This window comes from Streptomyces sp. ISL-12 (assembly GCF_018614415.1).
Classification (GTDB): Bacteria; Actinomycetota; Actinomycetes; order Streptomycetales; family Streptomycetaceae; genus Streptomyces.
Genome location: NZ_JAGGOO010000061.1, coordinates 55,159 through 96,755 on the forward strand (window position 1 = coordinate 55,159; position 41,597 = coordinate 96,755).

Genomic DNA, 41,597 nt, shown 5'->3' on the forward strand with positions numbered 1-41,597 from the left:
ACCGCCTACCACGAACGCACCCTGCGCGACGTCCCCGACCGGTACGCGGACGACGTCCGGGTGCTGCTGGAGGCCGGGGAGCTGATGTCCGCCGGGGACCATCTGCGCGCCCAGCGCGCCCGGACGCTGATGCGCCGGGAGTGGGCCCGGTTGCTGACGGACGTCGACGTGATCGCCGCCCCGACGGTCCCGCTCACCGCCGTGCCGTCCGGCCGGGAGACGGTCACCTGGCCGGACGGCACGGCCGAGACCGTCTCCGACGCCTACGTACGCCTGTCCGCCCCCGCCAACATCACCGGTGTCCCCGCGCTGACCGTCCCGGTCGGCCGCGACGGGGACGGACTGCCCATCGGGATGCAGCTGCTGGGGCGCCCCTTCGAGGAGGCGGTGCTGCTGCGGGCCGGGCACGCCTACGAGCGGTCGGCGCCGGCGTGGACGTCTCCCGGCACCCTTCACTTGACTGACTGACCACTCTCCTACATCCTGTACGCATGCCCAGGCCCAGGAGCGACGACAAGCGCGCGGCGATCATGACCGCCGCCACCCGGATCATCGCCGCTCAGGGGCTGGGGGCGGCGACGGCGGCGATCGCGAAGGAGGCCGGCGTCTCGAACGGGTCGCTGTTCACCTACTTCGACACGAAAGCGGATCTGCTCAACCAGCTGTACCTGGAGCTGAAGGGGGAGATGGGGGCAGCCGCGCTCGGCGGCCTGCCCACGGCCGACGCGCGCACCCAGCTGCTGCACATGTGGTCACGGTGGATGGACTGGGCGACGACCCATCCCCACAAGCGCCGCGCGCTGGCACAGCTCCAGGTCTCCGACGAGATCACGGCGTCCACTCATGCGTCCGTGGGCCGGACCATGACGGGCATCGGGGAGATCCTGGAGCGCGGCCGGGCGAACGGCCCGATGCGCGACACCCCGGCGACCTTGGTGTTCGCGCTGTGCAATGCCGTGGCCGAGGCCACCATCGACTACATCCTCGGCGACCCGGACCGCGCCGACGAACACAAGAAGTCCGGTTTCGAAGCGCTCTGGCGCATGATCGGCTGACCCGCCCCGGCTCCGCTTCCTCCCCTCCCCTCCCCTTCCCTCCCCTTCCCTTCCCTGTCGACGCACATCCACCAATGACTGATCAGTCAGTCACCTAAGTTGGACACCTGAGGAGTGCCATGCCCGACAAGGCTTACGTCATCACCGGCCCGACCTCCGGCTTCGGCCGCCGCACCGCCCTCGAACTGGCCCGGCACGGCACCGTCGTGCTGGTCGGGCGCGACGCCGCCAAGCTCGACGACGTGCGCGCACGCATCGAAGGCGGAGGCGGCGAGGCCGTGACCGTCGTCTGCGACCTCGCGGACCTGACGAGCGTGCGACGCGCCGCCGCGCAGATCACGGAGCTCGGCCTCCCGATCGCCGGCGTGCTCAACAACGCCGGCATCTTCCCCCACCGCCCCGGCACCAACGCCCTCGGCTGGGACATCGTCTACGCCACCAACCACATCGGGCCCTTCGTGTTCACCGAGACGCTCGCGCCCCACCTCGCAGACGGCACGCAGGTGGTGTTCGTCGTCTCGGCAGTGGAGGATCCGGAGCGCAAGCCGGCCACCCTGTCCGGTTTCCGCGGCGCCCGGTACATCTCCGCCGAGGCGAGCACCCGTGGCGAGTGGCAGCCCGGCGGCTCGAAACTGCCCGGCGCAGACGCCTACGCCACGTCCAAGCAGGGCAACCTGGCGACGGTGCTCGCCTTCGCCCGCGAAACACCCCGCCTGCGGTTCAACGCCGTCGAACCCGGCTTCGCCCCCGGCACGAACCTCGGCCGCGACGCCGGCCTGTTCCTGCGCCTGCTGTCGAAGTACGTGCTCTCGCCGCCGGCCCCGCTCATCAAGTACTGGACCAACCCGGGCACCGCCGCTCGCGTGATCACCCGGATACTCACCGACGAGTCGGACGCCACCGGCGTCTACTACGACGAGAAGGGACGTCCGATGCGGGGTTCCGCCCAGGTGCACGACCCGGCCTTCAACGCGCGGGTGGTCGCCGAGACCCGTGCGCTGCTGAAGACGGTTCCCGCCTGACCGGCCCGCCACGACTTCACTAAAGCCAGACGTTTGCGTTAACGCCGTACGATGGGCGGGTCGCCACGCGGTCGAGCAAGAGGTGGAGTCATGAGTCGCCGGCAGATGGTCCGCCCGGGCGGACGCAGCGCCCGGGTCCAGGAGTCCGTCCACGCGGCGGTACGGGAGCTGGAGGCCGAGGTGGGCCGGGACGCCCTCACCGTGCCGCTGATCGCCCGGCGCGCGGGCGTCACCCCGTCGACGGTCTACCGCCGCTGGGGCGACCTGCGGGAACTGCTCTCGGACGTGGCCGTCGAGCGGCTGCGCCCCGAGACGGAACCGGAGGAACTCGGCGACCTCGCCGCCGACCTCACGGCCTGGGCGGAGCTGTTCCTCGACGAGATGGCCTCCCCCGCGGGCCGCGCCTACGTCCGCGACGCCCTGCTCGGCGACCCGGACGGCAGCAACGCCGGCCAGTGCTCGGCGTACGCGGCCGAACAGATCGACGTCGTCCTCGCCCGCGCGACCGCCCGCGGCGAGACCGTCCCCGACGTCGAGACGGTCGTCGACCGCGTGGTCGCCCCCCTGATGTACCGCATCCTCTTCCGCCCGACCGGCCTGGACGCCGCGTACGCCCGGCGACTGGTGGCCGGGGTGCTGGGGCCGTCCGGCCATTGAGGAGGTCCGTGCGCGGAACGGACCCGGTACGGCGTGCCGGGTACCGTCGTTACCCCGTCAGAGCGCCGATCTCGACCGGGCGAGGGAACAGACTGTGCGTACCGCCACCGTGCCGGCCGACGGTGACCGAATCCGCCGGGCCGAGCGGCCGGGCCGGGAGCCGTCCCCCGTCCACGCGCACGGTCCGGCGGCGACGTCACCCGCCCGCTTTGCCGGGGCCGGGGCGTCCGTGACCGAGCGCCCGGACCGCGAGCGCCCCGTCACGCTGGACCATCCGGCGGCCTTCGCCCACACCAACCCGGCGGCACTCGATGGCTGACGCACACGACTGGACCCCCGACCCGGCGAGTCACGTCTACGTGTACGTGCAGGTCGTGCACCACATCGCCGAGCAGATCCGGTCCGGGCGGCTGCCCGTGGGCGCGCGGCTGCCCGCCGAGCGCGACCTCGCCGAGCAGTACGGCGTGGCCGTCAACACCGTCCGCCGCGCCATCCGCGAGCTGCGCGACCGGGGCCTGCTCATCACCGTCCCCGTCAAGGGAACCTTCGTGCGCGCGGAGGAATCCCCCGCCGACCCGCCGCAGGACGAAGACGACGACGCCGGCCGATAGCCCGTCCCGCCGCGTCTTGCCGCGTTCCGGCGCGACGCGCGCACCGGTGCGGCACCGTGGAGGGATGACCGTGCTCCCGCGCTACGCATACGTGAAGCTGGCAGACGCCATCGCCGCCGAGATCGCGTCCGGCAAGCTGCCGCAAGGGGCGGCGCTGCCGGGCGAGCGGGCCATGACGGGGCTGTACGGCGTCAGCATCGGCACCGTGCGGCGGGCCGTCGTCGAGCTGCGCAGGCGCGGGCTGGTCGCCACGCTCCCCGCGAAGGGAACCTACGTGATCGGCACCCCCGAAGCGCCCGCCGATCCGGCCGGGGGCGCGGCGGACACCGGCGAGTGAGGGAGCCCCTCGCGCCCCAGCTCCTCCTCCAGTTCCGCCAGCGCCCGCCGCGCCGCCTCCACGCGGCGCAGCAGCAGCCGTTGCCGTTCCTCGTCCGCCCGCTCCGGCGCCACCGCCCCCCGCCCGTCCATCTCCCGGGCCTCCTCCAGGGACGTGATGACGACCCCGATCAGGACATTGACCAGCACGAACGAGGCGAGCAGCACGTAGGAGCCGTAGTAGAGGAGGCTCCAGCGGGAGATGTCCAGGCCCGCGTGGACCGCGTCGCCGATGCCGTCCAGGGTCATCAGCAGGAAGAGGGTGAGGACGGCGCGGCCGATGGAGCCGTAGTGCCCGGGGTCGTGCCGGCCGAAGAAGACCCAGCCCACCATGGCGTAGACGTACAGCAGCAGCGCGCCGACCAGCAGGAAGCTGAGCGTGCCGGGCAGGCTGCGGGCCACCGCGACGAGCACGACGCGCAGTTGCGGCAGGAAGCGGGCGGTGCGCAGCACGCGGGCCAGGCGCAGCAGCCGCAGGACGGTGGTGTTCTCGCGGACGACCGGCAGGAACGCGCACAGCACGACGGCGAGGTCGAAGAGGTTCCACGGGTCCTTGAGGAAGTCCCGGGGGCGGTCGGCGTGCGCGGCGAGCCGCAGCGCGATCTCGGCGGTGAAGGCGGCCAGGCAGACGTGCTCGGCCAGCCATAACCAGGGCCGCCACGCCGCCACCAGCCCGGAGTACGTCTCGACGCCCAGCAGCGCCGCGTTGGCGAGGATCAGGGCGAAGACGGCGACGGCGAACCACCGCGCCTCGACGACGGCACCGCACCGCCGGGCCAGGACCGTACGGGCCGCCGTACCGGCCGGGGGAACGTACTGCTCGGACATCCTGCCGCCTTGCCTCCTCCGCACGCGCTACCGCCTCGCGTGATCATGCTCCGACCAGGCAATTTCTACAGCACTGTAGTGAGCTACGTAGGTGATCTTCGCCTTCCGTTCACCGGACCGTCGGCCAGAACCCGTCCCGGGGTGGCACCATCCGGCTTCCCAGTGGACGTATCTGGACGTACCGGAGGAACGATGCTGCCGAAGAGAACCTGCGCCGCGCTCGCCACGCTGGCCGTGACCGCGGGCACCCTGGCGGGTACCGCCTACGCGGGGACGGGGAAGGGCGCGGATCACGGCTCGCGGCAGCAGTCCGCCTTCGCGCGCACCGCCACCTACCCGGTCTTCCAGAACCGGCCCGCCGGTGAGGACGCCACCGCCCAGACCGTCGCCGAGATATCCGCGGTCAGCGAGGACGGCCGTACGCAGGTCTACACCGACGCCGCCGCGGGGCGCATCGGCTTCCTCGACATCAGCGACCCCGCCGCCCCCAAGGGCCTGGGCACCCTGTCCCTCGCCGAGCTGGGCGACGCGGAGGACGAGCCGACCTCCGTCACCGTCGTCGGCCAGTACGTCCTGGTCGTCGTCGACACCAGCGCGAGCTACACCGAGCCCTCCGGCCGCCTGGACGTCATCTCCCTGCGCGACCGGAAGCGGGTGGCCTCCCACGACCTGGGCGGGCAGCCCGACTCGATCGCGCTCAGCAAGGACAAGCGGTACGCCGCCATCGCCATCGAGAACGAGCGCGACGAGGAGGCCACCCCGGCCGGCGGCGAGGAGGGCGACCTGCCGCAGACACCCGCCGGATTCGTGCGGATCGTCGACCTCAAGGGGGCGAAGCCCGCCGCCTGGGGCCTGCGCAAGGTCGCGCTGACCAACGCCGACGGCTCCGCCCTCCCCGCCCTCACCGCCGCCGGCATCGCCGCGCCGACCGACCCCGAGCCCGAGTACGTCTCCGTCAACAGCCGCGGCCAACTCGTGGTCACCCTCCAGGAGAACAACGGGATCGTCCTCGTCGACCTCCCCACCGGCCGCGTCACCAAGGCGTTCAGCGCCGGCACGGCGACCGTCACCGGCATCGACACCGTCGAGGACGGCGTCATCGACCAGACCGGCTCGATCACCGACGTCCCCCGCGAGCCGGACGCCGTCGGCTGGATCGACGACCGCTACCTCGCCACCGCCAACGAGGGCGACTGGAAGGGCGGTACGCGCGGCTGGACCGTCTTCGACAGCCGCACCGGCAAGGTCGTCTGGGACGCCGGCAACAGTTACGAGCACCTCGCCGCCCGCTACGGCCTGCTGAACGAGGGCCGTTCGGAGAACAAGGGCACCGAGCCGGAGGGCCTCGCCGTCGCCACGTACGACGGTGTCCGGTACGCCTTCGTCGGCTCGGAGCGCTCCAACTTCGTCGCCGTGTACGACGTCAGCAAGCCCACCGAGCCGGTCTTCAAGCAGGTCCTGGAGACGACCAACGGGCCCGAGGGCCTGCTGCCGATCCCCTCCCGCGGCCTGTTCGCCGTCTCCAGCGAGGAGGACGACGCCGACGCGGGCGTCCGCGCCACGGTCACCCTCTTCCGCCTGGGCAAGGCCACGGCCGCGAACACCGCCCCCACCCTCTCCTCCGCCACCTCCTCGGGCACCCCCGTCGGCTGGGGCGCGCTCAGCGGCCTGTCGGCCGTGCCGGGCCGCGACGACGAGGTGTACGCGGTCACGGACGCGGCCTACGCCGACACCCGCATCCTCACCGTCGACACCCACGGCAAGCAGGGCGCCGTCATCGAGCGCGCGCTGACCGTCAAGGACGCGGACGGCGAGGCCACCGGCTACGACGCCGAGGGCGTGTACGCCCGTCCGCGGGGCGGCTTCTGGCTGGCCGTCGAGGGCGAGACCGGTGCCGGCAACAAGCTCGTCCGCCTGGACCGCGACGGCGTCACCCGCCAGACCGTCGCCCTCCCCGCGGAGGTCGCCGCCGGCCTCGGCTCACAGGGCTTCGAGGGCGTCACCGCCACCACCGACGCGCGCGGCCACGAGATTCTCTGGACCGCCCTCCAGCGCCAGGCGAAGGGCGACCCGGAAGGCGTCGTCCGCCTCGGCCGCTACGACGTGACGGCCGGCACCTGGAGCTGGTACGGCTACCGGCTCTCCACCACGGCCACGGACGGCGACTGGATCGGCCTCTCCGAGATCACGGTCGTCGGCGACAAGCTCGCCGTCATCGAGCGCGACAAGCTGAACGGCCCGGCGGCGCGGGTCAAGCGGGTCTACACCGTCCCGCTCCCGAAGACCGCCGCCCCCGCCGGCACGCTCCCCGTCCTCCCCAAGACCCTCGCCCACGACGTCCTGCCCGACCTGCGGGCGACCGACGGCTGGACCCAGGAGAAGCTGGAGGGCCTGACCGTCGCCGGCAACGGCCGCGTCTACGCCGTCACCGACAACGACGGCCTGGACGACTCCACCGGCGAGACGGTCTTCCTCGACCTCGGCAGCGGCCGCCAGGTCTTCGGCCGCTGACCTCCTGCACCTCCCCCCGGGTCGGTTAGCGTGTGGTCCCGCTGTTCCGGTCCGGGGGGGGGACTCAGGTGAGAAGGCTGTTGCCGGCCGGCGTGCCGGTGTCCGACGTCGGCGTCGCGCTGCTGGTCCAGGCGGCGATGACGATGCCGTTCGTGGTGCCCCGCGCGCCGGAGCTGGAACCGGCGACCCGTACTCCGTCGGCCTGTCGATGAAGAGGCTCGGCGGGCGCGAGGTGTGGGGCAAGACCGGCGGCCGGTGGGGCTGCAACGCGGCCGTCTCCGCCACCCGTGACGGCTCCCGCACCCTCGTCTACGGCGTCAACTCCACCGACGCCAAGGGCGAGGGGATGAACGAGGTGGCTCAGGCGCTGATGGTGGCGGCCTACGGCAGGCCGTGAGCCGCCACCGGGGCCGCTCAGTTGTGGTGCGGAGACGTCAGGTAGTGCTGGCGGAGCAGCTCGCGGCCGTAGTCGTTGCCGTTGGGCGTGCGGATGATGGAGTGGACGTGCAGCTGGGTCGGGGTGCCCTGGGTGGAGTCGTAGGCGCCGCCGAGGGGGCCGGGGCCCTGGCAGTCGACCTCGATCCAGACCACGGGGCTCTGGACGCGGACGTAGAAGGCGGAGTCGTCGGCGATGCCGCCGGCCCAGGTGACGTACGTTTCGTCGAGGTGCTGGGTGATCTCGGCCATCCGGACCTTCGCGGCGTCCGCCTTGGCGCGGTCCACGAACGCCCCGGCGATGGCGAGGAGCCTGGTGCGCTGGGCGGCGTTCAGGGTGTCGCAGCGCAGACCCTCGTACGCCTGGACCGCGTTGTCGGAGAACGCGCCCGCCTTCATCGACTCGGACGACTTGGTGTCGGAGGCGATGGCGGTCTTCCGCTGGGCGGAGGAGAGGGAGTTGATGAAGGCGAGGCTCGCCTCGACCTCCTCGTGGCAGACCTTCACGGTCGTCCCGTCGATCTCCATCTCGGTCGGCTCCGAACCCCAGAAGCAGGGGCTCATCACGACCTGGTCGCCCAGCACGAAGTAGTTGATCACCAGGTGGTGGCCGTCGAACTGGAAGCCCCAGGGCTCGGTGGCCGACGGGGTGCCCATCACGGTCCAGTAGTAGGCGTCCTCGTTGAAGGCGTCCGTGTTGCCGATCGCCTCGCCGGCCGCCTGGTTGATCTGGCGGATCTTCTCCGTCGTCTCCAGGCCGTCGGCGCTGAGGGCCGCCTTGAGCAGGGCGGTGCCCAGGGCCTTCTGTTCGTCGGTCAGGTCGGCGAGGGAGACGCCCTGGCGGGAGTAGCCGTCGACGTTGCTCCACAGGCGCCACTCGGTGGAGTGGACGGTGAACTGGGTCGACGTCCGCTGGTCGTCGGTCAGGCCGGCCAGGAAGGCTGCCGCCGCCGTGATGACCGGGTCCGTGGCGACCTTGGTGGAGTGGATCGAGTACAGGTCGTCGATCCGCTTGCCGTCGGTGGTCAGGCCGAAGAAGTCCTCCGTGATGGTCTGGTTGCCGGGGCCGCCCGCTCCCCCGCCCGGGGCACCGCTCGGCGCGGCCGAGGGCGAGGCGGAGGCCGAGGCGTCGGCCGTGGTGGTGTCGTCGGCCAGAGCCGCCCAGGCACCGGCGCCGCCCATCGTGGCGACGGCCGTCGCGCCGGACGCGAAGAAGACCTTGCGCATGAAGGAACGGCGGTCCGCGTGGGCCCGGCGGCCCGTCTCCCGCTGCGGCTGCTCCCCGGTGTCGAGCTCGGTCATCGTCGCTGGCTCCCTTCAGTCCCGGCCCGCCCCTACGGCCGGCCGCCTGATCGCCACCCTGGTCCGCCCAACTGAGGCCTGGCTGAAATCCCCGGACATTCACAGGTGGTGGACAGCGGGGCGGCGCCCGGCAGCGTCACCGTGAACTCCGTACGGCCGGGCTCGCTCTCGACGGTGACCCGGCCCCCGTGCGCCCGGGTGATCGCGGCGGCGATGGCCAGGCCCAGCCCGGAGCCGCCGTTCTCGCCCGGCTTGCGGGAGCGGGAGGTGTCGGCGCGGGTGAAGCGTTCGAAGACGGACGGGAGCAGGGCGGGCGGGATGCCGGGCCCGTCGTCCCGTACCCGGACCTGGCGGGTGCCGGCCGGCGTCGCCTCCACGGTGACGTCGACCCGGGTGCCGGGCGGGGTGTGCGCGCGGGCGTTGGCGAGCAGGTTGGCGACGACCTGGGTGAGCCGGGCCGGGTCGCCGGTCACCACGACCGGGCCGTCCACGCGCAGCGCGAGCCGCCAGTCGTGGCCGGCGCCCGCCGCCCGCGCGTCCCACACCGCCTCCGCGACCAGGGTGGCGAGGTCGACCTCGACCGCCTCCAGCGGCCGGCCCTCGTCCAGCCGGGCGAGCAGCAGCAGGTCCTCGACCAGCACGGTCATCCGGGCGGACTGCGCGGAGACCCGGCGCCACGCCAGGCCCGGCTCGATGTCCGCCGCGCCCCGGCCCATCAGTTCGGCGTACCCGGCGATCGAGGCGAGCGGGGTGCGCAGTTCGTGGCCGGCGTCGGCGAGGAAGCGGCGCATCCGCTCCTCGCTGCGCCGCCGCCCGGCCAGCGAGGACTCGACGCGGTCGATGAGGTGGTTGAGGGCGGCGCCCACCTGCCCGGCCTCGGTGCGCGGGTCGGTGTCCCGGGCGGGCACCCGGGTGAGGCGGACGCCCTCCCCGCACTCCAGCGGGGCGCCGGCCACCGACGCGGCGGTCGCCGCCACCCGGCCCAGCGGGCGCAGCTCGCGGCGGATGACCACCGCGCAGACACCGCCCGCGGCCAGCAGCCCGGCGCCGGCGATGACCGCCTCGGTCACGGCCATGTGGTCGACGGCGTGCTGGACGTGGTCCATCGGGAGCCCGGCCAGCACCGGCGCGGCCTCGCCGGCGACGGCGGTCACCCGGTAGGTGCCGAGGCCGGGGACGGTACGGGTGTGCAGGGTGCCGTCGACGGCGAGGCCGGCCAGCGCGACGCGCTGCGCGGCGGTGAGGACCGTCCGGTCGCCGTCCCCGGTCACCACCTCGGCGGCGGTGACCCGCCCGGCGTCGTCGGCCGGGTCGAGGCGGGCCGCGACGGCGCCGGTGGTCTGTCCCTCCTCACTGAGGTAGCTCAGGTCGGTGGCGCCGCCCGTGCGGTGGCGGGCGGCGCCCTGCGCGTGCTCGGCGGCGTCCCGCACCCGCTGGTCCAGGTCGGCCAGCAGGTGGGCGCGCTGCACCAGGATCGTGGTGACGCCCATCGCCGCGCACACGGCGCACAGCACCACGGAGGTGAACAGCACCAGCCGGGCCCGCAGCGAGAGGCTCTTCAACCGGGGGGCCTTCAGCCACGGGCCCTTCGGCCGCGGGTCCTTGAACCGCCGGTCCTTGAACCGCCGGTCCTTGAACCGCCGGTCCTTGAACCGCGGGGCCTTCGGCCGCAGGTCCTTGAACCGCGGGTCCTTCCGCCGCGGGTCCTTGAACCCCCGGTCCTTCCGCCGCGGGCCCTTCGTCTGCGGGTCCTTCAGCCGCAGCGACCGGCCCTTCAGCCCGCCCGGCACGGGCCGCACGTCGCGGCGACCGCCCGGCATGAGGCCCGCGTCGGGGGCGGCGCCCCACCACCGGCCCGGCAGCAGCCGCGCGACCCGCAACCGGGCAGGCCGGGCAGCGACCCGCCCCGGGCCCGGCCAGGACCTCGCCTCGCGCCCCCGGCCCGGCGCAAGCCGCGCATCCCGCCACCGGCCCGGCACAAGCCACGCGACCCGCCCTCGACCCGGCACGCCGCCCACATCAGGACCGGCGCCCCGCCTCCGGCCCGGCGCAAGCCGCGCGCCCCGGAGCCGGCCCGGCCTCCGCCCCGGCGCGCCGCCCGCGCCGAGGCCGGTGCCCCGCCACCGGTCCGGCACGACGCTCATGTGCCGTCACCGGCGGCCCGCAGCACGTAGCCGGCGCCGCGCACCGTGTGGATCATCGGTGCCCGTCCCTTGTCGATCTTCGCGCGCAGGCCGTAGATGTAGACCTCCACCAGGTTCCCCTCGCTGTCGAACGCCCCGCTCCACACCTCGCCGAGGATCTGCGCCTTGCTGAGCACCTGGCGCGGATGCCGCATCAGGAACGCGAGCAGGTCGAACTCCTTGGCGGTGAGCGCGATCGGCTCCCCGGCGCGCTGCACCGTCCGGGTCTTCACGGACACCACCAGGTCGCCGAGGGCCAGGACGGACCCGTCGGCCGCCGTCTCCTCCTCGGCGCCGGACCGGCGCAGCAGCCCGCGCAGCCGGAGCATGACCTCCTCCAGCGAGAACGGCTTGGTCACGTAGTCGTCGGCGCCCGCCGACAGCCCTTCGAGGCGGTGGTCCAGCGCGTCGCGGGCGGTCAGCATGAGCACCGGCAGCCGCGCGTCCTCGTAGCGCAGCCGCCGCAGTACCTGGAGGCCGTCCAGGTCGGGCAGCATCCAGTCCAGGACGACGGCGTGCGGGGCGCAGCCGCGGGCCAGGGTGAGGGCGCTGCGGCCGTCCCGGGCGAGGAACGGCCGCCAGCCGGCCTCGGTGACGGCCCACGCCAGCAGTTCGGTCAGTTCGGGCTCGTCGTCGACGATCAGGACCCGGACCGTGCCCGGGCGGGCGGTGGGGACTCCACGGACGGCAGGCATACTCACACCCTGTCCCGGAACGCTGAGAGCTCCCTGTGGGCCACCCGTCGCACGGCCGTGAAGCGGGCCGGCGCCTCGGGGGTCACCCGAGCGGGCGTCTGTGACGCCTGTGGCGTTTGTCTCCCCGGGGGCGGGCCCCGCACCGGCCCGTACTCCCGCTCCCGGCCGCGCTTCCGGAGGCGTCGCGCAGGCGTCGTGGGAGGTCACGGCCGTACGGGCACGGTCCGGACCCGGGCCCGGTCCGGCGACCCTGCACCGCGAACGGGGCAATATCTGTGCCGACGACGTAAGAAATTTTCGTGACGTCCGGTGAATATTCCCGGAAAGGGTACGCGGGCGGCCCTGGGCTGCGGAAATCCCCGCTCCCTGCGCCGATCGTGCCGTGCTAGTGTCGACATCAGTTGCAGTTGGTTGCCAGTCTTTCCGACGGGGTGATCATCGCGGCGACCGAAGTACACACAGGGTGTGCTTCGTGCACCGTCCTCCAAAGGAGATTCTCATGGCTTCCGGCACCGTGAAGTGGTTCAACGCCGAAAAGGGCTTCGGCTTCATCGAGCAGGACGGCGGCGGCCCCGACGTCTTCGCCCACTACTCCAACATCCAGGCCCAGGGCTTCCGCGAGCTCCTGGAAGGTCAGAAGGTGACGTTCGACATCGCGCAGGGCCAGAAGGGCCCGACGGCGGAGAACATCGTTCCCTCCAACTGACGACGCCGTCAGTCAGCTGACGCGTACTTCACAGCTGGGGCCCGCACCGTGGGGTGCGGGCCCCAGCTCATTGCATTCCGGGGATTTCAGGGGTACAGGGCTTCAGGAGTTTCAGAGGTCTCGCGTTCTTCCGAACTTTCAGAGACTTCAGGGAATTTCAAGGATTTCCCTCCCGTTCAACGGAACGGACTCGACCATCGGTCACCGGTCCGTGTATCCATCCCCCTGTCCCCTCGCCTCCCGGCCCCATCGCTCCCGGCTCGTTCTCGCGATTCTCTGCGCCGTTTCACCGCTGCGGGAATTCCCTGGCACGTGCCGCGTCAAGGAAGGTTCCGTATGAACCGTGCACGTGCCGACCGCCCGTACGACCGCTCCGGCTCCGCCGGCAAGCGCTCCGGCGGGCCCCGCCGCCGCCCCCAGGGCGGAGGCGGACGCCGTCCCTCCGCGCCCCAGGGCGGCGAGTTCGCGCTGCCCAAGACGATCACGCCCGCGCTGCCCGCGGTCGAGTCGTTCGCCGAACTCGAGCTGCCCCCGCGGGTGCTGGCCACCCTCACCGCCGAGGGCATGACCGTCCCGTTCCCCATCCAGGCGGCCACCCTGCCGAACTCCCTGGCCGGCCGGGACGTCCTCGGCCGCGGCCGGACCGGCTCGGGCAAGACCCTGGCCTTCGGCCTCGCGGTGGTCACCCGTACCCAGGGGCAGCGCGCCGAGTCGAAGCGCCCGCTCGCCCTGGTCCTGGTCCCCACCCGGGAACTGGCCCAGCAGGTCACCGACGCGCTCACCCCGTTCGCCCGCTCCGTCGCGCTGCGGCTGGCCACCGTGGTCGGCGGCATGTCGATCGGCCGGCAGGCCGGGGCGCTGCGCTCCGGCGCGGAGATCGTCGTCGCGACGCCGGGCCGGCTCAAGGACCTCATCGACCGCGGCGACTGCCGCCTCGACGACGTCGCCGTCACCGTCCTGGACGAGGCCGACCAGATGACCGACATGGGCTTCATGCCCCAGGTCACCGCACTCCTCGACCAGGTACGCCCGGACGGGCAGCGACTGCTGTTCTCCGCCACCCTGGACCGCAACGTCGACCTGCTGGTCCGCCGTTACCTGTCGGACCCGGTGGTGCACTCCGTCGACCCGTCCCAGGGCGCCGTCACCACGATGGAGCACCACCTGCTCCACGTACTGGACGACGACAAGCAGCGCACCGCCACCGAGATCGCGGCCCGCGACGGCTCGGTGATCATGTTCCTGGACACCAAGCACGCGGTGGACCGGCTCACCAAGCACCTGCTGAAGAGCGGCGTCCGCGCGGCGGCCCTGCACGGCGGCAAGTCCCAGCCGCAGCGCACCCGCACCCTCGCCCAGTTCAAGAGCGGCCAGGTGACCGCGCTGATCGCGACCAACGTCGCGGCCCGCGGCATCCACGTCGACAACCTCGACCTGGTCGTCAACGTCGATCCGCCCGGTGACCACAAGGATTACCTGCACCGCGGTGGCCGTACCGCCCGTGCGGGCGAGTCCGGCAGCGTGATCACGCTGGTCACGCCCAGTCAGCGCCGGGAGGTCACCCGGCTCGTGTCGGCGGCCGGGATCGTCCCGCAGGTCACCCGGGTACGGCCGGGCGAGGAGGAGCTGAGCCGGATCACCGGCGCCCAGGAGCCCTCCGGCGTCCCCGTCGTCATCCCCGCGCCCACGCCCTCCCCGGAGCGTCCGCGGCGTGCGCAGTCCGGCGGGGGGTCGGGTTCCGCGCGGCGCGGCCGTCGCCGTTCCGCGGCCGGCGGCCGGACCGGCGGCGGTGCGCCGCGGCGGCAGGGGACGGGCGGCGCCCGCTGACCCGTACGGCCGCGACGCACCGGTTCATCGGCTCGATCGGCTCGATCGGTTCATCGGCTCGATCGGTTCATCGGCTCGATCGGCTCGATCGGTTTCATCGGCTCGATCGGTTTCATCGGTTCAACCGGCTCGATCGGTGCAATCGGTTCAATCGGTTCAATCGGTTTCATCGGTTTCATCGGTCTGAGTAGCTGAAGTCGCCCACGGTCCAGGCGCTGACGTCCCTGATCGCCACGCGGTACATCCCTCCCGTCTCGGGAATCCCGAGACTGCCCTGGAGGATGCGCGCGAGGTGGAAGTGCAGATGCGTCGGCGCCTGTCCGTCGGGCCGTTCCCGCTCCTTCTCCCGCTGTCGGACGAAGGCGTCGGAGAACGGGCTCAGCCGGTCGGAGGCGCGCAGCACCTCCGCCACCCGCTCCCTCCAGGTGGCTTCCGGAGCCAGGCGGCCGGTGATGACGGCGCCCTGGGCGACAACGGTCAGTGACATCTGATTGCTCGGCTCCGACTCCACCATGGCGGCGATGGAGACGAGCAGCTCATCAGGGTTCGGCATGGGATCGAGTCTATGGGTCACCCGTAGGAGCCCGGCCGCCGCGGCGGCTTTGCGGCCCGATGGTGTTGAATTCCCCAGGGGCCCGGCGCCGTACGGCGCCGGGCCCCTGGACGCGTTGCACTACGAGGTGACATGACAGCAGGCAATCCGCTCAGCGAACGGCTGGACGACGACGACTACCCCGCGTACACCATCGGCCGGGCCGCCGAGATGCTCGGCACCACCCCCGGCTTCCTGCGGGCCCTCGGGGAGGCTCGTCTGATCACCCCGCTCCGCTCCGGGGGAGGTCACCGCCGGTATTCGCGCTACCAGTTGCGGATCGCCGCACGGGCCCGCGAACTCGTCGACCAGGGCACCCCGATCGAGGCCGCCTGTCGCATCGTCATCCTCGAGGACCAGTTGGAAGAGGCGCAGCGCATCAACGCGGAGTACCGGCGCGCGGCCGGTGAGAAGACGGGCGGGACCGGCTGAGACGGGCGCCCCGCTTCTCGTCCCGGTCGGGGCGAGAGGCGGGGCGAGAGGCGGGCCGGCGTGCCCGGAGGTCAGACGTGGGCCGGTTCCTCGGCACGCTGTGCCGGGGGCGGGGTGCCCGGGACTGCGGGCCCGGTCGCGGAGCGGTGCGTGACCAGGAGCAGCGCTACGAGGATCAGCTGCATGCCGATGATCAGGGCCTGGGTCACCGGGGTGTCCACGCCCAGCAGGATCATCGTCGTGTTGACCGCGAAGTGCACGGCGATCGAGGCGACCACACCGGCCCGCTGGTAGGCGCAGGTGACCAGCATGGCCATCGGGATGTTGCCGGCGGCGAAGAGCACACCGCCGGGGGTGGCGAGACCCAGGTCGTGCTGGACGGTCCCGTCGATGAGGAACAGCGGCAGGTGCCACACGGCCCAGACGACACCCAGGATCAGAGTGACCGGGAAGAGTCCCATCGTGGCGCGCATCCTCGGGTACGCGGTGCCGCGCCAGCCCGGCTCCTCCGACAGGGGGCCGGAGACGATCATGCTGACCAGGAACGCCGCCGGGCCGCCCATGCCGTTCATCACGTCCTTGGCGTCCGTCCAGCTCAGCGCGGGGCCGCCCGCGACGTGCCCGATCGCCGCGGCGACCAGCACGGCCGCCGAGGCCAGCACCATCAGCAGCAGCGCCCAGGGCAGGGCGGCCGGGCGGTAGCGCACCGCGTGCGGCGGGACCGGCTCGCCCCGGCGGCGGCGCCGGACACGGATCACCAGGGCGCCGATCAGCGGGCCGAAGGCGCCGAGGAGGAAGGGCGCGTACGCGGGCTCGCCGCCTGTCGCCGGTCCGCCGATCGCCATCGCGCCGCCCCAGGAGGCCCAGCTCACGGCGAAGGCGATGACCATGAAGAGGATCAGGTCGGCGCGGCGGCGGTCGGGGGTGGCGGGGTTCTGGGAGGGGACGGACGTGTGTGATGTGGGCATGCCAAATCATCCTTTGCCGGGTGTCCGGAGAGGTTTGTGTGGGGAGGGGGGTGCCCGCGGGGGCGCCCGAGGTCAGGAAGCGGCCGTGCGCCCCTCGGCCGGGGGCTCCGCCGGGGCCGCGTCCAGCCGGCGGGCGAGCCACTCGGCGACGAGGTCGAGCAGGCCGGCGTCGACCGGCTCGCGCAGCAGCCGGCGGTAGCCGTTCAGGGTGGGGCGACCGGGGTCGCGCCGCAGGACGTGGGTGAGGTCGGCGACGCGGTGGGTCTCGGCGCCGCCGGGGACCAGCCGGGCGATCTCCTTCAGGTCGTCCGGGTCGACCTGGAGGTCCTTGTCGCCGGTGACGGCGAGGACGGGGGCGTCGATGGCGGCGAGGTCGTCCCGGCTGTCATGGGCGAGCAGCTCCCGCAGCCAGCGGGCGTTGACCTTGCTCCCGGCCACCCGCGCCACATCCGTACGGGTCCTCTTCACCCGGGCGAGGACCAGGCCGCCCAGCCCCGCCAGCGGCCGGCGCAGCAGCCGGACGGGGGCGGGCATGCTCGCCACGACGGAGCGGCCCTGCCAGCGGAAGGCATCCTCGCCCAGGTCGGCGAAGCCGGCCAGCAGCACCACCGCACGCAGGTCCGTGCGGGCGGCCAGGGACATGGCGTGCAGCGCGCCCTCGCTGTGGCCGATCACGCCGACCGCGTCCGCGCGGACGTCGGACCGGTCCGCCAGGGCGCGCACGGCCGCCGCGGCGTCCCGGCGGTTGTCGGTGAAGCCGGCGGTCCGCCAGTCGCCGGGGGTGGCGCCGTTCCCGCGGCGGTCGTAGCGCAGGGTGGCGATCCCCCGGGCGGCGAGGGCCTCGGCCACCGGCCGTGCCAGGTCCATCCTGAGCTTCGGGGCGTTGCCGTCCCGGTCCAGCGGGCCGGAGCCGTGCAGCAGCAGGACGGCCGGGTGCGGGCCGGGACCGGCGGGCAGCGTCAGGGTGCCGGCCAGCGGGGTCCCGTCGTCCGCGGTGACCGTCATGTCGATGTCGGGCAAGGCTCCGCCCCTTCGTCGCGCGGTTCGTTCGTTCTCCGTCGTGCGCTGTTCGTTCTCAACAACGAGAACGTTATCAGATATGAGATCATGAAGTCATGGCTACCGCGAACCTCCTCCTCCACCCGGTCCGGATGCGCATCCTCCAGACCCTGGTCGGCGCCGGTGAACTGACCACCGCCCAGCTCAGGGAACGCCTCCCGGACATCGCGCCGGCGACCATGTACCGGCACGTCGCGACCCTCACCAAGGCCGGCATCATCGAAGTGGTCCAGGAAAGACCCGTACGCGGGACGGTCGAACGCAGTTACCGGGTCCGGCAGGACGCGGCCCTCGTCGACCAGGACGCCCGCGAGGCCATGACCAAGGACGACCACCGGCAGGCCGTCACCGTCTTCACCGGGGCGCTGATGGACGGCTTCGACCGTTACCTCTCCCGGGACGACGCCGAACCCGCGCGCGAGGGCGTCCTCTACCGGCAGGGCGCGGTGTGGGCGACCCCCGAGGAGTTCACGGACCTGGTGGCGGAACTGGAGGCCCTGGTCGCCCGCCGCACCCACCACACCTCCGGCGACGGCCGCACCCGGCACATCATCAGCCTCGCCCTGGTGCCCGACAAGGCCGGGGAGACTGGGGAGACCCGGGAGGCCGGGGAGTCCGGAGAGTCCGGAGAGTCCGGAGAGTCCGAGGAGACCGGGGAAGCCGGGGAGACCCGGGAGGCTGGGAAGACTCGGGGGGCTTGGGAGACCCGGGAGGCCGGGGAGTCCGGGGAGTCCGGGGAGTCCGAGGAAGCCGGGGAGTCCGAGGAAGCCGGGGAGGCGGGTCGGGCGCCGGGCGCGGAAGGGTCGCCTCCGCCGCCCGCTGGCTAGTCTGCGCGCATGACCACCGAGCTGGTACTGCTGTCCGAAGTCCGTTGCCGCGGGAGGGAGATCACCGCCCCGCGGCCGCGCGGTCTGCTGGCCCTGCTGGCGGACGAGGTGCGCGCCGGATGCGGCACTGGCCGGCTGGTCGAGGGCCTGTGGCCGGACGAGCGGCCGGAGCGGCCGGCCAAGGCCGTCCAGGTACTGGTCTCCCGGCTCCGGTCGCAGCTCGGCGCCGACCTGATCGTGAGCACGCCGACCGGCTACCGGCTGGCGCTGGACGAACGGCAGGTCGACAGCTCCGCGCTCCTCCTGCACGAGGCGGCGAGCGCGGAACGGGCCGCGGCCGGGGACCACGCGGGCGCGCTGCGGGAGGCCGAGGCCGGTCTCGCGCTGTGGGACGGCACCGTCGGCGCCGGCGCGGGCGAGGACCTGCGCGATCCGGTGGTGGCGCTGCGCACGGCGCGCGCCGGGGCGTACCGCTCCCTGGTCCGCACCCGCGCACTGGCGCTCGCCCGCTGCGGGCGCCGGGCGGAGGCGACGGCACCGCTGACGGAGCTGGCCGGGGCGGCGCCGTACGACGAGGAGGTGCTGGCCGAGCTGCTGCGCTGCGAGGCCGCCGGCGCGGGCCGGGCCGCCGCCCTGACCCGGTACGAGAACCACCGCCGCAGGCTCCGCGACGAACTGGGCACCGACCCCGGGCGGGAGCTGAAGTCCGTCCAGCGGGAGCTGCTGGCCGCGGACGCGCCGCCGGTCCGCCACGGCGTGCCGCACGACCCCAACCCGCTGCTGGGCCGGGACGCCGACATCGCCGCCGTGTCCGCGCTGCTGCGCACCGCCCGGGTGGTCACCGTCGTCGGGCCCGGCGGGCTGGGCAAGACCCGGCTGGCGCACGCCGTGGCCCGGGCGGCCGAACAGCCCGTCGTGCACTTCGTGCCGCTGGCCGGGGTCACCGACGGCGCCGGCGTGGCCGGTGAGGTGGCCTCCGCGGTGGGCGCCGGGGAGGGCCGGCCGTTCGCCGGAGGCGGCCCGGACGTGGTGGGCGGCATCCTCACCGCGCTGGGCACCGGGCCCGCCCTGCTGGTGCTGGACAACTGCGAGCAGGTGATCGACGGCGCCGCCGACCTCGTACAGGCGCTGACGGCGCGGTCCGCGCGGCTGCGGGTGCTGGCCACCAGCCGGGCCCCGCTGGGACTGTCCTCCGAGTCCCTGTACGCCCTTCCCGAACTCTCCCCGGCCACCTCCGCCGCCCTCTTCGCGCAGCGGGCGCGGGCGGCCCGGCCCGGCGTGGAACTGGACGCCGACGCCGTCGCCGAGATCTGCCGCCACCTGGACGGGCTGCCGCTCGCCGTCGAACTGGCCGCGGCCCGGGTGCGGGTACTGTCCGTGCCCGACATATCCCGGCGCCTGAGGGACCGTTTCGCGCTGCTGCGCGGCGGCGCCCGGGACGCGCCCGAACGGCACCGGACCCTGCGGGCGGTGGTCGAGTGGAGCTGGAACCTGCTGGAGGACGACGGCCGGGCCGCGCTGCGGGCGCTGTCGGTCTTCCCCCGGGGCTTCACGGCGGAGGCCGCCGAGTATTTCCTGACCGGCACCGGCACCGGCACCGGCACCCACACCGGCGACGCCCTGGACCTGCTGGAGCGGCTCGCCGGGCAGTCGCTGCTGAAGGTGGACGACAGCCCCGCCGGGGTGCGCTTCCACATGCTGGAGACGCTGCGGGAGTTCAGCGCCGCCCGGCGCGCGGAGGCCGGCGAGGAGGAGGCGGTCACCGGCCGGTTCCTGGACTGGGCGCGGGACTTCGGACGCGCCCACCACGACGTGCTGTTCAGCGGCGACCCGATGCCCTCCTGGCACCGCATCCGCGCCGAGCAGGACAACCTCGTCCTCGCCCTGCGGTACGCCCTGGCCCGGTCCGACGGTCCCGCCACCGCCGCCCTGACCGCCGTACTGGCCTCCCTGTGGGCCACCGACACCCACTACGAGCGGCTCGCCGCCCTCGCCGTCGACACCGGCGGTCCGCTGTCCCGGTTCCGGCCCGGGCCCGAGGACGTCGAACCCGCCCGCACCGCGGCGACGGTGTGCGCGGCCAGCCTCTTCATGGGCTACGGCCCGCACGCCGTACGCCAGCTCGTCACCCTGCGCCGGCTGCCACCCGCCCCGCCGGACACGGTGCTGCGGGCGATGGCCCTCGTGCTGCGCGCGTTCCCGGAGATGCGCCCGCCGCGCTACGAGCGGCTGACGGAACTGTGCGAGGCGGACGAACCGCTGCTGGCCTGCCTCGCCTCCGGCACCGCCAGCTACCTCTGGCAGTCCCGGAACGAACCGGAGCGCGCCCTGGAGTACGCCCGCCGGATGCTGGACGCGCTCGGGCCGCTGGAGAACCCCGCGGTACGGCTGCTGTGCCACGGGCGGATCAGCGAACTGTGCCTGCGCGGCGAGCGGGGCGAGGAGGCGTACGTCCATCTGCGGGCCGCGCTGGACGCGTTCGGCGGGTCCGGGGACTGGACGGACGTGATCGGGGTCCGCTGGGGGCTGGTGCTGGCCTGCCTCCAGCGCGGGGAGACGGACGAGGCGGAGTACTGGCTGCGGCTCGCCTCCCTGGACCGCACCGTCTCGGACCCCGCCGCCGTCTACACCCCCGACCTCGTGGCCCGCGCGGAGATAGCGCTGGCCCGGGGGCTGACCGAGGTGGGGCTCGGGCTGTGGCGCCAGGCGGTGGAGCGGCTGCGGGAGGACGGGGCGCAGTACGCCGGCGACCCGTTCATGGACCCCTGGTCGCTGGAGGTGCGGTCGGCCGCGGTGGCGGCGCACGCGCTGCACGGGCGGCCGGCGCCGGTGGCGGGGCTGGTGGCGGAGTTGCGGGGGGAGCTGCTGGGGATGCTGCCGGGGACGGGGACGGGGGACGCCTCCACCGGCGGGGGCCCTGCCGATGCCCTCGGCGGTGGCCCCGCCGAACTGCCGCCGTACGGCACGGCGTTGCTGGCGCTCGGGCTGGCCGGGCTGGCCTCGGGGGACACGGAGGCCGTGCGGCTGGTGGCGCTGGCGGAACGGCTGCCGTTGGTAAGGGAGTTCCCCGCCCTGTCCGCCGCGCGGGCCCGGCAGGCCGCCGAGGACGCCGACCGGGCGGCGTACACCGAGGCGAGGTCGGCGTACGCCGCCCTGGGGCGGGAGGAGCTGCGGGCGCGGGCGGCGCGGGAGCTGCTCAGCGCCGCGGCTCGCGCGTGAACAGGGCCCTGGACCAGGCGTACCCGAGCACCACCAGCCCCAGCGACCAGCCCAGTGCCAGCACGGCGTTCGTGGTCCCGATGCCCGTGCCGGACAGCAGTCCGCGCAGCGTCTCGATGACCGGCGTGAACGGCTGGTACTCGGCGAACCAGCGGAACCAGCCCGGCATCGCCTCCACCGGCACGAACGCGCTGCCCAGCATCGGCAGCAGCACCAGCGGCATGCCGATGTTGCCGGCGCCCTCGGCGTTGGGGCTGGCCAGGCCGATGCCGACCGCGATCCAGGTGACGGCCAGGCTGAACAGGGCCAGCAGCCCGGTCGCGGCCAGCCACTCCACGGGCGTCGCGCCGGACCGGAACCCGAGGGCGAACCCGAGGGCCAGCACCAGCACCAGGGCGCCCAGCGTCTGGATCACGCTGCCCAGGACATGGCCGGTCAGCACGGAGGAACGGGAGATCGCCATGGTGCGGAACCGGGCGATGATCCCCTCGGTCATGTCCATCGCCACGGACACGGCGATGCCCAGGGCGGTGCCGCCGACGGTCATCAGCAGGATGCCGGGGAGCAGGTAGGCGAGGTACTCGGCGCGGTCGGGGCCGCCGCCGTCGATGCCGGCGCTCATCACGTCCCCGAAGACGTAGACGAAGAGCAGGAGCAGCATGACCGGGGTGAGCAGGAGGTTCAGGGTGAGGGAGGGGTAGCGGCGGGCGTGCAGGAGGTTGCGCCGCAGCATGGTCAGGTTGTCGCGCAGGGCGTGGGTCGGGGGCGTGCTCATCGGACGGTCTCCTCGGTCTTGGCGGGTGCGGCGTTGCCGGTCAGGGCGAAGAACACGTCGTCCAGGTCAGGGGTGTGCACGGACAGCTCGTCGGCCTCGATCCCGGCCGCGTCCAGCCAGTCGAGGACCGCGCGCAGCTCGCGCTGACTGCCGTCGCTGGGGATGTGCAGGGTGAGGGCCTGGTCGTCCCGCGTCGTCTCGCGCAGCGCCTCCGCGGCCCGCCCGTACGCCACCGGGTCGGCGAAACGCAGCCGCACATGCCCGCCCGGCACCAGCCGCTTCAGCTCCTCCGCGCTGCCCTCGGCGACGAACCGGCCGCCGTCCAGGACGGCGATCCGGTCGGCGAGCTGATCGGCCTCCTCCAGGTACTGCGTGGTGAGGAAGACGGTGACCCCGTCGGAGACCAGCTCCCGGATGATCCCCCACATGGTGTGCCGGGAGCGGGGGTCGAGCCCGGTCGTCGGCTCGTCCAGGAAGATGATCCGCGGGCCGCCGACCAGCGTCATGGCGATGTCCAGCCGCCGCTTCATGCCGCCCGAGTAGGTCGAGGCCGGCTTCTTCGCCGCGTCGACCAGGTCGAACCGCTCCAGCAGCTCGGCGGTGACCCGTCGCCCCTCCTCCTTGGACAGATGGTGCAGGTCGGCCATGAGCAGCATGTTCTCCTCCCCGGTGATCAGCCCGTCCACGGCGGAGAACTGCCCGGTGACCCCGATCGCGGCCCGCACCGCCTGCCCCTCGGCGACCAGGTCGTGCCCGGCGATCCGCGCGTGTCCGGCGTCGGCGGAGATCAGCGTGGAGAGGATGTTGACCACCGTGGTCTTGCCGGCGCCGTTCGGCCCGAGCAGGGCGAACACCGAGCCGGCGGGGACCTGGAGATCGATGCCGTCGAGAACGGTCTTGTCGCCGTAGCTCTTGCGCAGTCCGGCGGCGGAGATGGCGGGCTCGTGGTGCCCGGTGGCACGGTCTGTCGTCGTCATGCGAAGAGCGTGCGGGCGCGCCGGTTCAGAAGGGCTTCCGCCTGGTTTCAGCCGGACCGGCGACCGCGCGCGGCGCTGAAACCGTCTCCGAAAAACGGATGACACTTCGGGCCGAAGTGTCATCCGTTTTTCGGGGGAGGTGTGACTCAGGCCGTACGTCCCAGCTCGCACCAGACGTACTTCCCCCGACCACCCTCCCCGACCAGCGGCTGCCAGCCCCACCCGTCGGCACACGCCCGCACCAGCGCCAGTCCCCTCCCGTCCTCCGCGTACAGGGTCAGGTCGAAGGGGTCCGACGGCTCCGGCGGCGACGGGTCCGCGTCCCACGCGCCGATCCGGAGGACTCCGCTCCCCGACCAGCCGACCCTCAGCGCCGCCGGCCCCTCGGTGTGCCGTACGGCATTGGAGACCAGCTCCGCCGCGAGCAGCTCCGCCGTGTCGACGAGGCCGATCAGTCCGTGCATCGTGAGGATCAGCCGGAGAGTGCGGCGGCAGACGGTGACGGCACGCGGATCGTGCGGGATGTGGAGGGAGTACTCCCAGGGTTCGCACGGGGAGCCGGGTTCGGTTTCGGACATGCGGGTTCCTCCGTCGGTGAAGAGGCGGATCGAAAGCACAGGGTGCTCATCACGTCACCGACGGTAGGACCTAAATTTAGGTCCGAGCAAGCTGTTGCCGTAATCTTGCCCTCGAACGAGTCACCTCGGCTTGGCCGTTGGCGCGAGGAGAGCACATGGGACGTCGTCAAGAGCCGACCGCGCGTCAGGTGCGCCTGGGCCTCGAACTGCGGAAGATGCGCGAGGCGGCAGGGCTGAAGGCGACTGAGGCGGCGAGACTGCTCGGCGTCAGCTCGGTGCAGATGAGTCAGATCGAGTCCGCGATCTCAGGAGTCAGTGAGGCCCGCGTCCGCCGCCTCGCCGGCCACTACTCCTGCGCCGACGAGCAGTTGGTCTCCGCCCTGGTCGCCATGGCGACGGACAGGACGCGCGGCTGGTGGGACGAGTACCGAGGCGACTTGCCCACGCAGTTTCTGGACCTGTCCGAGCTTGAGCACCACGCCCGCTACCGGTGGGACGTGGAGTTCCTGCACGTCCCCGGTCTTCTGCAGACCGAGGACTACGCCCGAGCTCTGTTCTCCTTCGTGAACCCGGAATTCCCGGAGAGCGAGGTGGAGCGCTGGGTGGAGCACCGGATGAGGCGCAGGGTCATCATCGAGCGGTCTCGTCCGACCCCGTACAAGGCCGTGATCCACGAAGGGGCGCTGCGCATCCGGGTCGGTGACCGACGAGCGGCACAGCTCCAGCTGGCCCGCGTCCTGGAGCTGTCGGAGGCCGATCACGTGACCGTGCGGGTGATCCCGTTCGATCTGGACGGCTTCCGCGGGGCCGGCAGCGCCATGGTCTACGCGGGCGGAGCGGTGCCCGAGCTGGACACCGTGGTCCGCGACGGACCCAACGGCCCGGTCTACTTCGACGCCGAGGCTCAACTCCACCGGTACCGAACACTGTTTCGTAGAGTTGAGGCCATGTCGCTCGACCCCGAGCGCTCGCGTGAGTTCATCCGCAGGCTGGCGAAGGAGCTGTGAGGGCATGACGGTCCCTGATGTCTGGCAGAAGTCGTCCTACTCCGGAGGCGGTCAGGGCGACGCCTGCGTGGAAGTCGCCCGCCGCCCCGCCCGCATATCCGTCCGTGACTCGAAGGTCCCCGACCGAGGCGTTCTCACCTTCCCGGGCCCCGCGTTCGCCGCCTTCATCGACGCGTTGAAGAAGAACTGAACCGCCCGCCGGTCACCCCACCGGCTCCGCCGCCGGGCCCACCAGTTCCGTCAGCACGTCCTCCATCGTCACGAAGCCGAGGACCGTGCCCGTCTCCCCCGTCACCGCCGCCAGGTGGCTGCCGGTGGCGCGCAGGGCGGTGAGGGTGTCGTCCAGCGGGGTGTCGATGCGGACGCGGGTGACCGGGTGCAGTGCCGTGCGCGGGAACGGGCGGTCGCGGTCGGTCAGGCCCAGGGTGTCCTTGATGTGGAGGTAGCCGAGCAGCGTGCCGCTGGGGCCGCTGACCGGGAAGCGGGAGTAGCCCGCCTCGGCGGCCAGCCGCTCCAGCTCGGCCGGGGTGACGGTGTGGGTGACGGTACGCATCTGCTGCGGCGGGACGAGGATCTCGCCGACCGGGCGGGTGCCCAGTTCCAGCGCGTCGCGCAGCCGTTCGCCGTCGGCCGGGGCGAGCAGCCCGGCCTCGCTGGCGTCGTCCACCATGCGGGCCAGCTGGTCGTCGGTGAAGACGGCCTCGACCTCGTCCTTCGGCTCGACCTTGAGCAGCTTCAGCAGGGTGTTGGCGAAGGCGTTGATGCCGAAGATCACCGGCTTGAGCGCCCGGGTGAGGGCGACCAGCGGCGGGCCGAGGACCATCGCGGTGGCGGCCGGGGCGGCCAGCGCGATGTTCTTCGGGATCATCTCGCCGATCAGCATGTGCGCGTACGTGGCGAGCGTCAGGGCGATCGCGAAGGCGATGGGGTGGACCAGCGCGTGCGGGACGTGCACCGCCTCGAAGGCGGGCTCCAGCAGGTGCGCGATGGCCGGTTCGGCGACCGCGCCCAGCACCAGCGAGGAGACGGTGATGCCGAGCTGGGCCGTGGCCAGCAGCGCGGAGATGTGCTCCAGGCCCCACAGCGTCATCCGGGCCCGCTTGTCGCCCTCCTGGGCACGCGGCTCGATCTGGCTGCGCCGCACGGAGATCAGGGCGAACTCGCCGCCCACGAAGAACGCGTTGGTCACCAGCGTCAGGGCGCCGATGAGCAGCTGGACGACGGTCATCGGACGGCCTCCGTACGGTCCTGGCGGTCCTGGCGGTCCTGCCGCTGCTCTTGCCGCTGATCCTGGCGCTGTTCCTGGCGCCGCTCCTGGCGCTGTTCCTGCGCGGGTACGGCCGGCGGCGCGGTGATGCGCAGCCGGTCGGCGCGGTGGTGGTCGACGCCGAGGACGTCCAGCCGCCAGCCGTCCAGCTCCACGGCGTCGCCCTTGGCGGGGATGCGCGTGAGATGCGTGGCGACCAGTCCGGCCAGGGTCTCGTAGGGACCCTCCGGCGCGGTCAGGCCGATCGTGGCGAGCTGGTCGATGCGGACCGAGCCGTCCGCCTCCCACGCGCCCTCGCCGGCGGGCTGGAGGTCGGGGGCCTCGACGGGGTCGTGCTCGTCGCGGACCTCGCCGACGACCTCCTCGACGATGTCCTCCACCGTGGCCACGCCCGCCGTGCCGCCGTACTCGTCGATGACGACGGCCATGGTGCGGGCGGCGCGCATGCGCTCCAGCAGCCGGTCGGCGGGCAGGCTGTCGGGGACCTGGAGCGGGGCGGTGGCCAGGTCGGTGACCGGGGTGGCCGCCCGCTGCTCCGGCTCCAGGGCCAGTACGTCACGGATGTGGACGGTGCCGATGACCTCGTCCAGGCTGTCGCGGTAGACCGGGAAGCGGGACAGGCCGGTGGCGTGGGACAGGTTGGCGGCGTCCGCGGCGGTGGCGTGCGCCTCCAGGGCCTTGACGTCCACGCGGGGCGTCATCACGTTCTCCGCGGTCAGCTCGCTCAGGTGCAGGGTGCGCACGAACAGCTCGGCCGAGTCGGCCTCCAGGGCGCCCTCCGCGGCCGAGTGCCGGGCCAGGGCGACCAGTTCCTCGGGGCTGCGGGCGGAGGCCAGCTCCTCGGCGGGCTCCAGGCCGAAGCGGCGTACGAAGCGGTTCGCGGTGTTGTTCAGGTGGCTGATGAACGGGCCGAAGGCGGCCGTGAAGCCGCGCTGCGGCGTGGCCACCACCTTGGCCACGGCCAGCGGCCGGGAGATCGCCCAGTTCTTGGGGACCAGCTCGCCGACGACCATCAGCACGACCGTGGAGACGGCCACGCCGAGCACGGTCGCCACGGTGGACGCTGCGCCGCCCAGGCCGATCGCCTCCAGCGGGCCGCGCAGCAGCGCGGCGAGCGACGGCTCGGCGAGCATGCCGATGACCAGGGAGGTGACGGTGATGCCGAGCTGGGCGCCGGAGAGCTGGAGGGTCAGGCGGCGTACGGCCTTCAGGGCGCCGTCGGCGCCGCGCTCGCCGTTCTCGGCGGCGCGCTCCAGGTCACCGCGCTCGACGGTGGTGAGGGAGAACTCGGCCGCGACGAAGACGGCGCAGAGCAGGGTGAGGAGAACGGCCAGCAGGAGCAGCAGGACCTCGGTCACCGCGCCACCCCCGCTCCCATGAGGTCCGCGGTGCTGTCACCGGGAGTATGGCTACGGCCGGTACTGGGAGGTTCCATTACGGAACGGGGCTCCTTTTACAGGTATTGGGGGGATGGTCGTGACCCATGGTAAAGGACGGGCAAAGCCTGGCGAGGCTCTACTCGACTGTAGAGAACGGTCCGGTGGGCCCGCTTGTTCCCCGGCATTCCCTGGTAGCTTCTACATCACTGTAGAGGAATGGAGTGCTCATGGCCCTGTGGGACCGCCTCAAGGAGTCGGCGTCGCAGATGCAGACCCAGCTCGTGGCGAAGAAGAACGACCTGAAGAGCGGCGCCTTCCGCGACGCGAGCATGGCCATGTGCGCCTTGGTCGCGGCGGCCGACAGTACCGTCGACCCGGCCGAGCGGCAGCGGGTGGCCCAGCTCATCGCCACCAACGACGTGCTCCAGAACTTCCCCGCCGACGACCTGCGCCGACGCTTCGAGCAGAACCTGGACAAGTTGACGGCCGACTTCGCGTTCGGCAAGGTCAGCGTGTTGCAGGAGATCGCCAAGGCGAAGAAGAAGCCCGCCGAGGCCCGCGCGGTGGTCCAGATCGGCATCGTCATCGGCGGCGCCGACGGGGACTTCGACAAGGACGAGCAGGCGGTGGTGCGGGAGGCGTGCTACGCCCTCGACCTGCCGCCGCACGAGTTCGATCTCTGACCGGCCGGACCCAGGAAACAGGGGGCGCAGTGTTCGGACTGAGCGAACTGGCGATCATCCTCATCGTCGTCGCCGTCGTCGTGGGCGTGAAGAAGCTGCCGGAACTGACCCGCTCGGCGGGCAAGTCCGCGCGCATCCTCAAGGCCGAGGCGCGGGCGATGAAGGAGAGCGGGCCGCCGGGTGAACCGAAGGTGATCCGGGGCGAGGCGATCCGCAAGGACGCGCCGGGGAACGGCGGGGGCTGACGAAGGAGCGCCCCCTTACCCGTCGTTGTCCCGCCACCGCCCCCCGGCCGGGGCCGCGTCGAACCGGGTGGCCGAGGAGCCGTTGCCGCCGAAGTCGTTGCCACAGACCCGGCCGCCCGCCCAGACCGCGTCCTCGGTGATCCACAGGGCGTGCGTCTGGGTGCGCGGGTGTCCGTCGTCGCGGACGCGGTTGCCGTGTACGCAGGGATGGGCGACGGGCGCGGCGACGGTGAGGCCGGCCCGGGGAGCGGGGGCTTCGGGAAGCTCGTAGGCGGAGCCGTCGGCGGGGGTGCCGTCGGGCCAGGCGGTGGGCGCGCCCGGCCGGGCGGGGGCGAGGGTCAGCTCCGTCGCGGTGTTGCCCGTGACGAGGGCGGCGGTGCTCCCCACCGTGACCCGCTTCCCCAGGTGGCCGTCCGGCGGCCAGTCGGCGCCGTCGTCGGTCAGGGACAGCGGCCCGTACCGCACGCCCGCGCCGGCTCCGGACGCCGCCGGGGCGGCCCGGCGGCCGTTGTCGCGGACGCGGTTGCCGAGGAAGGCCGGTTCGCGCAGCGCGGCGTCGACGCGGACGCCGTCCAGGCCGTTGCCGCGGATCTCGTTCGACTCCAGCACGATGTCGGTGGCGGGCTCCTGGTCGCCGCCGGCCAGGTTGTGCTGCCAGTACCCGTACCGCCCGTTGCCGCTGATCCGGTTGGAGCGGAACGCGTACGGCCCCGGGGTGTTGCCCAGCGCGACACCGTCCTGGACGTTGCCGTCGACGACACACCCGGTGACGATGCCGCCCCGCCCGCCGACGCTCGTCGTCCCCTGCGCGGACACGTCGAACCCGGCGACGTGGTTGCCGACCATCACGCACCCGGTGACCAGCAGCCCGTCGGCGCCCCAGTCGGAGATGCCGTAGCGGTTGTCCTCGGTGTGGCAGGCGGTGACGCGGATGCCGCGGGGCGGGGTCCAGTGGTCCTGCTGGAGTTCGAAGAAGATCCCGTTGGTGCCGTTGCCGGTGGCGGTGCAGTCGGTCACGGCGAGCCGCTCGACCGGCCCCCACCCCCCGATGCCGATCCCGATCCCGGCGCCGCCCATCCCCTCCCCCGGGTCCTGCCGCCCGCACCGCTCGACGAGGAGCCCCTCGACGACGGTGTCCTGGAGGAAGTCGCAGCCGAATCCGGTGGCGGCGGTGTCGTGGATGTACAGGTCGCTGAAGCGCGCCCGCCGCACGTACTGGAGCCCGAGCCCCTTGGCGAGCACCTCGTACTCCTCCGTGCGCACCCCCGACCCGTCGATCTCGAAGTGGGCGAAGGTGAGGTCGGCGAGGTGGTTGCCGGGACCGGCGCCGTGCTGGGCGGCGGTGAACCAGGCCAGCGGCACCGGCGTCGTCGGCGCCCCGGGATTGCGCAGCACGAAACAGGTGGCCCCGCGCCCCGCCCCCACCAGCGAGACACCGCTGCGCCACACCACCGCCCGGTCCTGGACGACGTACCGCCCGGCGGGGACGTACACGGTGCGCGGCCGTCCGTCGGCGGCGACGGCGTCACCGAGCGTGTCCACGAGCTGCCGCAACGCCGGCCCGTCGTCGGCCGAGCCGTCTCCGACGAGGCCGTACGCGCGGGCGTCGGCCGTGAGCGGCACAGTCAGGACACTCATGAGGGTCTCTCCTTCCACCGCCGCCCGGGTACCAGCGCTCCGCCCTTCCCAACCCCGGCACACAATCCCGACTTTCTATCGCTTTTGACCCCCTATGGGGCGATAATCACACCATGAGTACGGCAACGTATGAACTGCTGGCCGCCACGCAGCACACGCTCAACATGACCGCGGCCTTCCTCGGCGGGCTGGTGATCGCCGGCGCGCTGATCTGGGCCGTACGCGTCGGCATGCGCGTCATGGACCGGGACACCAGCCACCCGCGCCCCGACGAACAGCCCAGGCTTCCGCTCACCGGTCCGGTGCACGAGGAACGGGAGATGCGGGAACCGGACGACGTGCCCGTGATGGCCGACGGAGGCGCGCGGCTCATGCCGTACGAACTCCACCCCGCGAGCACCCGCCGGGGCAAGGACCAGAACCGGCGCCGCTGGCTGCCCGGCTCCACGGGCTCCTTCGGCGGCGGCGGCCTGCCACGCGGTCTGTGAGCAGTAGCGTCGCTCTTGTCATCGCCCCGCTCTGATGAGCGGGGCGATGACGAATCGGCGCCGACTGTTGGCGTTTTCTGCCGGCAGAGGTGGACCGGGCGGTACGGAGTCCGGCGAGCAACGGCACCACCGATGTCCCGGGCGGCAAGGTGAGGCTGGGCGGTCTCGGTGGCCCGGCAGCCCGGCCGCGCCGGTGTGCTCCTCACCTACGAGGGCCAGGGGCACGGCAGCGTCACCAGCGGCCCGTGCGGGGTGGACGCCGTGGACGGCCACCTCGCCGGCCTGGCCGTACCACCGCGCGGTACACACGGCCCCGCCGTACCGTCCTGACCCTCGCGACCGGCGGTGAGGATCGGCCGGACCGCCCCTACAGCGCCAGCCACACCGTCGTGTCCGGCCCCAGCCGGCCGTCCACCAGGGGCGCGCTGCTCAGCAGCACCTCGCCCGCCGGGAGGTCCACCACCCGGCCGGAGAGGTTGGCGACGCAGCGCCAGCCGGGTGAGCGGTCGAAGCGCAGGACGCCCGGCGGGACGTCGTCCGACCAGGTCAGGGTCTCGCCGTCGAGGAGCTTGCGGCGCAGGCGCAGGGCCGTACGGTACAGCTCCAGGGTCGAGCCCTCGACCCCGTCCTGGGCCTGGACGGCGTACGTCGCGAAGGACGGCGGCTGCGGCAGCCAGGCACCGGCCGCGCCGAAGCCGTACGACGGGCCGTCCGTCGTCCACGGCAGCGGCACCCGGCATCCGTCGCGGCCCTTGCGGACGTGCCCGGTCTGCTCCCAGATCGGGTCCTGGAGGACCTCGGTGGGCAGGTCGGCGACCTCGGGCAGGCCCAGTTCCTCGCCCTGGTAGAGGTACGCCGAGCCGGGCAGCGCCAGCATCAGCAGGTTCGCGGCACGGGCGCGGCGCAGGCCGGCCGCCTCGTCGAGGGCGGGGGCGGTGCCGCCGGACAGCAGCCAGGCGTCGGGGTCGGTGCCGGGCGGGAGCATCAGCCGGGAGACGGGGCGGACCACGTCGTGGTTGGCCAGCACCCAGGTGGCGGAGGCCCCGGCGGCGGCCGCGTCGGCGAGCGAGCTCTCGATGACCTCGCGCAGCTCGGCGGCGTCCCAGGGGGCCTTCAGGTATTCGAAGTTGAACGCCTGCCCCAGCTCGTCCGGGCGGGCGTACAGCGCGCGCCGGGCGCCCGGCACCCACGCCTCGGCGACCGCCATCCGGGGCGGGGTGTAGGCGTCGAGGATCTTGCGCCAGTCGCGGTAGATCTCGTGGACGTCGTCCCGGTCGTAGAAGGGGTGGGTGCCGGGCTCGAACTCGCCGAGCGCCGCCTCGTCGCTCAGCTCGGGGGCGCCGAGGTCGCGCAGCGGTTCGGTGAGGTCCTTGGCGAGGGCGTGGGCGACATCGACCCGGAAGCCGTCGACGCCCCGGTCCGACCAGAACTTGAGGGTGGTGCGGAAGTCGGCCCGGACCTGCTCGTTCTCCCAGTTCAGGTCGGGCTGCTGGGGAGCGAAGAGGTGCAGGTACCACTGCCCGTCGGGCACCCGCCGCCAGGCGCTGCCGCCGAAGACGGACTGCCAGTCCGTGGGCGGCAGTTCGCCGTGCTCGCCGCGTCCGTCGCGGAAGACGTACCGGTCGCGGGCGGCCGAGCCGGGCCCGGACTCCAACGCCTCGCGGAACCAGGCGTGGCGGTGCGAGGTGTGGTTGGGGACGAGGTCGACGATGACCTTCAGGCCGAGGCGGTGCGCCTCGGCGGTCAGCGCGTCGAAGTCGTCCAGGGTGCCCAGGCGGGGGTCGACGTCCCGGTAGTCGTCGACGTCGTAGCCGCCGTCGGCCAGCTCGGACGGGTAGAAGGGGCTCAGCCACAGCGCGTCCACGCCGAGCGCGGCCAGATGGGTGAGGCGCTGGGTGATGCCCCTGAGGTCACCGAGGCCGTCCCCGTCGGCGTCGGCGAAGCTGCGCGGATAGATCTGGTAGATGACGGCCTGCCGCCACCAGTTGGGGTCCTGGGACGACAGGTCGGGGGTGCCGGATGCGGTGCGTACGGTCACTCGGTTCCCTTCGCGGTGCGTGCGGGCGACACGAGTAGGTCTGTCCACATCGCCGGAAAGGTGAACATCCGGGTACCCGGGGTGCCGCGGCGTCGGCGCTCACTGGCGGGTCCTGGCACGCCCCCGTCTGCCGGTGCCACGCGACGGCGCCGACCGGTCCTGCCCCTGTGCCGCCCGTTCGGCCCGGCACACGGCCAGTCCCTGCCTGCTGGCCCGGGTGTCGGGGTGATCGGGACCGAGGACACGGTGCCGCTGCGCGAGTACGTGCTCGTACCTGTCCGCCGCCGCGGCATGGTCGCCCGCGTTGTGCAGGGCCTGGGCGATGTGGTGGCCGCTGAGCAGTGTGTAGGGGTGGTCGGGGCCCATGACGCGGGTGCGGTCGGCCAGTACGCGTTCGTGCAGGGCCAGGGCGCGCGCGTGCTCGCCGCACCGGCTGAGCGCCTCGGCCACATGGCTCCGGCTGGCGAGTGTGTCCCGGTGGTCGGGGCCCAGGAGCCGGAGCCGGTCGGCGAGGAGCTGTTCGTGCAGGGTGACGGCCAGCCGGTGGTCGCCCCGGCCGCCGATGGCGTTCGCGAGGTTCTGTCTGCTGACCAGGGTGTGCCGGTGGTCCGGGCCCAGCACCCTGAGCCGGTCGGCGAGGGTGCGCTCGTGCAGCGCCTCGGCCTCCTCGTAGGCGCCCAGCAGCTCACAGACGAAACCCACGTTGTTCCGGCTCACCAGGGTGTCGGGGTGGTCGGGCCCGAGCACGCGGTCGCGCAGCGCGAGCACCGACCGGTGGGCGGCGAGTGCCTGGGTGTGGTGACCGAGGCTGAGCACGCTGTTCGCGACGTGGTTGCGCGACAGTAGCGTGTCGGGGTGTTCCGGCCCCAGCACCTGCTCGCGCCGGTCGAGCACGGCCTGGCGCAGCACCAGTTGGAGGGCGTAGTCGCCCGAGTCACCGAGGACGTCCCCGAGCCGGTCGATGGTCGCTGCCGCCGCCACCAGCGGGATCGTCCCCGGTACCGACAGCAGTGACGGCACGTGCGGCGCCAGCAGACGCGCCGTGGGCCAGCCGGGCAGTCCCTCGGGCAGCTCCGCCACCGCCGTGGTGAGGGCGTCCACCTGGGCGCGGGTACGGCGATCGGGGTCCGCGTGGGGCTCCGTCCCCAGCGCGAGGGCGCTCATCTCGCGCACCAGCGGATGGAGCAGGACCGAGCCCGGTACCTCGGACTCGGTGCCGAGCAGCCCGTAGCGCTCCAGTCCGGACAGCGCGCGGTCGACCTCGCCGGCGCTCACCGGCCGGCCCACGGCCGTGGTCATCAGCCGGTCGGTGACAAGGACGGGCGGTACGGCGGCGGGGCCGTAGAGGGCCAGCTGGCGCAGCAGGGGGCGGGCCAGCGGCAGGCCCTCGCTGTCGAGCTGGTCGAGGGAGAGCTCCCAGGTGTGGCGCAGGAACGTGCGGGCCACGGCCGGGTCCCGGGCACCCGGCGGGTCCGCGCCGATGAGCAGCTCCGCCTCCCGGTCCAGGGCCTCCCGATAGGCGGTGAAGTCACGGTGCCGGCTCGTCGCGGCCCCCAGGTAGCGGCTCGCGGCCTGGAGCGCCAGGGGCAGGCCGCCGAGCCGGGCGGCCAGGGCCTCGGCTTCCTCGCGGCTGCCCGCGCCCGGAGCGGCGTCCAGCAGGACCCGGCCCCCGGAGACGGTGTCCAGAGGACCGAGCCGGAGCAGGTCCGCGGCCGGGCCCCATGTCTCCCCGCTGGTGTCGCGGCTGGTCACCAGCAGCAGCCCGCGTCCGTCCGGCCGGATCCAGCCCCGGTAGTGGGCGACGGGCTCGTCGGCGCCGCCCAGACGGGCCGTCTCGTCGGCGTTGTCGACCACCACGAGCCACTTGCGGCGACCGGCCAGGTACCGCCACACGGCGTCCGGCAGGCTGTCGTGCCCGGAACGCGCGGCCCGTACGCTCTCCTGCGGCATGCCGCAGGCCATCGCGGCCCGCACCAGGTCGTCGGCGAGCGTGTCGGGGTCGCGCCACCGGATCCAGAAGACGGACCAGCCGTCGGCTTCCGCCCGCGCCGCCACGGAGGCGGCCAGGGCCGTCTTGCCCACTCCGCCCGCCCCGCACACGACCGCGTACCTCCCCCGCGGGTCCCGCAGCAGAGCGGACAGCCGCTCCCGCTCCGTCTCGCGTCCGCGCAGGTGCCGGTCGGTACGGGGCGGTCGCAGCGATGTGGCCGTGCCCGCGGCGACCGGCGCGGTGGGCGGGTCGGTGAGCGCGGGGGACGCGTCCGGGCCGGTGCCGCCGCGTTCGAGCGGGGCGAGGGGGACGAACGTACCGAGCACCCCGCCCAGTACGCACAGCAGTCCGAACAGCGGCCAGGCGACCCACGGCTGCCCGGACCAGTCGAGGAGCGAGGCACCCAGGTGCTCCGTCACCGGTGCGAGCACCCCTGCCAGCAGAGCGCCCAGGACGGCACCCGCCGCTCCCCGTCCCCGTCTCACCCGGCCCCGTCTCACCTGTCACCCCCGTGGATGGTGGTCACCCGGGCACCGCCGCACTCCGCGGCCGAGCCCGGACGAGCCGTCAGGGGCACGATAGACGTGGCGGCACCGGCAGCCAATGGGCCCGCCCGGTCCGACGACGCGGTGATCGCCGGGCGCGGCCCCTCAGGGGCCTTCGACCGCCTCCAGATACAGGGCCACATACCGTTCCACGTCCACCTCCAGGGCCACGTCGACCAGCGGCTGCTCGCGCGCGTCGCCGTGGAGTTCGGACTCGCCGGGGCGGGCGCGGCGGTCCACCAGGGTCTGGCCGCGGGCCGGGCCCGGGGAGAGGACCACCTCGACCGGGAGGCGGTGGGTGGTCAGGCCCGCCGGGTCGATCACCGCGCAGACCGCGCCCGCGTCGCCGAGGCCGCCGCCGGGGTCCGCCTCGTCGGTGGCGGGGCCGCGGTGGGTGAGCAGGGCGCCGGCGAGGCGGGTGCCGGGGTCGGTGCTCGCGCGCAGGCGGCGGACGTCCGCGCCGGGGACGACGACCCGCTCGAACACGTCCAGGCCGTACATGGTGATCGGCACGCCGGCGGTGAGCAGGATCGCCGCCGCCTCGGGGTCGTGCCAGACGTTGAACTCGGCGACCGGCGTCGCGTTGCCGGTGGCCACCGCGCCGCCCATGAAGACGATCCGCTCGATGTTGCGGGTGACCTCGGGGTGGGTGCGCAGCAGCAGGGCGATGTTGGTGGCGGGCGCGGTGGGGATCAGGGTGACCGGGCGGGGGGAGGCGAGGATCTCCCGGCGGAGGAGGGAGACGGCGTCCGTGTCGACCGGGGTGCGGGTGGGGGCCGGCAGGCCCAGGTCGCCCATGCCGTCGTGGCCGTGGACGTGCCGGGCGGTGCGCACCGCCTCGATCAGCGGGCGCTCGGCGCCGCGGGCGACGGGGATGCCGGGGGCGCCGGCCTGTTCCAGGACGGTCAGGGTGTTGCGTACGACGCCGTCGACGTCCGTGTTGCCGGCCACGCAGGTCACCGCGCGCAGGTCGAGGCGCGGATGGCGGACCGCCAGCAGCAGGGCGAGGGCGTCGTCGATCCCGGTGTCGCAGTCGATGATCACCGGGATGGGCGTCGGTCGCTGCGGGTCGGTCGGCACGGTGCGGGCTCCTTCGGCGCGACGGGGCTGTGGCGGACTTCGGGGCCCGACCTTACGCGGGGGCACGGGGGCCGACGGCGGGACCGGGGGCCGGGGGCGGGACCGGGCCGGGGAACCGGGGGCGGGACCGGGCCAAGGCCGGGAGCCAACGGCAGGACCGGGCCAGCGGCGGACCGGAAACCGGCGGCGAGGCCGGAGACCCGGCGGCGGAACCGAGCCAGGACCGGAAACCGGCGGCGAGGCCGGAGACCCGGCGGCGGAACCGAGCCAGGACCGGAAACCGGCGGCGAGGCCGGAGACCCGGCGGCGGAACCGAGCCAGGACCGGGAGCCAACGGCAGGACCGGGCCAGCGGCGGACCGGAAACCGGCGGCGAGGCCGGAGACCCGGCGGCGGAACCGAGCCAGGACCGGAAACCGGTGGCGAGGCCGGGGAATCGGGGGCGGCCGAAACCGGAGACCGGGGGCGGGACCGAGCCAGGACCGGAGACCGGGGGCGGGACCGAGCCAGGACCGGAGACCGGGGGCGGGGCCGGAGACCGGGGGGCCGGGGCGGCCTACTCGTCCGGGTTCAGGCGCCGGCGGTGGGTGATCACGTCCTGGGCCGCCTCCTGGACCGTACGGCCCCGGGCGAACGCGTCGCCGCGCAGGCGGGCCAGGGCCTCGTCGGAGCCGACGCCGAGCTGGGCCATGATCATGCCGACCGCCTGGTGGATCCGGTCGTGGCCGGTGGCCAGGCCGTTCAGCCAGGAAAGGCCGCCAGGAGGGTCGTCGTCGTCCTCCTCGTGCGGCAGCGCCATCAGGGCCATGGTCATCACGCCCGCGACCAGCCGCGCCGTCCGCAGTTCCTCGACGCTGAGCCCGCCGGGGGTGTCCCGGTAGAGGTCGAGGGTGCCGAGGCACACCGAGTCGCTGCCCAGCGGCAGCGCGTACACCGCGCGGACCCCGGCCGCCGCCGCCTGCTGGGCGTAGACGGGCCAACGGGCCGCCTCCGGATCGGCCGTCACGTCGCGTACGAGCACCGGGGCGCCGGTCTCCGCCGCGTGGACGCAGGGCCCGTCACCCAGGGTGGCCTGGATCTCCGCCACCCGGCCGGCCCGCTCACCGCTGGCGCACAGCGGCACCGGTACACCGTCGCTGCGCAGCGACGCGCTGGCCCCGGACAACGGCAGCAGCCGGACCACGACCTCGCACAGCCGGGCCGGCACCTCGCCGGGCGGGGCGTCACCGACGCTCTCCGCGATCAGGTCGGCGACCCGGCCCGCGTCCGTTCGCCGAAGCCGCTCGGGCCGCTCGGGCCGCTCGGGCCGGTCGGCGGGCCCCTGGGAATCGTCGCTGGGCGACACGCCACCGCCTCCTTCACCGACCCGGAAGGCCACCTCGGCAGCGCCCGACTACCCGTGGCCGACCAGGCGAAACCGTGCTCGCCCCGCTCGCCGTTCTTGCAAGACCCCTTGCCATATCGGCATGCTGGCGGCCATGAGCAGCACCGGCAGGGACACCGGCACCGCCAAACAGGACCGGCTCGCCGCCGTCGGGCCACGGCTGCGTGAGCTGCGGCGCCGGCGGGGCCTGACACTGGCCCGGCTCGCCGAGGAGACCGGCGTCAACGCGAGCACGCTCTCCCGCCTGGAGGGCGGCACCCGCAAGCCGACCCTGGAGATCCTGCTGCCGCTGGCCGAGGTGTACGCCGTCCCCCTCGACGAACTCGTCGGCGCCCCGCCCGTCGGCGACCCCCGCATCCACCTCAAGCCGGTCACCCGCGACGGCATGACCTACGTACCGCTCAGCCGCCCCGGCGGCACGCAGGCGCACAAGCTGCTGATCCCGCCCCGGCCCGGCACGGAACCCGACCTGAAGACCCACGAGGGCTTCGAATGGGTCTACGTCCTCGCCGGCCGGCTCCGGCTGCTGCTGGGCGACCGGCGCCTGGTGCTCAGGGCGGGCGAGGCGGCCGAGTTCGACACCCACGTCCCGCACTGGCTCGGCCCCGACGACGACCGGACCGTGGAACTCCTCGTCCTGTTCGGCCCCCAGGGCGAGCGCGCCCACCTCCGGGCCCGCACCACCTGACGGGAGGGCAGCGCCGCTACGGCCGTTCGTACGGGTTCGCCGGCTGCGCCACCCGCCGCACCTGTTCCGCGTCCACGACCGGCGGCCATGCCTCCTCCGAGCCGAGCGTCCCCTCGGGGTGCCAGGTGCCGGTGACCGTGACCCAGGCGCCGTCGTCCGGCGCGTCGGCCGCCGCGTCGCCGCGGACCTCGACCTTGCTGGTCGTGGCGTCGGCGGCGCAGCAGGTGACCAGGAGCCGGGTGACGTACCAGGTGCCGTCGTCGTCGCGGGTGACGAAGCCGGTCAGGCGGACGGTACGGCCCTTCAGGGAGCGCCCGCTGTCGTAGATCGCGCGGGACGAGAACTCGGCGAGGGTCAGCTCCACCGGGTCCCCGGACGGCAGCGCGGGGAACGTGCCGACGCCCTGGGCGGCGCGCTGCGCGGCCTCGCGTTCGGCGCTGTAGGTGCCGAGGGCGGGCGGCGGGAAGAGGAGGAGGGCGAGGGCGGGCAGGGTGAGCAGCCAGGCGACGCGGGGGCCGGCCGCGCCGTGGCTGTGGCCGTGGCCGTCGTCATCGTGGCCGTGGCCGTCGTCATCGTGGCCGTGGCCGTGGCCGTCGTCGGGCGCCTCCTGCCGTGGGCGCCGCGCGCACACCGACACCGCCGCCAGCAGCACCAGTACCGCCCCGGACAGGATCAGGCAGGGCCGCAGCCCCTCCTGCACGTACCGCAGGTACAGCTCCGAGAAGAGCGATATCCGCAGCACCGCCGCGCCGGTCAGCGCCAGCAGGACCGCCGGTCCGTACCGCCTCACAGCAGCCACCACCCCACCAGCACACTGCTCGCCACCGCCACCACCCACGTCACCGACGCGAACCGCACCGCGAACGCCCGCCCGAAGGTGCCCGTCTGGAGCGCGATCAGCTTCAGGTCCACCATCGGGCCGACCACCATGAACGCCAGCCGGGCCGTCGGCGAGAACCCGCTCAGCGACGCCGCCACGAACGCGTCCGCCTCGCTGCACACGCACAGCACCACGGCCAGCACCGCGAGCAGCAGCACCGACAGCCAGGCCGAGCCGGTGAAGACGTCCAGCACGGAGCGGGGCACCGCGATGTTGAAGGTGGCCGCCGCCCCGGCGCCCACCACCAGGAAGCCGCCCGCGTGCAGGAAGTCGTGCCGCAGCCCGGTCAGGAAACCCCCGAGGCCGTACGACGATCCGGTCCCCTCCGGCCGCTTCGGCAGCCGCAGCCACTCGTCCTTGCCGAAGCGCGCCCACAGCCAGCCCATCACCACCGCCGCCGCGAGGGAGGCCAGCAGCCGGGCGAGCACCATCGACGGCCGGCCGGGGAAGGCGATGGACGTCGCCACCAGCACGACCGGGTTGATCGCGGGCGCGGAGAGCAGGAAGGCGAGGGCCGCGGCCGGGGCGACCCCGCGCCGCATCAGACTGCCCGCCACCGGCACCGACGCGCACTCGCACCCCGGCAGCACCACGCCCGCCGCGCCCGCGACCGGCACCGCGAGCGCCGGGTTGCGCGGCAGCAGGCGCTTGAAGACCCGGTCGGGCACGAACGCGCCGATCGCCGCCGACACCACCGTGCCGAGCAGCAGGAACGGCACGCCCTGGACGACGACGGCGGTGAACACCGTCCACCAGGCCGCCACCGCCGGGGTGTACAGGTCCAGGGCGACGACCGGGCCGAGCACCGAGACGACGGTGGCGACCGCGATCAGCGCGGCCCCGCCGACGACGGCGTACAGCAGCGCGCGCAGCACGAGCCGCAGGGCGTCGGCCGCCGTCCGCCCGTCCCGGAACCGGTTTTCCATTCGCGCAACCTAACCGAACCCCCTGTGCGGCAGCTCGCACGTCTCACAGAGGAGGCTGTGCGGGCGCGGGGCCCAGGGTGGTCGTCCCGGGGGCCGTACGGTGGCCCAGGCCGGTGCGGTACGCGTCCAGGGCGGCCTCCGTCCGGCCGGTACGGCGCAGCAGGTCGCCCAGCAGCCGGCACAGGTCGGCCAGGTCCCCGGCGGCGCCCGCCCGCTCCAGCAGGCTGAGCGCGCGCACGTAGTGCTCCTCGGCGGCCTCGGTGTCCCGGGCCTCCTCGGCCATGATGCCGAGCAGCCGGTGCGCGCCGGCCGCGTGCACGGCGCCGCGCTCGGAGGTCAGGTCGTCCAGCACGGTGCGCAGCAGGGCCGCGGCCTCCTCGGACTTGCCGCGCCGGCGCAGTACGTCGGCCAGTTCGACGGCGGCCTGGCTGGTGTAGAGGGCGGCGCGCTGGGCGGAGAGCATGTCCAGCGCCTGCCGCAGCTCGGCCTCGGCGTCTTCGAGGCGGCCGTTCTGCGCGTAGACGTACCCGCGCATCCAGTGGCAGTTGGCCAGCTCGGTGCGGAGCTGGAGCGTGCGGTAGAGCTCGGCGGCCTTGGCCAGGGAGGCGTCGGCCTCGGCGAGGCGGCCCTCGGCGACCAGGGTGCGGGCGACGGACCGGTGCATCCGGGCGACCAGCGCCGGGTCGCCGGCCTGCGGGGCCAGCGCGAGGGCCAGTTCGGCGGCCTGCGCGGCGCGGGCGTGCGCGCCCATGTCCATGTACGGGCCGATGGCGCTGGCGTAGAGGAGGAGCAGGGCGTCGGGGTCGTGCAGGCCGGCGCGGTTCAGCTCGTCGAGGGTGGATTCGAGGAGGTAGACGGCGTAGCGCAGCTCTCCGGCGAGGTAGTGGGCCAGCGCCCTGCCGCGCAGGGCCGGGACCCGGGCGGGCAGCGGGGCGCCGGTGTCGGTCAGGCGGCGTTCGGCCCGTTCGAAGTACTCCCGGCCGCGGGTCAGCTCGCCCTGCTCCACCGCGCACTCCCCGAGCCCGAGCAGCGCGGCGGCCTCGATGTCGGTCAGCCCGTGCGCCTCGGCCTCGGTGAGCAGTTCGGCGTAGTTCTCGGCCGCCGCCTCGGTGGCGCCGGTGGCCAGGGTGCGCTGGGCGCCGGTGAGTCTGAGGCGCAGGTCGGTGGCGAGGTGCGGCGGGCGGCCGGTGACCAGTTCCTCGAAGGTGACGCCGAGCCGTCCGGCGATGTGCCGCAGCGCCTCGTCGGAGGGGCGGACGCGGCCGGCCTCCAGGGTGGAGACGTAGGCGGGGGTGTAGGCCGGTTCGGCCAGCTGCCGCTGGGTCAGGCCGCGGTCGGTCCGCAGCCGCTGCACCCGGCGGCCGATGACCGCCGGATCGTCCCGGTCCTCCACTGCAACTCCCCCTGTTCCCCTTGCCGTTCGGCATCCCCGGCCCTAGGTTAAACCGAGAGTTAAGCGTGTTTAACACACCGCCGTACATCGCTGTACCCCTCTCGTCCGACTCCCGTTCCCGTGGACCGCTGCTGCGAGGTCGCCGTGCTCGAACGCCCACGCACCGCCGAGCGCTATGTCCGTGCCGTCGCCGCCGCCGTCGCCGCCACGGCCTGTCTGCTGCTGGCCGCGAACACGGGCGGCCCGGCGGACGACCCGCCGGACACGCCCCGCCCCGCCGCCCCGCGGCTCGACGGGCCGCACACCTGAGGTGTCCTAGGGCCTGTCGTTTGG

42 protein-coding genes and 2 pseudogenes (1 of these 44 running past the window's edge) are annotated in these 41,597 nt (G+C 73.7%); 23 read left to right on the plus strand and 21 right to left on the minus strand.

Annotation, left to right across the window (positions count from 1 at the left end; all coding sequences use genetic code 11):
- The 7 genes from J7I94_RS17560 to J7I94_RS17590 form a co-directional block, all read left to right on the plus strand.
- On the plus strand, positions 1 to 468 hold the 3' end of the coding sequence (locus J7I94_RS17560) for an amidase (RefSeq protein ID WP_215168058.1). It extends 933 nt beyond the left edge of the window; only the last 468 of its 1,401 coding nucleotides appear in the window; its start codon lies off the left edge, out of view; its stop codon occupies positions 466 to 468.
- Between the two features lie 23 nt (positions 469 to 491).
- The gene (locus tag J7I94_RS17565; RefSeq protein WP_215168059.1) at positions 492 to 1,055 is read left to right on the plus strand and encodes a TetR/AcrR family transcriptional regulator; all 564 of its coding nucleotides are present in this window, start codon (positions 492 to 494) and stop codon (positions 1,053 to 1,055) included.
- A 119-nt stretch (positions 1,056 to 1,174) separates the two neighbouring features.
- Positions 1,175 to 2,077 (plus strand): SDR family NAD(P)-dependent oxidoreductase, encoded by a 903-nt coding sequence (locus tag J7I94_RS17570; protein ID WP_215168060.1) that lies wholly within the window; start codon positions 1,175 to 1,177, stop codon positions 2,075 to 2,077.
- 90 nt (positions 2,078 to 2,167) lie between these two features.
- Complete coding sequence (locus tag J7I94_RS17575; RefSeq protein WP_215168061.1) at positions 2,168 to 2,734, plus strand: TetR/AcrR family transcriptional regulator; 567 nt, start codon at positions 2,168 to 2,170, stop codon at positions 2,732 to 2,734.
- Positions 2,735 to 2,828: 94 nt separating this feature from the next.
- Positions 2,829 to 3,053, plus strand: a complete 225-nt coding sequence (locus J7I94_RS17580) for a hypothetical protein (protein ID WP_215168062.1) — start codon at positions 2,829 to 2,831, stop codon at positions 3,051 to 3,053.
- Positions 3,046 to 3,345, plus strand: coding sequence for a winged helix-turn-helix domain-containing protein (locus tag J7I94_RS17585; protein WP_215168063.1), 300 nt, complete (start codon positions 3,046 to 3,048; stop codon positions 3,343 to 3,345). The genes J7I94_RS17580 and J7I94_RS17585 overlap by 8 nt, the downstream gene beginning before the upstream one ends.
- Before the next feature lie 64 nt (positions 3,346 to 3,409).
- A complete protein-coding gene (locus J7I94_RS17590) occupies positions 3,410 to 3,682 on the plus strand; it encodes a winged helix-turn-helix domain-containing protein (RefSeq protein WP_215168064.1) in 273 nt (90 codons plus the stop codon).
- Here J7I94_RS17590 and J7I94_RS17595 read toward each other — a convergent pair.
- Entirely contained in the window at positions 3,616 to 4,548 is a 933-nt protein-coding gene (locus tag J7I94_RS17595) for an ion transporter (RefSeq protein ID WP_215168065.1), read from the minus strand. The two genes, J7I94_RS17590 and J7I94_RS17595, sit on opposite strands and share 67 nt — an antisense overlap.
- A 192-nt stretch (positions 4,549 to 4,740) precedes the next feature.
- Here J7I94_RS17595 and J7I94_RS17600 point away from each other — a divergent pair, with 192 nt between their 5' ends.
- From J7I94_RS17600 to J7I94_RS17610, 3 genes and pseudogenes are all read left to right on the plus strand, one after another.
- A complete protein-coding gene (locus tag J7I94_RS17600; RefSeq protein ID WP_215168066.1) occupies positions 4,741 to 7,059 on the plus strand; it encodes an esterase-like activity of phytase family protein in 2,319 nt (772 codons plus the stop codon).
- 68 nt (positions 7,060 to 7,127) lie between these two features.
- The gene (locus tag J7I94_RS17605; protein WP_215168103.1) at positions 7,128 to 7,271 is read left to right on the plus strand and encodes a hypothetical protein; all 144 of its coding nucleotides are present in this window, start codon (positions 7,128 to 7,130) and stop codon (positions 7,269 to 7,271) included.
- Positions 7,244 to 7,456: pseudogene (locus tag J7I94_RS17610) on the plus strand (peptidase); the annotation flags it as partial. The gene J7I94_RS17605 and the pseudogene J7I94_RS17610, both read left to right, overlap by 28 nt.
- A 17-nt stretch (positions 7,457 to 7,473) precedes the next feature.
- Here the strand turns inward: J7I94_RS17610 and J7I94_RS17615 are convergent.
- From J7I94_RS17615 to J7I94_RS17625, 3 genes are all read right to left on the minus strand, one after another.
- Positions 7,474 to 8,796: a DUF3500 domain-containing protein gene (locus tag J7I94_RS17615; RefSeq protein ID WP_215168067.1), complete on the minus strand. Its 1,323-nt coding sequence runs from the start codon at positions 8,794 to 8,796 to the stop codon at positions 7,474 to 7,476.
- A 32-nt stretch (positions 8,797 to 8,828) separates the two neighbouring features.
- Entirely contained in the window at positions 8,829 to 10,286 is a 1,458-nt protein-coding gene (locus J7I94_RS17620; protein WP_215168098.1) for an ATP-binding protein, read from the minus strand.
- Between the two features lie 650 nt (positions 10,287 to 10,936).
- Positions 10,937 to 11,674: a response regulator transcription factor gene (locus J7I94_RS17625; RefSeq protein ID WP_215168068.1), complete on the minus strand. Its 738-nt coding sequence runs from the start codon at positions 11,672 to 11,674 to the stop codon at positions 10,937 to 10,939.
- Between the two features lie 499 nt (positions 11,675 to 12,173).
- On the opposite strand from J7I94_RS17625, the gene J7I94_RS17630 reads away from it, so the two are divergent.
- On the plus strand, positions 12,174 to 12,380 hold the full coding sequence (locus tag J7I94_RS17630) for a cold-shock protein (RefSeq protein WP_215168069.1): 207 nt from the start codon (positions 12,174 to 12,176) through the stop codon (positions 12,378 to 12,380).
- A 336-nt stretch (positions 12,381 to 12,716) separates the two neighbouring features.
- A complete protein-coding gene (locus J7I94_RS17635; RefSeq protein WP_215168070.1) occupies positions 12,717 to 14,207 on the plus strand; it encodes a DEAD/DEAH box helicase in 1,491 nt (496 codons plus the stop codon).
- 50 nt (positions 14,208 to 14,257) lie between these two features.
- Here J7I94_RS17635 and J7I94_RS39015 read toward each other — a convergent pair whose 3' ends face one another.
- Positions 14,258 to 14,386 (minus strand): hypothetical protein, encoded by a 129-nt coding sequence (locus J7I94_RS39015; protein WP_285442637.1) that lies wholly within the window; start codon positions 14,384 to 14,386, stop codon positions 14,258 to 14,260.
- A complete protein-coding gene (locus J7I94_RS17640; RefSeq protein ID WP_215168071.1) occupies positions 14,383 to 14,760 on the minus strand; it encodes a hypothetical protein in 378 nt (125 codons plus the stop codon). Before J7I94_RS17640 ends, J7I94_RS39015 begins: the two co-directional genes overlap by 4 nt.
- A gap of 132 nt (positions 14,761 to 14,892) precedes the next feature.
- On the opposite strand from J7I94_RS17640, the gene J7I94_RS17645 reads away from it, so the two are divergent.
- Positions 14,893 to 15,231, plus strand: a complete 339-nt coding sequence (locus tag J7I94_RS17645) for a MerR family transcriptional regulator (RefSeq protein ID WP_215168072.1) — start codon at positions 14,893 to 14,895, stop codon at positions 15,229 to 15,231.
- A 71-nt stretch (positions 15,232 to 15,302) separates the two neighbouring features.
- On the opposite strand, the gene J7I94_RS17650 is transcribed toward J7I94_RS17645, so the two are convergent.
- Both J7I94_RS17650 and J7I94_RS17655 read right to left on the minus strand, forming a co-directional pair.
- Positions 15,303 to 16,199, minus strand: coding sequence for a CPBP family intramembrane glutamic endopeptidase (locus J7I94_RS17650; RefSeq protein ID WP_251075300.1), 897 nt, complete (start codon positions 16,197 to 16,199; stop codon positions 15,303 to 15,305).
- A 72-nt stretch (positions 16,200 to 16,271) separates the two neighbouring features.
- Positions 16,272 to 17,219: a S9 family peptidase gene (locus J7I94_RS17655; protein ID WP_215168073.1), complete on the minus strand. Its 948-nt coding sequence runs from the start codon at positions 17,217 to 17,219 to the stop codon at positions 16,272 to 16,274.
- A 95-nt stretch (positions 17,220 to 17,314) separates the two neighbouring features.
- Between J7I94_RS17655 and J7I94_RS17660 the strand changes: the two are divergent.
- Positions 17,315 to 17,854 (plus strand): annotated as a pseudogene (locus J7I94_RS17660) (helix-turn-helix domain-containing protein); the annotation flags it as partial.
- 240 nt (positions 17,855 to 18,094) lie between these two features.
- Positions 18,095 to 21,304: a BTAD domain-containing putative transcriptional regulator gene (locus tag J7I94_RS17665; protein WP_215168074.1), complete on the plus strand. Its 3,210-nt coding sequence runs from the start codon at positions 18,095 to 18,097 to the stop codon at positions 21,302 to 21,304.
- Here J7I94_RS17665 and J7I94_RS17670 read toward each other — a convergent pair.
- From J7I94_RS17670 to J7I94_RS17680, 3 genes are all read right to left on the minus strand, one after another.
- The gene (locus J7I94_RS17670; protein ID WP_215168075.1) at positions 21,282 to 22,079 is read right to left on the minus strand and encodes an ABC transporter permease; all 798 of its coding nucleotides are present in this window, start codon (positions 22,077 to 22,079) and stop codon (positions 21,282 to 21,284) included. The genes J7I94_RS17665 and J7I94_RS17670 overlap by 23 nt on opposite strands.
- A complete protein-coding gene (locus J7I94_RS17675; protein ID WP_215168076.1) occupies positions 22,076 to 23,056 on the minus strand; it encodes an ATP-binding cassette domain-containing protein in 981 nt (326 codons plus the stop codon). Before J7I94_RS17675 ends, J7I94_RS17670 begins: the two co-directional genes overlap by 4 nt.
- A gap of 146 nt (positions 23,057 to 23,202) precedes the next feature.
- A complete protein-coding gene (locus tag J7I94_RS17680) occupies positions 23,203 to 23,634 on the minus strand; it encodes an ATP-binding protein (RefSeq protein WP_215168077.1) in 432 nt (143 codons plus the stop codon).
- A 155-nt stretch (positions 23,635 to 23,789) separates the two neighbouring features.
- Here J7I94_RS17680 and J7I94_RS17685 point away from each other — a divergent pair, with 155 nt between their 5' ends.
- Together J7I94_RS17685 and J7I94_RS17690 are read left to right on the plus strand one after the other, a co-directional pair.
- Positions 23,790 to 24,641 (plus strand): helix-turn-helix transcriptional regulator, encoded by an 852-nt coding sequence (locus J7I94_RS17685; RefSeq protein ID WP_215168078.1) that lies wholly within the window; start codon positions 23,790 to 23,792, stop codon positions 24,639 to 24,641.
- Positions 24,642 to 24,645: 4 nt separating this feature from the next.
- Positions 24,646 to 24,831, plus strand: coding sequence for a DUF397 domain-containing protein (locus tag J7I94_RS17690; protein ID WP_215168079.1), 186 nt, complete (start codon positions 24,646 to 24,648; stop codon positions 24,829 to 24,831).
- Positions 24,832 to 24,843: 12 nt separating this feature from the next.
- On the opposite strand, the gene J7I94_RS17695 is transcribed toward J7I94_RS17690, so the two are convergent.
- Positions 24,844 to 25,869, minus strand: a complete 1,026-nt coding sequence (locus J7I94_RS17695; RefSeq protein WP_215168080.1) for a hemolysin family protein — start codon at positions 25,867 to 25,869, stop codon at positions 24,844 to 24,846.
- Positions 25,866 to 27,266, minus strand: a complete 1,401-nt coding sequence (locus J7I94_RS17700; protein WP_308114599.1) for a hemolysin family protein — start codon at positions 27,264 to 27,266, stop codon at positions 25,866 to 25,868. Before J7I94_RS17700 ends, J7I94_RS17695 begins: the two co-directional genes overlap by 4 nt.
- Before the next feature lie 248 nt (positions 27,267 to 27,514).
- Between J7I94_RS17700 and J7I94_RS17705 the strand changes: the two genes are divergently transcribed.
- Both J7I94_RS17705 and J7I94_RS17710 read left to right on the plus strand, forming a co-directional pair.
- Entirely contained in the window at positions 27,515 to 27,970 is a 456-nt protein-coding gene (locus J7I94_RS17705) for a tellurite resistance TerB family protein (protein ID WP_215168081.1), read from the plus strand.
- A 29-nt stretch (positions 27,971 to 27,999) separates the two neighbouring features.
- A complete protein-coding gene (locus tag J7I94_RS17710; RefSeq protein ID WP_215168082.1) occupies positions 28,000 to 28,215 on the plus strand; it encodes a twin-arginine translocase TatA/TatE family subunit in 216 nt (71 codons plus the stop codon).
- Between the two features lie 15 nt (positions 28,216 to 28,230).
- On the opposite strand, the gene J7I94_RS17715 is transcribed toward J7I94_RS17710, so the two are convergent.
- Positions 28,231 to 29,853: a right-handed parallel beta-helix repeat-containing protein gene (locus tag J7I94_RS17715; RefSeq protein WP_251075301.1), complete on the minus strand. Its 1,623-nt coding sequence runs from the start codon at positions 29,851 to 29,853 to the stop codon at positions 28,231 to 28,233.
- 113 nt (positions 29,854 to 29,966) lie between these two features.
- On the opposite strand from J7I94_RS17715, the gene J7I94_RS17720 reads away from it, so the two are divergent.
- Both J7I94_RS17720 and J7I94_RS17725 read left to right on the plus strand, forming a co-directional pair.
- Positions 29,967 to 30,341: a DUF6479 family protein gene (locus tag J7I94_RS17720; RefSeq protein WP_215168083.1), complete on the plus strand. Its 375-nt coding sequence runs from the start codon at positions 29,967 to 29,969 to the stop codon at positions 30,339 to 30,341.
- 168 nt (positions 30,342 to 30,509) lie between these two features.
- Positions 30,510 to 30,671, plus strand: a complete 162-nt coding sequence (locus J7I94_RS17725) for an alpha/beta hydrolase (RefSeq protein WP_308114600.1) — start codon at positions 30,510 to 30,512, stop codon at positions 30,669 to 30,671.
- A gap of 37 nt (positions 30,672 to 30,708) precedes the next feature.
- On the opposite strand, the gene J7I94_RS17730 is transcribed toward J7I94_RS17725, so the two are convergent.
- The 4 genes from J7I94_RS17730 to J7I94_RS17745 all read right to left on the minus strand — a co-directional run bounded on the left by J7I94_RS17730 (position 30,709) and on the right by J7I94_RS17745 (position 37,338).
- On the minus strand, positions 30,709 to 32,379 hold the full coding sequence (locus J7I94_RS17730) for an alpha-amylase family glycosyl hydrolase (protein WP_215168084.1): 1,671 nt from the start codon (positions 32,377 to 32,379) through the stop codon (positions 30,709 to 30,711).
- Between the two features lie 99 nt (positions 32,380 to 32,478).
- On the minus strand, positions 32,479 to 34,788 hold the full coding sequence (locus tag J7I94_RS17735) for a tetratricopeptide repeat protein (RefSeq protein ID WP_215168085.1): 2,310 nt from the start codon (positions 34,786 to 34,788) through the stop codon (positions 32,479 to 32,481).
- Positions 34,789 to 35,019: 231 nt separating this feature from the next.
- Positions 35,020 to 35,994 (minus strand): nucleoside hydrolase, encoded by a 975-nt coding sequence (locus J7I94_RS17740; RefSeq protein ID WP_215168086.1) that lies wholly within the window; start codon positions 35,992 to 35,994, stop codon positions 35,020 to 35,022.
- A gap of 555 nt (positions 35,995 to 36,549) precedes the next feature.
- Entirely contained in the window at positions 36,550 to 37,338 is a 789-nt protein-coding gene (locus tag J7I94_RS17745; RefSeq protein ID WP_215168087.1) for a GAF and ANTAR domain-containing protein, read from the minus strand.
- Positions 37,339 to 37,471: 133 nt separating this feature from the next.
- Here J7I94_RS17745 and J7I94_RS17750 point away from each other — a divergent pair, with 133 nt between their 5' ends.
- Positions 37,472 to 38,065, plus strand: a complete 594-nt coding sequence (locus J7I94_RS17750) for a helix-turn-helix domain-containing protein (RefSeq protein ID WP_215168088.1) — start codon at positions 37,472 to 37,474, stop codon at positions 38,063 to 38,065.
- A gap of 16 nt (positions 38,066 to 38,081) precedes the next feature.
- Here the strand turns inward: J7I94_RS17750 and J7I94_RS17755 are convergent, their stop codons facing one another.
- From J7I94_RS17755 to J7I94_RS17765, 3 genes are read right to left on the minus strand one after another with little or no spacing between them, the layout of a single operon-like run.
- On the minus strand, positions 38,082 to 38,855 hold the full coding sequence (locus J7I94_RS17755; RefSeq protein WP_215168101.1) for a TIGR03943 family protein: 774 nt from the start codon (positions 38,853 to 38,855) through the stop codon (positions 38,082 to 38,084).
- Complete coding sequence (locus tag J7I94_RS17760) at positions 38,852 to 39,871, minus strand: permease (RefSeq protein ID WP_215168089.1); 1,020 nt, start codon at positions 39,869 to 39,871, stop codon at positions 38,852 to 38,854. Before J7I94_RS17760 ends, J7I94_RS17755 begins: the two co-directional genes overlap by 4 nt.
- 43 nt (positions 39,872 to 39,914) lie before the next feature.
- Positions 39,915 to 41,264 (minus strand): tetratricopeptide repeat protein, encoded by a 1,350-nt coding sequence (locus J7I94_RS17765; protein ID WP_215168090.1) that lies wholly within the window; start codon positions 41,262 to 41,264, stop codon positions 39,915 to 39,917.
- Between the two features lie 120 nt (positions 41,265 to 41,384).
- Between J7I94_RS17765 and J7I94_RS17770 the strand changes: the two genes are divergently transcribed.
- Complete coding sequence (locus tag J7I94_RS17770) at positions 41,385 to 41,573, plus strand: hypothetical protein (RefSeq protein ID WP_215168104.1); 189 nt, start codon at positions 41,385 to 41,387, stop codon at positions 41,571 to 41,573.
- Positions 41,574 to 41,597: the final 24 nt, after the last annotated feature.

Excerpts from the sequence above, each read along its gene's own strand:
- J7I94_RS17690 (WP_215168079.1), top strand. The coding sequence starts at position 24,646 with ATGACGGTCCCTGATGTCTGGCAGAAGTCGTCCTACTCCGGAGGCGGT.
- J7I94_RS17680 (WP_215168077.1), bottom strand. The coding sequence starts at position 23,634 with ATGTCCGAAACCGAACCCGGCTCCCCGTGCGAACCCTGGGAGTACTCC.
- J7I94_RS17675 (WP_215168076.1), bottom strand. The coding sequence starts at position 23,056 with ATGACGACGACAGACCGTGCCACCGGGCACCACGAGCCCGCCATCTCC.
- J7I94_RS17565 (WP_215168059.1), top strand. The coding sequence starts at position 492 with ATGCCCAGGCCCAGGAGCGACGACAAGCGCGCGGCGATCATGACCGCC.
- J7I94_RS17685 (WP_215168078.1), top strand. The coding sequence starts at position 23,790 with ATGGGACGTCGTCAAGAGCCGACCGCGCGTCAGGTGCGCCTGGGCCTC.
- J7I94_RS17645 (WP_215168072.1), top strand. The coding sequence starts at position 14,893 with ATGACAGCAGGCAATCCGCTCAGCGAACGGCTGGACGACGACGACTAC.
- J7I94_RS17595 (WP_215168065.1), bottom strand. The coding sequence starts at position 4,548 with ATGTCCGAGCAGTACGTTCCCCCGGCCGGTACGGCGGCCCGTACGGTC.
- J7I94_RS17635 (WP_215168070.1), top strand. The coding sequence starts at position 12,717 with ATGAACCGTGCACGTGCCGACCGCCCGTACGACCGCTCCGGCTCCGCC.
- J7I94_RS17670 (WP_215168075.1), bottom strand. The coding sequence starts at position 22,079 with ATGAGCACGCCCCCGACCCACGCCCTGCGCGACAACCTGACCATGCTG.
- J7I94_RS17630 (WP_215168069.1), top strand. The coding sequence starts at position 12,174 with ATGGCTTCCGGCACCGTGAAGTGGTTCAACGCCGAAAAGGGCTTCGGC.
- J7I94_RS17570 (WP_215168060.1), top strand. The coding sequence starts at position 1,175 with ATGCCCGACAAGGCTTACGTCATCACCGGCCCGACCTCCGGCTTCGGC.
- J7I94_RS17620 (WP_215168098.1), bottom strand. The coding sequence starts at position 10,286 with ATGGGCGTCACCACGATCCTGGTGCAGCGCGCCCACCTGCTGGCCGAC.
- J7I94_RS17640 (WP_215168071.1), bottom strand. The coding sequence starts at position 14,760 with ATGCCGAACCCTGATGAGCTGCTCGTCTCCATCGCCGCCATGGTGGAG.
- J7I94_RS17760 (WP_215168089.1), bottom strand. The coding sequence starts at position 39,871 with ATGGAAAACCGGTTCCGGGACGGGCGGACGGCGGCCGACGCCCTGCGG.
- J7I94_RS39015 (WP_285442637.1), bottom strand. The coding sequence starts at position 14,386 with ATGAAACCGATGAAACCGATTGAACCGATTGAACCGATTGCACCGATC.
- J7I94_RS17625 (WP_215168068.1), bottom strand. The coding sequence starts at position 11,674 with ATGCCTGCCGTCCGTGGAGTCCCCACCGCCCGCCCGGGCACGGTCCGG.
- J7I94_RS17750 (WP_215168088.1), top strand. The coding sequence starts at position 37,472 with ATGAGCAGCACCGGCAGGGACACCGGCACCGCCAAACAGGACCGGCTC.
- J7I94_RS17705 (WP_215168081.1), top strand. The coding sequence starts at position 27,515 with ATGGCCCTGTGGGACCGCCTCAAGGAGTCGGCGTCGCAGATGCAGACC.
- J7I94_RS17575 (WP_215168061.1), top strand. The coding sequence starts at position 2,168 with ATGAGTCGCCGGCAGATGGTCCGCCCGGGCGGACGCAGCGCCCGGGTC.
- J7I94_RS17720 (WP_215168083.1), top strand. The coding sequence starts at position 29,967 with ATGAGTACGGCAACGTATGAACTGCTGGCCGCCACGCAGCACACGCTC.
- J7I94_RS17665 (WP_215168074.1), top strand. The coding sequence starts at position 18,095 with ATGACCACCGAGCTGGTACTGCTGTCCGAAGTCCGTTGCCGCGGGAGG.
- J7I94_RS17715 (WP_251075301.1), bottom strand. The coding sequence starts at position 29,853 with ATGAGTGTCCTGACTGTGCCGCTCACGGCCGACGCCCGCGCGTACGGC.
- J7I94_RS17615 (WP_215168067.1), bottom strand. The coding sequence starts at position 8,796 with ATGACCGAGCTCGACACCGGGGAGCAGCCGCAGCGGGAGACGGGCCGC.
- J7I94_RS17600 (WP_215168066.1), top strand. The coding sequence starts at position 4,741 with ATGCTGCCGAAGAGAACCTGCGCCGCGCTCGCCACGCTGGCCGTGACC.
- J7I94_RS17650 (WP_251075300.1), bottom strand. The coding sequence starts at position 16,199 with ATGCCCACATCACACACGTCCGTCCCCTCCCAGAACCCCGCCACCCCC.
- J7I94_RS17695 (WP_215168080.1), bottom strand. The coding sequence starts at position 25,869 with ATGACCGTCGTCCAGCTGCTCATCGGCGCCCTGACGCTGGTGACCAAC.
- J7I94_RS17590 (WP_215168064.1), top strand. The coding sequence starts at position 3,410 with ATGACCGTGCTCCCGCGCTACGCATACGTGAAGCTGGCAGACGCCATC.
- J7I94_RS17585 (WP_215168063.1), top strand. The coding sequence starts at position 3,046 with ATGGCTGACGCACACGACTGGACCCCCGACCCGGCGAGTCACGTCTAC.